This window comes from Caulobacter sp. SLTY (genome assembly GCF_009905535.1).
Taxonomy (GTDB): Bacteria; Pseudomonadota; Alphaproteobacteria; order Caulobacterales; family Caulobacteraceae; genus Caulobacter.
In genome coordinates, this window is sequence record NZ_JAAALA010000029.1 from 1 (window position 1) to 55,188 (window position 55,188).

Below are 55,188 nucleotides of genomic sequence, written 5' to 3' on the forward strand. Positions count from 1 at the left end.
CGCCCAGCCCCCGCACCGCCGCCACCAGCGGCTTTTCCGCCCGCGCCAGGCCCTTGAGGAACCGGGTCACGTTGCGCTCCCCCGCCGGCCGCTCGCCCGCATCGCGCGAGGTGTCGCCGGACGCATTCTGGGCGGAGAAGTCCATCAGGTCGTTGCCGGCCGTGAACGCCTCGCTGGAGGAGTTGAACAGCACGCAGCGGATGGCCGGGTCAGCCTCCGCCCGGTCCAGCCCGTCGGCCAGCACGCCGTACATGGCGTCGGTGATGGCGTTCTTCTTGTCCGGGCGGTTGAAGGTCAGGGTCATCACCCCGTCCTCGACGGAAACGAGCACTTGGTCGGTCATCGGTCAGCTCCTTGCGGGAAACGGGTCTGCAGGCTGGTCAGCCAGCGGGCCACGGTGTCGATCTCGGCCTCGGTGAAGCCCTCGGTCAGCCGCGCGTTGATCGCGGCCAGCCCATCCTTGGCGACCTCGCGGGCCGCCCGGCCCTGCTCAGTCAGGTAAACCCGCTGGGCGCGGCCATCGGCCGGATCGGCCCGCCGCTCGACGAGGCCGGCCCGCGCCATCCGGTCGATCAGCCCGGTCATGGCGCTCGGCGCCGCATCCAGCGCCTCGGCCACCTCGCCGATCAGCGCCCCGTCGGCCCGCCCCAGATAGAACAGCACCCCCGACTGCGCCGAGGTCAGCCCCCCGGTCTGCGCCATCCGCGCCTCGATCCACCGCTGCGCCCGCCGGTGGGCGGCGCTGAGCAGGAACATCAGCCGGGGTGGGGCGGGCGTCATGGCGCCGGGTTATATGCTTCACACACGAAATAACAAGTTCGCATATGAACTAATTTCCTGGGTTTTGAGACACCGGTGTCATAGTGGTAGACGAGATCAAAATGTTGGGGACTCCAGGATGCCCGTATCCCGCCGCGCGATGCTGATCGCCAGCGCCGCCTTCGCCGCCCTGCCGACCCTGGCCGCCGCCGAGACCGGCGCGCCCGACCGCGACGCCATCCTCGCCGCCATGAAGCGCGCCTCGAAATTCATGGTCGAGGAAGCCTCGGTCGGCGGCGGCTATGTCTGGTCGGCCCTGCCGGACTTCTCCCGCCGCTGGGGCGAGCTGGAAGCCTCGCCGACCATGATCTGGGTCCAGCCGCCCGGTACGGCGACCATGGGCCACCTGTTCCTCGACGCCCTGCATGCCACGGGAGACGACTGGTACTACCAGGCCGCCAAGTCGGCCGCCGACGCCCTGATCCGCGGCCAGCATCCGGCCGGCGGCTGGAACTACGTCATCGACACGGCTGGGGAGGAGAGCCTCAAGCGCTGGTACGCCACCTACGGCGCCAACGCCTGGCGGATGGAGGAATTCCAGCACTACCAGGGCAACGCCACCTTCGATGACGCCGGCACGGCGGAGGCGTCGCAGCTGTTGCTGCGCCTCTATCTCGAAAAGCGGGAGCGGAAGTACCGGGCGCCGCTGGAGAAGGCGATCGCCTTCGTCCTCGACAGCCAGCACGTGAGCGGCGGCTGGCCCCAGCGCTGGCCGGCTGTGCCGGATGCGGGCTTGCACGGCCAGGCCGACTACAGCGGCTACATCACCTTCAACGACGATGTGGCCGGCGAGAACATCAAGTTCCTGATCTTCTGCTACCAGACGCTGGGCCAGAAGCGGCTGCTCCCCGCCATCCACCGGGCCATGGACTGCTTCCTCGCCTGCCAGCAGCCCGCCCCCCAGGCCGGCTGGGGCCTGCAGCATCACCCCGATACCCTGAAACCCGCCGCCGCCCGCACCTACGAGCCGGAGGCCTACGCCACCCACACCACGGCCAGCAACATCGAGCAGCTGCTGAGCTTCTACCGCCTGACCGGCGACCCGAAGTACCTGACCCGCATCCCCGAGGCCCTCGACTGGCTCGACTCCGTCCGCCTGCCGGTAAAGCTCCACCGCGACGGCCGCGAATTCCCCACCTTCATCCAGCCCGGAACCAACAAGCCCCTCTACGTCCACCGCCGGGGCTCCAATGTCGTCAACGGCGCCTACTATGCCGACCATGATCCGGCCGACACGGTGATCCACTACTCATCGTTCCGCTCGGTCGACACCAAACGCCTGCGCGCCGAATACGCCCGCCTCGCCGCCACCCCGCCGGCCGAGGCCGCCAAGGGCTCGCCCCTGCTGGCCAAGCCGGGCGCCGCCCCGCTGCCGAAATACTTCACCCTGACCGACATCGCGGTTTCCGACATGACCAGCGACGCCAAGCGCACACGGGACGTCTCGCCGGCGGCGGTGGCGAAGCTGCTCGGCGGTCTGAACGCGCGGGGCTATTGGCCGACACCGTTGAAGGCGGTGAGCAACCCGTACATTGGGCCGGGCCCGGCCGAGGTGGCGCCGGGAGAATTCCGCCTGACCCGCGTCGGAGATGCGTCGGATACGTCTCCGTACATTACCGACTATCCGGTGATGGGCGTTTCCACCGGCGAGTTCATCAAGAACGTCGGGACGCTGATCGAGGCCCTGGAGGGCTGATCGGCCTCACGCCGCCCGATACCACGTCACCCCGTCCCCATCCTGCTCCGCCACCACGCGCCCCCGCCCGATCAGACAGTTTATGTGCGCCAGGCTTTCGCCGGTCGCCATGCCCATCAGCTCCGGACCGATCGGCCGGGCGAACAGGCTGCCGAACACGTCGATGCTCCGCTTGGGCGCCTCGGCCAGGGACTTTTCCAGCCGGCCCAGTTGCCGCTCATGCCCGGCCATCAGGTGGTCCAGCCGCGCGTGCAGGCCGTGGAAGGGGTCGTTATGGGCGGGGAGGACCAGGACGGTGTCGGGCACGGTGGCCTTCAGCTTGGCCAGGCTGGTGAGCCAGTCAGTCAGGGGGTCGCCGTCCGGTTCGGTGGGGAAGACCGACACGTTCGAACTGATCCTCGGCAGCACCTGGTCGCCGCTGATGAACAGGCCCAGCTCCTCGCACCAAAGGCAGGCGTGGTCCGGAGAATGGCCGTTGCCGGTCACCACCCGCCAGTCGTGGTCGCCGATGCGGAACACCTCGCCATCGGTCAGCCGGCGATAGCTGTCGGGAAGCTGGTAGATTGCCTTCCCGAACCCGCCGAACTTGTGCCGATAGTTGTCGATCGACTCCTCGTCCCAGCCCGCCGCCTTGTAGAACCGCAGGCCATCCTCGGGCGCCTCGCGCCCCGTGTCGGCCACCAGCATCCGGCACTGGATGTACTCCAGCCGGGTCATCCATAGCCGGCAATCGAATTTGCGGGTCATCCAGCCGGCCAGGCCGATGTGATCGGGGTGCAGGTGGGTGACGATCACCCGGGTGATCGGCTTGCCGCCCAGCGCGCCCTTGAACGCCTCGCGCCAGGCCTGCGCCGTCTCGCGGGTCTGCAGGCCGGTGTCGACAATGGCCCAGCCCTCGCCGTCGGCCAGGGCCCAGACGTTGATGAAGCCGAGCGGCCCGCCCAGCGGCTGGCGCAGCCACAGCACGCCCGGGCGGATCTCGACCGCATCGCCCGCGCCGGGCGTCGGGACGGTCTCGAAAGGATAGTCGAGCTTGGGGCGGCGGATTTCCGCCGAGATGTCTTCCACGCCGTCGTGCACTGATCCTATCCCTCCGATGAACGCCCCTATCATCGGCCGTTCAGGCCCGCGCCGCAATTGCGCCAGTAGCGGGAGGCATCTTGACCCCCTGAGGAAGCGGGCGTTTAACCGCCCAAAACAACATAGCCCCCACTGCCCAGGAGCTCAGGGTCCATGAGTCGTAACCGTCTCGGCGTTGCAGCCGCCGTTATCCTCTCCATGCTCGCCGTCGGGGCGACCACCAGCGCCGCCCAGAAGAAACCCAAGGACGCGGCCGCCGCCGGCGCCATCACCGAGAAGGACCGCGAGCGCGGCAAGGCCGAGGCGCCCGCCCTGGCCAAGTCGGCGGGCATTGCCTGCACCGTCGCCGACGCCCGCTTCATCATTGCCTCGACCGACCCCAAGACCAAGGTCAAGACGGACTACTTCGAGATCGCCTGCGACCAAGGCATGGGCTACCTGCTGATCGCAGACGCCTCGAAGCCGGCCCCGACCGGCGCCCCCTGCTTCGAAGCCAACAAGCCGATCGGCGACAAGCCCAGCCCGCTGGCCTGCAAGCTGCCCGGCAACCTGGACCTCCAGGCCCAGCTGACCCCCTACATCGCCAAGACCGGCAAGACCTGCGTGGTCGAGAAGAGCCGCTACATCGGCGCCAGCCCGGCCAAGACCTTCATCGAAGTCGCCTGCCAGGGCGGCAACGGCTACATCCTCGAGACCGCCGCCCCGGCCAACATCGCCGGCGAAACCAGGCTCAACAGCTGCCTCAACTACGAGGCCGGCCAGACCGTGGCCTGCGAACTGACCGACCGCGCCGCCCAACTGGCCGTGGTCGACAAGCTGATGGCCGGCTCGGGCAAGGCCTGCACCGTAAAGGATCGCCGCTACGTGCTGAGCACCAAGGACGGGGCCAGCTGGTTCGAAGCGGCCTGCGAAGGCGGCACGGGCTTCATGATCGAGCAGAAGGCCGACGGCACCCTGGCCCGCGCCCTGGCCTGCGCCGACGCGGACTTCGTCGGCGGTGGCTGCACCATGACCGACGCCCGCGCCGCCAAGACCGAGCAGAACGGCCTCTACACCAAGCTGTCCGGCAACGCCGGCTTCAAGTGCACGGTCGAGCAGTACGGCGTGTTCAACGTGCCGAACAAGGAAATCGTCGAGCTGAAGTGCTCGGACCGTCCGGACGGCGGCATCGCCGAGTTCAAGGGCTCGGGCGGCATCGTCTACAACTGCGCCCTCGCCGAGGTTCAGGGCTACCGCTGCTCCTTCACCAAGAAGGACGCGTCCTATGCCCAGGTGACCAAGGATCTGCGCTCGCTGAAGGACACCACCTGCAACGTCCGTGAGACCCGCACCCTCGACCGGGCCACCGACAACGCCGTCTACATGGAAGCCAACTGCGACGACGGCAACGGCTCCTACGTGATCGGCTACCAGCGCGGCGGCGTGAAGCCGCTGGAGGTTCTGTCCTGCGCCCAGGCCAAGACCCTCGGCGGCTGCAAGCTGCCCGGCAACAAGTAAGGGCTGGCCACAGCCTGAATGGTCAGGGCCCGCCGGGAAACCGGCGGGCCCTTTCCATTTGCGGTAGGATCAGGCCATCGCCGGCCGGCCCTGGCGTACCCCGGCGTATTCGACCAGGGTCAGGGCCACGACGCCCAGGGCCTGGACGATCACAAAGATCTCGCCGGCCAGGGTCGGCTTCACCCAGCCGCCGACCAGCAGCAGCAGGCTGGCCGCCACCCAGCCGGCGTTGCCGCCGATCACCAGCCACAGCATCGGGGCCGGGGCGTCGTTGCGTCGCGCCAGCCAGATCATCAGCCCAGCCACCGGGAAGAGCACCAGACCGGCCACCATCAGCAGCGCCGGCGGCAGGCCGGTCAGATCGCCGAGCGGAAGGGCGCCAAGGGTCATCGCCGCCCCCATGGCCAGGCAGGTGGCCGCGTCCAGGCCCAGGGTGCGCTTCAGCAGGGAAGAAAGTTGAACGGTCATCGCCGCCTCCATCTATCGATGGCTGCAGGATGGCGGCGGGCGATAGGCGGGTCGATTACCCGGCGGGTAAGGCCTGGAACCAAGCCGGGCCCGCGGCGCTGTTAACTGCAATCGTCTGTAAGGAGCGAAAAAATGGCTGAGGGCAATAGCGGCAATTCTGGAATGGCCTTCGTGGTCGGCGGCCTGGTGGTTCTGGTGCTGGTGATCGGCGCCTTCCTTCTGTTCGGCGGCGGGCTGACCCAGAAGAAGGAGGTCGACGTCAACATCAAGGCCCCGGATATCGAGGCGCCGAAGCTGCCCAGCGGCGGCTAACCGGTTGATCCCGGCCCGGCGGTCACCGCCGTGCCGGGATTGTCGCTCGCGGCCTCGCCGGCGGGATCACCTCGCGTCCTCGTGCGTTCAACCGCCGACCTTGCACACCCTTTCCCGGAGTCCGCCATGACCTATGCCAATCCGACCCCGCCGCCCGCCGGCTACCGCAACGGCGCCGCCAACAACTCCACTTCGCTGAGCGGCTTCATCGAGCGCTTCTTCGGCAGCGATCAGGCCGTGGCGATCAAGGAAGACCTCAAGGGTCGCGCGGTCGAAGCCCGCGACAATCTGAACCTGGCCCGCACCAATGCGGTGGCCACCGCCAAGGCCCATCCGCTGCTGACCGCGGCGCTTGTCGTGGGCGGCATCGCGGCCATCGGCCTGCTGGCCAATCCGGCGACCCGCCGGGCGGCCATCGCCGGCGGGACCGGCCTGTGGGGCAAATATGGTCACCTGCTGACCGACAAGATGCCAAAGAGCTGAACTACCCAAGCCTCCGATCCCGTGCGAAACCCCAGCGGACCAACTGTCCGCTGGGGTTTTCCATGCTTGCTCGCCTGCTGTCCGCCCTTGCCGCCGTCCTGCTGATCGCCGGGCCGGCTACGGCCGTGCCGACCCCCGATAGCCTCGACCGCATCGCCGAGGACTTCGTCAAGCTGACCCTGGAGGCCGGCGAGCGGGAAGAGGGCTATGTGGACGCCTACTACGGCCCGGCCGAGTGGGCGGCGGCCGCCAAGGCGGCGCCCCGCGACCAGGCCACCCTGCGGGCCGATGTCCGCAAGCTCACCGTCCGCCTGAACGGCGTGCCGACCACCGGCGAGACCCCGCTGCAGGCCCGCCGCAAGGCCTTCCTGGCCGGTCAGCTGAAGGCCGCCGACACCCGCCTCTCCATGGCGCTGGGCGAGACCTTCAAGTTCGCGGACGAGGCCGAGGGCCTGTTCGGCGTCCGGCCCCAGCTCAAGCCGCTGTCGCACTATGACGCCGTGCTCGCCCGGATCGAGACGCTGGTCCCTGGCGAAGGCCCGCTGTGGCAGCGGGTCGACAGCTACCAGAACCTCTTCATCATCCCCACCGACCGGCTGGACGCGGTGATGCGCGCCGGCATCGCCGAATGCCGCAAGCGCACCGCCGCCCGCATCGCCCTGCCCACGGAAGAGCAGTTCACCCTGGAGTTCGTGAAGGGCAAGAGCTGGTCCGGCTACAACTGGTACAAAGGCAATGCGGTCAGCCTGATCCAGATCAACACCGACCTGCCGATCCGCATCGACCGGGCCATCGACCTGGGCTGCCATGAGGGCTACCCCGGCCACCATGCTCTCAACATGCTGCTGGAACAGAAGCTGGCCAAGCAGCAGGGCTGGGTCGAATACACCGTCTATCCCCTCTACAGCCCGCAGTCCTTCATCGCCGAGGGCACCGCCAACTACGGCATCGACCTGGCCTTCCCCGAGGCCGACAAGGTGGCGTTCGAGCGGGAGGTGCTGTTCCCGCTAGCGGGCCTGAACCCGGCGGCGGCCAAGGACCAGGTGGCGCTGGGCGCGGCGCTGAAGGACCTAGCGGGCGCGCGGCTGACCATCGCCCAGATGTATCTCGACGGCGAGATCGACCGGGAAACCGCCATCGGCCTGGTCCAGAAATACCAGCTGGTCTCCCGCGCCCGGGCCGAGCAGTCGGTCCGCTTCACCGAGACCTACCGCAGCTATGTGATCAACTACGGTCTCGGCGAAGAGATGGCCAAGGCCCACGTCGAGCACGCCGCCCCGGACGCCGCCGGCCGCTGGAAGGTGTTCGAGGCGCTGATCTCCGAGCCCACCGTGCCGGCCGATCTGTTGAGGCGATAACCGGCCTCTGCTAGAGAGCGCCGGTCTTTCGGCCGCCCCGGCGGCCGCCAACCCCAAGCGAACAGGAGAGTGGACCATGCCCAACGCACCCCACAACGTCCTGACATCGCAAGGTTGGAATGAAACCCAGAAAGATCCTGGCGTGGCTGCGGGCCGCGCTTTCTAGACTTCGCCGGAAGAGGGCTCACGACATTCAAGACGACAAGGCCGCCATCCGGCGCAGCGTGCGGTTGCCGCCGTGGCTGATGCGGGACATCGGCGGCGATCCATAGCGGCTGCGTTCCTTCTCCCGGCAAGCGGGAGAAGGGTTCTTCAAAGCGACAGCTTTTCGAAGTAGCCGGTCAGCTCAAGATACCCCTTGGCCCCATCGCCGCTGACCGCGCCTTCCCAATAGACCGGCCCGCCCGGTCGACTGTCCAGCTCCTGATCGTCGAACAGGGGCTTCAAGGTAAAGGTCCGCGTCCCGCCCGGCAGCGGGGCCGTCACCCGCTGCTCAACCGGGTACAGCGCCTTGGTGCGGGGCGAACGCCAGCGGCGGATGGCCTCGAACTTCAGCTCGCCGGGGCGGAAGACGGTCAGCCTGCCGTCGGACGAGCGATAGCTGCCGCCGGTCCACAGCGGCTTGCCGGCGGCGTCGCGCACCTGGAAGGCGGTCAGGGCGCCGCCGTCGGCCAGGTTCAGCCCGGCCCAGTCCCAGCCCACCGCGGCCGGGTTCAGCAGGGTGGAGGACCACTCGCGGTCCAGCCAGGCGCGGCCGGTGACCGCCACGCGCTTGCCGTCGCGGACGACCGTGCCGCTGACCGCCAGCTGCGGCAGGGTGTAGTAGTGGCTGGCCTCGCTCGCCTGCGGTCCCTTGCGACTGTAGCCCCCTTCGCCCTGCAACAGCGGCGGCTGCGTCGGGGTGAAGACCAGGTCGAGGGTGAAGTCGCGGGTCGGCACGCGCGCGCGCCATCGATCGTCGCCCCCGCGCTTCAACGACCAATCGTCCAACACCAGGTCACCGTCGGCGGTCGAGGCCTCCGCCAGGCCGAACCCGGCCCGGGCGATGCGCTGGTCGTGCAGCAGCTTGCCGACCTTGGGGTCCGACAGGGCGGCGTGGGCGAACAGCACCTGTTTGGCCGCGAAGGCGCTGGGGTTGGCCTGGTCGACGTTGGGGCGGGTGCGGAAGACAGTGACCTGGAAGCCTTGCGGCCCCGTCGGGGTGTCCAGCCAGCCGGTGACATACCACCACTCGGTGCGGAACTGAGGATGGGCGCCATGGTCGCGCGGGAAGGCGATGGCGGTTCCCGGCCGGACCGGGGCATAGACCGGCGCGATCCGAGCCCCAGACTGGGCCGGGCCGCGGCTTTCGTCCCCTCTCCCTGAGGGAGAGGGAGGGGCCCGCCGCGCAGCGGTGGGAGGGGGAGGGTTTACGGTGTCGGCAGCGTAAACCCTCCCCCTACTCCCTCCCTCAGGGAGGGAGGCGCCAAGATTTCCGGCCGACAGGAGGGCGATAGCAATCAGGAAAACGAGCACGCGGCGCATCACCAGTCCTCCCGCACGGCGCGCACCGCATCGACACTGAGCGCCCGCCGCCCGGCCAGCAGGGCGGTCCCCGCCGACGCCGCGATCAGCCCGGCGGTGACCACCAGGAACAGGCCCCAGGGCAGGCGGGTCTGCATGGTCCAGTGGAAGGACTGCGGATTGACCACATGGATCAGCACCTGGCTCATGATCAGCCCCAGGGTCAGGCCGGCCGCCACCCCCACGGCGCCCAGCAGGGCGCCCTCGATGGCCAGCATGGCGGTGATCTGGCGCTTGCGCACGCCCAGGTGCCGCAGCATCCCGAACTCCTTGGTCCGCGCCAGGGTCTGGGCCGAGACCGTGGCCGCCACCCCGGCCAGCCCGACCAGGATGGCCACCAGCTCCAACACATAGGTGATGGCGAAGCTGCGATCGAAGAGGCCCAGCGCGATGTCGCGGATCTGGGCCGGGCGCAGCATCTCGGTGCGGGCCGCCACATCGGGCGGCAGGGCGGCCAGCACCGCGGCGCCGACCTTGTCGGCCTCCGCGCCAGGCTTAAGCCGGATCGACGCTTCGCCCCGCAAGGCATCGCCCGTCAGCCGGCTATAGTCCTCGCTGGTCAGCACCACCGCGCCGTTCTGGCGGGCATAGTCGCGCCACAGGCCGGCGACATAGACCTTCGGCGCCCCGTCCAGCGGCAGGGTAATCGTCTGACCGACCTTGAGCTTGTTGAGCCAGGCGGCGGGTTCGGACACCCATACCGGCGTCAGTCCCGGCGGCGCGGCGCGGGGCGTACCGATCATCGGCAGGCGGGCGCCCGGGTCGGCGCGGGTGACGGGCTGGGCGACCAGGGCCACCGGCGGGGCATCCGTGCTCAGCCGCAGCGGGGTGGCGCGGGTGAAGGCGACCTCGGCCACGCCGGGCAGGGCGGAGATCCTGGCCTGGCCGGCGGGGTCCAGGCCGCCGACTTCGCTGGGACCGGCGAAGCGGATGTAGAGGTCATCGGGCAGCACCTGGTAGAGCCAGTCATCGACCGAGCCCCGGAAGCTCGAGACCATCACCGCCATGGCGATCATCAGCGATGTCGAGGCGACGATGCCGCACAGGGCCACCGCCGCCTGGCTGGGCGCGCCCCACAGGCGGCGGACGGCCAGCTCGGCGGTGGGGCTCTTCAGGGGCCGGGCCTGCAACGGCGACAGCAGCAGCCGCGCCAGCCAGGGCATGGCCGCCACCCCGCCGGCCAGCAGCAGGGCCATGGAGACGTAGCCCAGCAAGGGCAGACCCGCGACCGGCGGTCCGAAGGCGCAAGCCGCGCCCAGGCCCAGCAGCAAGAGCGCGAGTCGAATCCCCGGCCGGGTGGAAGGGTCCAGGGCGTCGCCGACGTTCTTCAGCGCCACGGCCGGCTGAGCGTTGGCCGCCTCGCGCGCCGGCAACAGGCTGCCGACCAGGGCGCAGGCCAGGCCCAGCAGGAAGAAGACGCCGGCGGCGATCGGGGCGAACACCAGGGTCGGTCGGCTGCCCTGGAAGTAGCCGCTGCCCAGGTCGCCGCCGAGCAGGTTAAGGGCGGCATAGGCGAGGGCCAGGCCAAGCCCTAGCCCGAGCACGGAGCCGACCGCCCCGACGATACCGCCCTCGATCAGCACCTGGGACAGCAACGCCCGCCGGTTCGTGCCCAGAACCCGCAGCAGGGCGAACTGCGCCCTCCGCCGAGCGACCGACAGCGACTGGGCCGAGAACACCAGGAACCCCCCGGTCAGTAGCGCCATCAGCGCCAGCATGTTGAGGTTCACCCGATAGGCGCGGGACAGGCTGTCGCTGCGCCGGGTCTGGCTTTCGCGGGTGACCAGCTCGGCCTGGGGCGGCAGCATCCGGGCGATGGCGGCGCCGGTGGCGGCCCGGTCGGCGCCTGGGCTGAGCTTCAGGTCAATCCGCTGCAACCGGCCGATCTGGTCGAACCGCCACTGGGCGGCGGCGATATCCAGCACCGCGATCCGCCGCTCGGCGTCCACCGCCGGTAGCGGCCCGGCGATGGTCAGGGGCACGGTCCGCCCGCCCGCCGACAGGGTGAAGATGTCTCCGGGCTTGCGGCCCTGCATCAGGGCGGGGGAGAGGAAGACGGAATTCTCGTCGAACACCTGTCCCGCCCCGCCGACCGTGTTGCCCGACGGCCGGCCCAGAAGGTTGGGGGTGACGTGGGCGGCGCGGAAGATGTCGAGCCCCAGCACCGTCAGCCCGCGCTGCTCGCCCGGCAGGGCGCCGGTCAACTGGACCACCGGGCTGGCGATGGCCACCCCCGGCGCGCGGGCCAGTTTCGGATAGAGGGCCTCGTCGAAACCGGCGGGGGAGACCGACTGCACCTGCAGATCGGCGTCCCCATTCACCGTGTCGATGGCGCGGGAGAATTCGCTGAGCGCCGAGGCGTTGATCAGATGCACCGCAAAGCCCAGCGCCACCCCCACCGCAATGGCCAGGGCGGCGGTGGCCACCCGGATCGGCTGCGCCCGCCATTCGCCGAGGATCAGCCAGAGAAGGGCGCGGCTCATCCGCGCTCCTGCTCCACCAGCCCCTTGGCCGTCAGCAACAGGCACCGATCCGCCGCCGCCGCCACCTTGTCCGAGTGCGTCACGATCAGCAGCGCCGCCCCTGCCTCCCGCGACTGGCCGGCCAGCAAGCCCATGATCCGGTCGGCGGTCTCGGGGTCCAGGTTGCCGGTCGGCTCGTCGGCCAGGATCAAGGCGGGCCGGTGGACCAGGGCGCGGGCGATGGCCACCCGCTGCAGTTCGCCGCCCGACAGCTGGCGCGGATAGTCGCCGCCTCGCCCCTGCAGGCCGACGGCGTCGAGCAGGGCCGTCGCCCTGGCCAGCGCCTCGCCCGGCTCAGCCCGCGCCAGCACCAGCGGCAGGGCCACATTGCGCGCCAGGCTGAGGTGCGGCAGCACATGGAAGGCCTGGAAAACGAATCCGATCCGGTCCCGCCGCAACAGGGTGGCGGCGTCATCGTCCAGCCCGGTCAAGGTCTGGCCCCCGACGATCACTTCGCCGCGGTCAGCCCGGTCCAGCCCGGCGATCAGGTTGAGCAGGGTCGACTTGCCCACCCCGCTCTCGCCCATCACCGCCACGAACTCCCCGGGCGCGACCTTGAGGTCGAGGTCGGAGAACAGCACCCGGCCGCCGGGCAGGGACTTGGTCAGACCCTGGAGGGCCAGCATCGGTTGGGCTGTCATTGAACCTGTTGTAGCGCTGAAGCGGGTCAGGAAAAGGGTGCAGAGCGCGTTCCGATAAGTGGGAACCGGTTATCGGATAAAACGCGCGACCAAGATGACGTCAGAGGCGCACGTTTCCGAACTTGCCGGCGTTATAGCCGCCGATCGCCTGGCGGATCTCGTCCACCGTGTTCATCACGAACGGCCCGTGCGCCACCACCGGCGCCCCGATCGGCGCCGCATGACCGAACGCCAGCCGCGCGTCCGGCAGGCCCTCGATCTCCAGGTGGTCGCCGGCCAGGTCGAGAGTCACCAGGGTCCAGCGCGGGATCTCCCGCCCGCTGATCCGCACCGCCCCATCCACCACATAGAGGAAGACATTGCGGCCGCTCAGGCCGTCGAAATGCATCCGCCCCCCGCCGGCCAAGTCCAGGGTCGACATGAACACCCCGGTCAGGGTGTCGATCGGGCCCACATGCTCGCCATAGGTCCCGGAGATCAGGTGCAGCCGCGCCCGCCCGTCGTCCGCCTCATGGGCCGGGATATCCTCGCGCTGCAGCCCGACGTAGCGCGGCGGCGACATCTTCAACGCCGGTGGCAGGTTGACCCACAGCTGCAGGATCTCCAGCGGACCGCCCAGCCGCTTGAACCCCTCGGGCGAAATCTCCGCATGCACCAGCCCGGACCCGGCCGTCATCCACTGCACCCCGCCCGGCCCGATGACGCTCTCATGGCCGCCGCTGTCCAGGTGCGCCATCTCCCCCGACAGGATGAAGCTAACCGTCTCGAACCCCCGATGCGGATGCGGCCCGAACGGCAGGCCCCGGTTGTTCGGCGGATAGACCTGCGGCCCGTGGTGATTGAGGAACAGGAAGGGGTCGACCTGCTCCAGCCCCGGCCCCGGCAGCGGCCTGCGGGTGGTCAGGTCGGTGATGTCGTCGCGGTGCGCGGGGTGGAGGGCGAGGACGGTCTTGTGGGTCATGGCCGGACTACTTCGGCTTGGACGCGCAAGGGCGCAAGAGCGTGAGGTTTCTTCTCTCCCCCCGCGAAGCGGGAGGAGGACAGGTTTCGAGCCTCAAGCGAGAAACCAGGAGGCGGGCCCCACCGGCGGTAGGGAGGTTCCTTCTGACACGGACTTGCCCCCCTCCTGCTCTGTCGCTGAGCGCTCCAGAGCGGTCCTCCCCCGCAAAGCGGGGGGAGAGTTGAGACTCTCGCAGCGCGTCAGGTCCCCTTCGCCTTCGCCCCCGCGTCGAGCACATCCCGCCGTTTCGGCGTCATGTCGAACAGGTTCCAGTCGTCGGGATTGAAAGGCCGGCGGGTTTCCTTGTGCGCGGGATAGCCGTGAAGGTCGTTCTCGCTGTCGATGATCGCGCCGCGTCCCTCGGCCACATCGGAGATCAGCTGGACGTCCAGGGCGTCGCGGTCCCACGGCCGGGCGCCGGCCCCTCCAAGCACCGACTGCTGCACCGCGGAGGCCGGCAGGGCGACCAGGCCGGGCGGCCAGAGCATGGGCCGGCTCTTCTGGATGATCTTCGCCGGCGCGGTGGTGTAGCGGCCGAACATCGGCAGGGGGCGGCCGTAGCGGTCCTGGGCGATGTTGTCCTTGCCGTAGAACTCCAGGTCGCCGTAGCCGCCGATTTCCAGGAAGGCGAGGTGCTCGGCGGTGTCCATGCCGCCGCGCAGCACGTTGCCGACGGCGACCAGCTGGCCGATCTGCCAGGGTTTGTCGCCCCACTCCTCGGCCATCAGGTTGTAGTGGATAGCCCGCTGGCCCGGATTGTAGATCAGGTTGTTGACCACCACCCCGCGCACCCCGCCCTTGAACATCGGATTGCGCTCGAAATTGTGGGCGTAGAGGTTCCCGACGATGAGGATGCCGGTGATGTTGTCGTGGATCAGGCTGCCCTTGGAATGCTCGATCTTGGCATGGGTCGAGTAGCGCAGGCTTTCTGCGATGATGTTGTTGGAGAAGGTGATGTTGCGCGAGGTGCCGGCGCGCCAGTCATCGGGCGTCTGGCCGACGAAACGAGGGCCGGAGGCGGACAGGTTCTCGTCCGTGCCCCAGGTCAGGGTGCAGTGATCAACAATGATGTTGTAGCTGATCCCCTGGGTGGAGATGCTGTCGAAGTCCTTGCCGGACTTCTTCGCCGCGCCGGCCTCACCGGGGCGGACACGGATGTGCTGGACCACCACGTCATGGGTGGCGATGTCGATGCCGCCCTTGATGAAGGTGACACCCGGAGAAGGGGCGGTCTGGCCGGCGATGGTCAGGAAGGGTTCGCGGATGGTCAGGGTCTTGCCGCCCATATCGACCACGCCGCCGACCTCGAAGACGATGATTCGCGGGCCCTTGGTTTCGACCGCCTCACGGAACGAGCCTGGGCCTTCGGCGGCCAGGGTGGTGACCCGGATGACTTGGCCGCCGCGCCCGCCCGGCGTGGTCGCCGCCCAACCCAGAGCGCCCGGAAACGCCAGGTGCGAGGTGGCGGTGCGGGGGGCGTCGTGGGCCTTTTGAGCAGCGGTTGCGACCGACAGGCCGGCCCCGGCGACCAAGGCGCCGCAAATCGCCGCGAAAACGACCTTAAACCTTTGTCTGGACAGCATTTTCCGAACCTCTGACGACCTCCCGACGGGCTTTTCGCCGCCTGCCGATTGAAAATGACACCGGTTTCCTTTAGAGACAATCCCAGCCCGGCGCCGTGACGCCGATAAAGCTGAAGAAAAATTCGGGGGAGGAAGACAGGGGTGAGGGGAACGGCGGCAACCAGTGCGTCCGGCCAGGCCAGCGCCGACATCGCCCGGCGTTTTACCGACGCCCGCCGCGCCGCCGACGCCCTGCCCGACTTCCCCGGCGCAATCCCCGCAGACCTCGCCGGCGCCTATGCCGTGCAGGACGCGGCCATCGATCGGTGGAACGAGGCGATCGTCGGCTGGAAGGTCGGCCGCATCGCGCCGCCCCTGCAGGAGCGGCTGGGATCGGCGCGGGTGTCCGGGCCGGTGTTTGCGCGAAACCTGTGGCGCGCCGAGCCGGGAGTCGAAGTCCCCTTCCCCGTCTTCCGGGGTGGCTTCGCGGCCGTCGAGGGGGAATTCGTCTATCGCCTGGGCGCCGATGCGCTGGCCGGCAAGACCCGCTGGACCGCCGAGGAGGCGCTGGACCTGGCCGACGCCCTGTTCGTAGGCGTGGAGACGGCCGGCAGCCCCCTGGCGACCATCAACCAGCTCGGCCCCCTGGTGGTGGCCAGCGACTTCGGAAACAACTGGGGCCTGATCCTGGGCGAGGCGGTCGCGGATTGGCGCGAGCAAGCCTTTGCCGATCTGACCTGCACGACCGCCATCGAGGGCGCCGTGGTCGGGACCGGCACGGCCGCCGACCTGCCGGACGGGCCGGCCGAGGCCCTGGCCTGGCTGCTGGGCCACTGCGCCGGGCGGGGACACCCGCTGAAGGCCGGGGCCCTGGTGACCACCGGGGCGGTGACCGGGGTGCATGATATCGTCGCCGGACAGTCGGCAGCCATCGACTTCGGGCGATACGGAACCATCCTATGCCGGGCGCAACCGGCGGGGCCGTTGGGGTGAGGGGAACACGTCCATGAGCGCACAGGCTGACGCCGCGCCGCCGATCCCGGTCAAGGTCGGCAATTATCGTTGGCTGATCTGCGGCCTGCTGTTCGCGGCCATGGTCATCAACTACGTCGACCGCCAGATGCTGGGGGTGCTCAAACCCACCCTGTCGAAGGAGTTCGGCTGGAGCGAGACCCAGTACGCCGACATCATCTTCTACTTCCAGGCGGCCTATGCGGTCTCCTACCTGCTGTTCGGCCGGATCATCGACCGGATCGGGGCCCGTTGGGGCTTCGGGGCCGCCTTCTTCATCTGGCAACTCGCCCACATCGCCCACGCGGGCGTCAGCAACCTCAGCCACATGATCGCGGCCCGTGTGCTGCTGGGCGTCGGCGAGGGTGGCGGCTTCCCGGGTGGGATCAAGGCGGTGGCCGAGTGGTTCCCCAAGAAGGAGCGGGCCTTCGCCACCGGCATCTTCAACGCCGGCACCAACATCGGAGCCATCGTCACGCCGCTGGTGGTGCCCGCCATCGTGCTGGCCTGGGGCTGGCAGATGGCCTTCATCATCACAGGCATCGCCGGGCTGATCTGGCTGCCGATCTGGCTGATCGTCTACCGCCGGCCGCGCGAACAGCCCAAGGTCTCGGCCGCCGAGCTGGCCTACATTGAGCAGGATCCGGCGGATCCGGTCGAGAAGGTCGCCTGGCTGAAGCTGCTGACCATCAAGGAAACCTGGGCCTATGCGCTGGGCAAGTTCCTGATCGATCCGATCTGGTGGATGTTCCTGTTCTGGTTGCCGGATTTCCTCAGCAAGCGCCACGGGCTGGACCTGAAGACCTTCGGCATTCCGCTGGTCTGCATCTACCTGCTCAGCGATGTGGGCAGTGTCGGCGGCGGCTGGATGTCCTCGGCGATGATGAAGCGTGGCATGAGCCTGAACGCCGCGCGCAAGACCGCCATGCTGATCTGCGCCCTGTTCGCGGTGCCGATCTGCCTGGGGGCCGTGGTCGACAATCTCTGGCTGGCGGTGCTGATCATCGGGGTGGCCACGGCCGCCCACCAGGGCTTCTCCGCCAACCTCTACACCCTGCCCTCGGACGTCTTCCCGCGCTCGGCGGTGGGTTCGGTAGTCGGCATCGGCGGGATGATCGGCGCGATCGGCGGCATGGCCATGGCCAAGTACGCCGGCTGGGTGCTCGACCAGATCGGCAGCTACACCCCGATCTTCGTGGTCGCGGCCAGCGCCTATCTGCTGGCGCTGGGGGTGGTGCATTTGCTGTCGCCGAAGATGGAGCCGGTTAAGCTCTAGGCCGCCAGTTTCCAGGCCAGGGCCAGGTCTTCGACCAGCGCCTTGAAACCCTGCTCCTTAGCCTCGGCATCCGGCACGCGGAGGAGGAAGCTGGGGTGGTAGGTGACCACGCCCTGGGCCTGGTCGGGCAGCTGGATCGCCCGGCCCCGATTTGCGGCGATCGGTGTCGCCTTGCCGAAAACGGACAGGGCGGCTGTGGCGCCGAGCGCGACGATCACCCTCGGCCGGATCAGGCGGCGCTCATGGTCTACCCACCAGCGGCAGGCGCTGATCTCGCTCTGGACCGGGGTCTTATGCAGGCGCTTCTTGCCGCGAAGCTCGTGCTTGAAGTGCTTCACGGCGTTGGTGACATAGGTCTGCTCGCGCGGCACGCCGGCCTCGGCCAGGGCCTTGTCGAACACCTGGCCGGCGGGGCCGACGAAGGGGCGGCCGGCGAGGTCTTCCTGGTCGCCGGGCTGTTCGCCGACGAACATCAGCCGGGCGGTGGCCGAACCCTCGCCAGGTACGCCCTGGGTGGCGTCCTTCCACAGCGGGCAGCGGCGGCATCCGTCGACACCGGCGACCAGCGCTTCGAGCGAGGGGGGCGTGCCCTCCAGAACCACGTCACGCACCGGCTTGGTCGCCTTGGCGGCGTGACGGCTGGGTTCGGTCGGGGCCTGGGCGACCATGGCGGCGGTCCTTCCTGCGGCGCTGGCGATCAGGTCGGGAATGAGCCGGGCTTCCGGAAGGTTGCGCCAGTATTTCTTCGGCATTTCGGCCTGCATGGCCTTCACCTTCAGCCGGGCCGGGTTGAAGATCGAGGCGTAATAGGTGCGCCAGAAGTCCTCCAGCAGGTCGTCGGCCGGCGCAGCGTCGCGGCTGACGCCGGGGGTGAAGCGCAGCGTATCGCCGTCCCAGTGGGCGCAGGCCTCGGGGGTGAGGATCGAGAACCGCATACCGGCGAAGCGGCGCACGAAAAACGGGGCCGTCTTTTCGACCACGTGATGCATCGGCTCGAACCAGGCGGCGTAGGTCTCCGGCTCGACCCCGGGCAGCAGCCGGAAGCGGACGAAAGCCTTCATCTTGTGGCTGGCGCGCGCGACCGGCTTGGCCATCTCGCGGGCGCGGGCGACGTCGGGATCGGTGATGTCCTGGATCAGGGCCGGCTGGTCCTGCAACCGCCACAGCAGGCGGTAGAGCAGGTTGAACCGTTCGGGGTCCCGATGGCAGATGACCTCCTGGGCCAAGTCGACGAAGGCGCGCGGCGCGGTGAAGGCCGGAGCGTCGGCTGCCGGGGCGGGATCGCCATCGGCGAACAGCTCCCCCTCCCCTCCGGCCGCCCAGACTACCTCGCCCGGCGTCACCCCGGCCAGGCGCAGAGCCCGGGCCGTCTTGCGCCAGCCTTCGAAGTCGGTCGGGCCGGCCAGCCGGGCGATGCGCATCACAGCAGCCTCGGCTGCTCGGCCACCGTCCCGCGCAAGCCGGCCGCGTCGGTCAGGGCGCCGGGGGTCCAGTCGGCCGTGACGATAAACGGCTTTACCTTGGAAAGCCCCCGCGCCAGGCGTTTGACGTCCTCCAGCCGGATCGCCTTCTGGCGGCGCAGGGCGATGAGCCGGTCGACCGTCTTCACCCCCAGGCCCGGCGTACGCAACAGCGCCTCGCGATCGGCCCGGTTGACGTCGATGGGGAACCGGCCCCGGTTCTCCAACGCCCAGGCGAGCTTGGGATCGATGGCCAGGTCGAGGTTGGCCGCCTCGCCGACGATCTCCTGCCGCTCGAAGCCGTAGAACCGCATCAGCCAATCGGCCTGGTAGAGCCGGTGCTCGCGCATCAACGGCGGCCGCTCCAGCGGCAGCGCCTTCGAAGAGTCCGGGATCGGGCTGAAGGCGGAATAGTAGACCCGGCGCAGGCCGTAGCCGCCGTAGAGCCGCTCGCTTCGCTGAAGGATTTCGCCGTCGCTGGCGGTGTCCGCGCCGATGATCAGCTGGGTCGACTGGCCAGCCGGGGCGAACCGCTTCGGCGCGGCGCGCCGCCCCTTCTCCCTGCCCTCGTCGATGGCGTAGCGCACACCGCCCATCGCCTTCTTGATGACGCCCACATCCTTCTGAGGGGCCAGAGCCAGGAGGCTTTCGTCCTTGGGCAGCTCGATGTTGATCGACACCCGGTCGGCGTAGAGCCCGGCTTCCAGCACCAGGGCCGGCGAGGCCTCCGGGATCAGCTTGAGGTGGATGTAGCCTCGAAAGTCATGGTCCTGGCGCAGGCCCCGCGCCACCCGCACCATCTCCTCGAGCGTATAGTCGCCGTTGCGGATGATGCCGGACGAGAGGAACAGGCCCTCGATATAGTTGCGCTTGTAGAAGCCGAGGGTCAGGTCGATCACCTCCTGCACTGTGAACCGGGCGCGCGGGATGTTGGAGGACACCCGGTTCACGCAATAGGCGCAGTCGTAGATGCAGAAGTTGGTCAGCAGGATCTTCAGCAGGCTGATGCACCGCCCGTCCGGGGCATAGGCGTGGCAGATGCCCATGCCTTCGGTCGATCCCACCCCCTTGCCGCCCAGAGAGTTGCGGCCGGAGCTGCCGGACGAGGCGCAGGATGCGTCGTACTTGGCGGCGTCGGATAGGATGGCGAGTTTACGCTTGAGGGACAGGGGGGCCATGGAAGGACCCTATCGTTCTCTTTTCGTTCTGTCCACGGCGGGGCGAAAAAATGTCTTTGGAACCAAAGGGTTCGCGCGCGGTTGAGGGTGCGTGACCCGCCTCCTCATCCAACATGAAACGCGCTATCGCTACGAGAAGCCGGTGTCCTTCGGCGCCCAGCGCCTGATGCTGCGGCCGCGCGACAGTCATGGGCTGAAGGTGGAGCAGGCGTCCCTGGCGGTAGGGCCGCCCGGCCGCATCCGCTGGACCTATGACGCCTACGGCAATTGCGTCTGCTGGTTTACGCCAGAGGGAGAGGCTACCGAGCTGGCGATCGTCAGCCAGCTGGTCATCGAGCGGTTTCCGGCGCCCCTCCTCCCCTTCCAACCCGATAACCCGCACACGGCGATGCCGATCGTCTACAGCCGCGACGATCGGGCAGCGCTGGCGCCCTACATGGTCCCCGAAAGCGAGGACGACGCCACGGTCACCGCCTGGCTGAAGGCCCAGATGGGGCCTGCGGACGAGCCGGCGCTCGACTTCCTGCTTCGACTCAATCGCACCATCGACGGCTTCGGCTATCGCGCCCGCTATGAGGAGGGCGTGCAATCGCCGGCCGAAACCCTGAGCGCGGGCTCGGGCACCTGCCGCGACTTCGCCTGGCTGATGGTCGAGGTGCTGCGGCGCGCGGGATACGCGGCGCGGTTCGTCACCGGCTACCTGCACAGCCCGGCCGCGACCCTGCGCGGCGCCGGCGCCACCCATGCCTGGTGCGAGGTCTTCCTGCCGGATCTCGGCTGGACGGAGTTCGACCCGACCAACGGGCTGGCCGAGTCCCCAGACCTTATCCCCGTCGCTGTCAGCCGCACGCCGCGAGAGGCATCGCCGGTCAGCGGGGCCCTGATTGGCGATCCGGGCCAGAGCGAACTGATCGTCAATGTGACCGTCTCGGCCGCCGACAATCTGGCGGCGGCTGCTTAAGGGCCCGTCAGAGGCCATTTTCGTGGGAGTGCGCGTGATGACCTCAAATTTCCAACACCAGGAGCCTGTCTGGAACAGCTTCTGCAAATCGGCGCCCGAACCGCAGAACGGCCGCAAGGCTGAAAAGGCGGCAACCAAGGTCAAGGACCGCGAGTCGCCCAAGCGCCGCCCGGCGCATTGATCGGCGTTCAGCTACCACCGCGTCACGAAACGTGATCCGCCGAATGCTCGCCTGAACAGCGACCAGGGTTGCGGCTCGCGCTCATCCGGTTAACCTTTATGGCAGGGGAAATGGCTGGGGGAGTGAATGCGGCCGTTTGCGGGAGTAGCGCTGGTCTGCCTGACCGCCGTAACCGCGGCCGGGCTGTCGGCCGTGTCGGTGGTCGGCGCGGGGGCCGACGGTCTGTCCGACACCAGCCTGATGAAATCGGCCGACTTCTCCAGCACCTTCAGCGGCGGCTCGGCGTCCGACCGGGTCAGCGACGACCCGGACGCGCCGATCCGCACCAGCCGCTTTGACGATGGCCCGCCCCAACAGATCGAACTGGCCGGGGCGGCGCCCGTCCCGGCGGGCGGCGCGGTTCCGCCGACGGCTCCGATCGAGATGGCCGCCGCCGAAGCCCCGCCCGCCCCCGACGCAACCGGCCTGATCATGGCCCGCGTGCTGCCGAGCCCACAGCCGGCGCGGGGCGTGGGCGGCGCCCGGATGGCCGCCCTGGCCACGCCCGGCCCCCGCCAGGCCTTCCGGCCGACCATGACGCCGCTGGGCATGTTCGCCCCCACCCGGCGCGTGTCGCTCAGCCTGACCACGGGCGAGTCGCCGCTCAATCCAGGCTCCGGCCTCAGTTTCGGCGAACGCGACGGTCGCCAGAATCTGGCCGCCGCCAACATTCCCGCTCGATCGCGACTGTTCGATACCCGCCGTCTGGGCGTCCAGGTGGACCTCTCGCCCGAGACCCGCAAGGAAGGCCGCTGGTTCGCCTTCGCCGCCACCTCCGGCGACGCGGTCGGCTTCAACCTTTTCGGCTCGCCGAAAAAGACCGGGCAGCAGCGCAGCAGCTGGTCGGTCGAGAAGCTTGCCGAATACGGCAAGATCCAGTTGGGCCTCGGCTGGCGAAAAGGCTCGATGCAAATCTCCGGCGTCGCCACCCAGCGCGAAATCGGCGCCTACGGCCATACGCGGGAGGACACCGTGTTCGGCCTGTCCTTCACCATCAGCGGCGGCAAGCGCCTGCCCCCGCCCAAGGCCCGGCGCGGAATTCCGCGCGAGTAGCCTTCCCCGAGCGCCCTCAGGCCCTCTAGAGAAGGGCCGTGTCCGACCTTCCACCCGCCCAGCAGACGCCGCGGCCGCCCGAGCCGGTCGTTCCGCCGCCGCCCCAGACCACCGGATCGCGCCTGGCTTCGTTGGCGGTGGCCAGCGCCCTGTTCATGGAGTTCATCGACTCCACCTCCCTGTCGACCGCCCTGCCGACCCTGGCGAAGGCTTTCGACGCCGATCCCATCCACCTCAAGCTGGCCCTGACCAGCTACATCCTGGCCCTGGCGGTGTTCGTGCCGGTCAGCGGCTGGGCGGCCGAGCGGTTCGGGGCGCGGCGGGTCTTCCTTGTGGCGATGACAGTGTTCCTCACCGGATCGGTGCTGAACGGGTTTTCCACCTCGCTGGAGCAGCTTGTCGTGTTCCGGATCATCCAGGGGATGGGCGGAGCGATGATGACCCCGGTGGCGCGGCTGATCGTGGTCGGTTCGACCCCGAAGGAAAAGCTGCTGACCGCGATGGGCTGGTTCACCATGCCCGCCCTGGTGGGCCCTCTGGTGGGGCCGCCGCTGGCCGGCTTCGTGCTGGAGGTCGCCGACTGGCCGTGGATCTTCTGGCTGAACGTGCCGGTCGGCCTGCTGGGCATGGCGGCGGTGATGCGGTTCGTGCCGCACATCGTCACGCCAGACCCCGGGCGGTTCGACTGGAGCGGCTTTGCCCTATCGGCCGTGGCGATCTGCGGAGTGGTGGCGGTGGCCGAGACTGCTGGTGTGGGGCTGATCCCCTGGCCGGCGCAGCTGTTGATCGTGGCGATCGCCATGGCCTGCGCCTGGGGCTACCTGCATATGGCGCGGCGCAAGGTTCGGCCGATCCTCGACCTGGGTCTGCTGCGCCACGCCACCTTCCGGGCCAGCATCCTGGGCGGCACCTTCGTACGGCTGGGCATCGGCGCCGGGCCGTTCCTGATGCCGCTTTTGCTCCAGGTGGCCCTCGGCTGGACGCCGCTGCAGGCCGGGACCGTCACCCTGGCCGGCGGGCTGGGTGTGCTGGGAGCCCGACCGTTCGCCGCCTTCATGCTCAAACGGATCGGCTTTCGCGCCCAGCTGACCCTGTTCGTGACGATCACCGCCGTCCTGACCGCCCTGCCGGGTTTCTTCACCGCCGCCACCCCAGCGGCGCTGATCATGGGGCTGCTGTTCGCGGCCGGGTTCGCCCGTTCCAACCAGTTCATCTCGGCCAACACCATCGCCTTCGCCGACATCCCGCCCGAGAAGGTGGCGGCCGCCTCTACGCTCCAGGCGGTCTGCCAGCAGATCGGCCTGGCGCTGGGGATCAGCTTCGGCGGGCTGATGCTGCACCTGACGCGTAACGGGGCCCATGGCGCACTGACGCCGTCCGACTTCACCCTGCCGTTCGTCGCCATAGGGGCCGTCACCTTGTTGGCGGTTCCGGTCTATCTTGCGCTCGACCCCAAGGCCGGGGCCAACATCAGCGGCCATCGCCGGGGCGAGGAGCCATGAGCGTCGAGATTCGCCGACTGCGCCGCGCCTACGGCCCGATCCGGGCTCTGGATGGCGTGGATCTGACCTTGGAGGCTGGGACCATAACCTGCCTGCTGGGTCCGTCAGGTAGCGGCAAGAGCACCCTGCTGCGCCTGATCGCGGGGTTGGAGAAGGCGGAGGGGGGCGAGATCACCATCGGCGGCAAGGCCGTCAGCGCCCCCGGGGTTCATCTGCCGGCCGAAAAGCGTGGCGTGGGGCTGGTGTTCCAGGACTACGCCCTGTTCCCCCACCTGGACGGGCGGGGCAACGTGGCCTTCGGGGTGGCGGGCCTTCCGGCCGAAGAGCGCCACCGCCGCACCGAGGATGCGCTGGCCGAGGCGGACATCTGGCATCGGGCAGAGGCGCGGCCTTCTGAGCTTTCAGGCGGGGAGCAGCAGCGGGTGGCCATTGCCCGCGCCCTGGCGCCCAGGCCGGCGGTTCTGCTGCTCGATGAGCCGTTCTCCAGTCTGGATGGAAGGCTGCGGGAGCAGATGCGCGCCTCGCTGCTGACGGTGCTGCGGGACAGCGGCGCCGCGGTGCTGATCGTCACCCACGATCCGGAGGAAGCCCTGCGGATGGGCGACCGCCTGGCGCTGATGTGGGCCGGGCGCGTGCTGCAGGCGGGAACGCCGGAGGACTGCTATCGGCGGCCGGTGTCGGTCGATGCGGCGCGGCTGTTGGGCGAGGCCAACGCCCTGCCGGCGACGGTCGCCAACGGCCTGGCGACGACCGCGTTCGGTCCCGTTGCGGTCGAGGCCGAAGGCGACATGGTGATCGCCCGCCCAGAGGCCTTTCGGCTGTCGGACCAGGGCATGGAAGCCGAGGTGCTCGAGCGCCGGTTCCTGGGCGCGCAGACCCACCTGCGACTGCTGGCCAACAACAACGTCTGCGCCGCCCGAGTGCCCAGCGCCGGCGCGCCAGCGGTGGGCGACAGGGTTCGGGTAACCTTGGACCCGGCCCTGTGCTCCGTGGTTTGGGATGATGCCTAGGCGGGGGTCGTGCTCCGACGATGGATTGATCCAGCCTACCGCCCGGCGGCGATCCGTTCGCGCGCCATCTCGTTGGCGACCTGGTCCGTCGGGCGGCCGTCGGCGGCGGCGCGGTCGAGGACCTCGGCCAGCGTCAGGGCCAGGCGGTCGAGCTTGGCGTCGACCCAGGCCTGGTCGAAGGCGGTGTCGGTTTCCAGCCCGCGGATCTCAGCCGCCACATTGATGATGCCGCCGCCGTTGATCACGTAGTCCGGGGCGTAGAGCAGGCCCTTGTCGAACAGGGCGCGGCCCACCTCGGCGGACGCGAGCTGGTTGTTGGCGCCGCCGGCCACGACGCGGCCTTTCAGTCGGGCCAGGGTCTCGAAGGTGACCGCGCCGCCCAGGGCGCAGGGGGCGAAGACTTCCGCTTCCGCATCGAAGATGGCGTCGGGGGCGACCACGGTCGCGCCGGTGCGGGCGGCGACGGCGTCCAGCGATGCCTGGTTCACATCGGTGATGATCAGCTTGGCCCCGGCCGCATGCAGCTTATCGGCCAGGTAGGCGCCGACGTGGCCGACGCCCTGGATGGCCACTGTCACGCCGTTCAGATCACGGCCATAGGCGCGCTCAACACAGAGGCGCACACCTCGGAACACGCCCTCGGCGGTCACCGGGCTGGGGTCGCCCGAGGCGGCCTTGTGGCCTTCGAGGCCGGCGACGTAGCGGGTTTCCGTGCGGGCCTCTTCCAGGTCGGCGGGAGAGACGCCGACGTCCTCGGCGGTCCAGTAGCGGCCGCCAACCCGTTCGACGGCGCGGCCGAAGGCCTGGAACAATTCGGGCGTCTTGTCCTTTCGGGCGTCGCCGATGATCACCGACTTGCCGCCACCCAGCTCCAGGCCGGCCATGGCGTTCTTGAAGCTCATCGCCCGCGACAGCTTCAGCGCGTCGGTCAGCGCCGCCTCGGCGCTCTCGTAGGGCCACATGCGGCAACCGCCCGCGGCCGGGCCCAGGGTGGTGGAATGCACCGCGATGATCGTCTTCAGACCCGACGCCTCATCAGCGAAGGCGTGGACGCCCTCATGGCCTTCGAAAGCGGGGGAATCGAACAGGGTCATGCCGGAAAACTTCGTGTTTGGGGAAAGACGATGCGCGCGGCGGGTCTACGCCGCACGAGCCGTCCTCACAACCCTTCAAACGCGGGAACGGTTGCTCACGGCTTGGGAACCGGCGGCGCCCCGGACGGCAGCGGCGCATCGGGCGTCAGGGTGAAGCCGGCGACATCCTCGATCACCATCCGGCGCTGATTGTCGCGGATCAGCAGGTGATAGCCCTTGGCATAGAAGGCCGAGCGATTGCCGGCCGGCAGCCGCGACGCCGCCTGGCGGGAGGGCGCCTCGGGGATCACCCCATCGTTGGCCCCGTAGAGGTAGGCGGTGGGGACCTTGACCCCGCCAATCTCCTTCCAGGCCGCCTCCATCAGGTCGACAAGGCCGGAGATGGTGTCGGGCCGCGCGCCCCAGATCATCAGCCGGTCGCGGCCCATGGCGCGCAGTTCGTCGATGTTGTCGGACGGCTTGACCGCGTCGGCCAGCCAAGCCGGCGGCTGCACCGCCTTGCCGGGGCTGACGCGGGCGGTGATCCACAGCACCGTCTTGTAAGGCAGGGGCTGGCTGGACCAGCCCCATACCGCCGGGGCCAGCAGAACCAGCCGTTCGGCGGACGGGGCGCGGGCCCCGGCGAAGGCGCAGATGGCCACGGCCCCACCCATGCTCTCCCCGACCACGGTGACCGGCACACCGGGATGGCGGGCCTTCACCAGGTCGACGAAGACCCGCAGATCCTCGGTCATCAGTTCGCGCCCGGCCCAGATGCCACGCCCTACCGAGCGGCCGAAGCCGCGCTGATCGAAGGCATAGGTGGCGATCCCCTGCTCCGCCCAGATCGGCGCAGCCAGGTGGAAGGCGTTGGCGTAGTCGTTCATGCCGTGCAGGCCGACGATGATCGCCCGCAGGGGCGCGGTCTCTCGCCAGACGGTCAGGCCGAGGCGGGCGCCGTCGAAGCTGACGAAATCGGTCTCGCCAAGACTCGGGCCGCTGAACCCTGCCAGGGGCGTCAGCGGCGACTGCACCAGCATTGGAGCGCAGCCGCCGAGGGCGGTGAGCGAGAGCAGGAAAGCCCGACGTTTCATCCGCCCAGAATGTCCGACACGCGATGGCGAAGGAAAGGCGTTACTTCGTCCTCGAACCAGGGATTGCGCTTCAGCCAGGCGGTGTTGCGCCAGGACGGATGCGGCATGGGCAGGTACCGGGGCAGGTAGTCGCGCCAGGCCCGCACCGTCTCGGTCATATTGGCCTTTGCGCGGTCGCCCAGGGCCCACGCCTGGGCATAGCCGCCGACCAGCAGGGTGAGCTCGACATTCGGCAGGGCGGCAAGGAGCTGTGGCCGCCACAGGGCGGCGCAGCGGGGCGGCGGCGGGTAGTCGCCCCCCTTTGGATTGGTCCCCGGAAAGCAGAAGGCCATGGCGGCGACGCCGATCTCCGGCCGGTCGTAGAAGGTGGCGCGATCGATGCCCATCCAGGCGCGCAACCGCTCTCCGGAGGGATCGGTGAACGGCACGCCGCTCTCATGCACCCGACGACCGGGCGCCTGGCCGCAGATCAGCAGACGGGTCTGGCTGGAGACCCAGGTCACCGGCCTTGGCGTATGCGGCAGCTCCCCGGCGCAGGCGCGGCAGGCGGCGATGTCAGCGAGGATGGCGTCGAGGCTCATCCCCGCCTAACGCGCTCAGCCACCGAACATCGCGCTTTCGCGGGCCACCATCTCGGCGAACGAGGGCCGGGCCAGCATGGCCTCGGACCAGGCCATGGTCTTGGGCCAGCGGGTCAGGTCGAACTTAAGGTGGCGGAGGTTGGCGAAGGGGCTGGCCACCGCCAGGTCGGCCAGGGACAGGCTGTCGCCGACCAGATAGCCGCCTGGCGCCGGGACCAGACTTTCCAGGTAGTCGAGAACCGGCACGATCGCCGTCTCGCTCTTCATGGCCGCCTCCTCGTCGCTCGGCATGCCGAGCAGCGGGGCCACGACGCGGTTGAAGAACATCGGCCCGGCCGCGTTGACCAGGATGGTGTCGGCGAACTCCTCAAACCAGATGACCCTGGCCCGGTCTTTGGCTTCGGCGGGGATCAGCGCCGGTTGCGGTTTGATGGCTTCGAAATAGTGGACGATGGCGCTGGAGTCGCAGACGGTGAAGTCGCCGTCCCGCAGGGCCGGAATCTTTCGGAAGGGGCTGACGGCGTCGAATTCCGGGTCCGGCTTGCCGAAGCGGGTCGGCTTGCTTTCGACCGCGATGCCCTTCTCGGCCGCGGCCGCCAGCGCCTTACGCACGAAGGGAGACAGGGTGCCGCCGTATACGATCACAGTGCGTTTCCTTTGACTATTCGCTTTGCGGCAGTCGTATCCGATAGACGCCCTTGAAGCTATCGGGATCAGCGGGCTTGTTATGGCGCAGGATGACCACCTGGCCCTGCCGCGCCATGCCGACGGCGGTGGAGCGCACCTGGCCCAGGATCCGCTGCCAGCGCTCGGGCTGCAGTTGCTTGGCCACCTGGGCCGGGTCGATGCTTTTGCCGGCGGGCTGCTCGGCCAGGATTGAGAGGATGGCGTCTTCGATCGGGGAGGTCATCGGCCGATTTCCATGGGAACTCCAAAGTCGAACCGGGCCCAGGCGCGGTCGGCGGTAAGAATGGGCATGCGACGATCCTGAGCCAAGGCAATGCACAGTCGATCGCCCATCGACAGGTTGGCCGAGCGGCCGAGCCGTTGATAGATCAAGGCGGCCCCGAGGGCATGTTCGGCCGTCACCGGGGCGACTTCCAAGCCGAATCCGCGCAGTTCCGACTCGAAGAAGACCGGGTCTTCGCCGCGCTCCGCCAGAAGGCTGAGGACTTCCGCCAGGTTGGCGGCGCCGATCACCGCACCGGGAAGTCGCGCCGCGAGCGTGTCGGCGCCCCGTTCGTTGAGCAGGACGGCAAGCACCGCGGAAGAATCGAGGACGATCATTCGCCCCAGAGCCGCGACCGCTCTGCGATGAACCGGTCAACCTCGCCCGCCTTGGCCTCTTCGCCGCCGAACGCCTTGATCGCCCGGGCCTGTAGGCGTTTGAGCCGGTCCTGGTCCAAGGGGGGTCGGGGGTTGTCGTTCAAGGCCTCGAGCAAGGACCTCGCCTCCGCCTCCATCGAGCGCCGGTTTTCGGCCGCGCGGCGACGTAGTGCGTCGTGGGCTTGGTCGCTGAGGTTTCGGATGGTCAGGGTTGCCATGCCAGCAACGTAAGCAATGATAGCAATGCTGTCAAAGCGCCTAGTACGGATACGCCTCGTACAACTCCCATTTCCCGTTGCGCCAAGCCAGAAGGGCGCTCGACAGCATGGGCTCGTCAAACTCGCCGGGCTCCTCGACCATCTTCCGGCCGATCAGCTTGAGGTCGCGCAGGGAATCACGCCGCCCCTCGAACCCTATGAGGAGAGTGTTCCGGCCAGTTACAAGAACCACGGGCACGCCCACGCCCGTCTTTTCCAGCGTCGCCCAAAAGTCGTCGACGACCAGCAGGCTGGAGGCCGATCCGCCCGGCGTGGTGATCAGCACCAGATCGCCGATTTCCTCGCCTTCGGGTTTGCCGATCAGGCCGGGGGTGTTGGCCAGAGCGATATTCCAAGCCCGGTCGAGTGAGCCCAGCTTGTCGACCACGTCCTGCTGCATCGAATAGGAATACACGTCCGGCCGGTCGGCGGCGATGATCGCCACAAGGCCGCCGGGCAGAGGGCGATATGCCAGACCGCCCTTGTCCGGCGCCTGTACCTGCTCGGCGAGGAGCGCTTCGTAGGACTCGATGAACTCCATCGACCGAACCAGGACGATGGCGTTGCCGGCGGTCAAAGCAGAACCCTCGACTTCGACCAGGGCGGTCGCCACCCGCACGAAGCGCGCCACCGTTTCGTCCAGAAACTCGGGATTGGCGCGGTACTCGCGATAGGCATTGTCGAGATACTGGGTCTTCTCCACACCGTCCGGGCCGGTGATCTTCAACTCAAGATCAGAGACCACCACCACCTTCGTCTCCGGCGCGGCGCGGGCCAGCTCGGCGAGGTAGTAGTCGAGGAACTCCTTCTTGCTCAGCGGGTCTTCCGCCGCCGCCATCCCCGCTGACAATAAGCCGGCGGCCAGGACAAACACCGCCGCAATTCGCAAAATCCAGGATCGCATCGCCGCCCCGTCGCCGCTATCTAGCCCGCAACGAGAGGATCATACGCAATGGACGGCAGTAACGAAATGCAGGGCGGGCCGCGCCTGGTCACCGAGGGCGACTTCGCCGGCTGGCGCACCTGGCCGGGCGACCCCTTCGAGAGCCAGTCGGGGCCCTTCTACTTCCGCGAGGAGGCGGACGGGACCATCCGCTGCGCCTTCCGGGCAGAGGCCAAGCATATGAACGGCGGTGGCTTCATGCACGGCGGCTGCGTGTTGACCTTCGCCGACTTCTGCCTGTTCGCCATCGCGGCCAAGGAACTGGAGGGCGGTCATTCGGTGACGGTCAGCCTCGGCGGAGAGTTCGTCGGCACCGCCCATGTCGGCGACCTGATCGAATGCACCGGCGAGGTGGTCAAGGCCGGCAAATCGATGGTCTTCGTGCGCGGCCTGATCTCCACCGGCGGCGAGCCCATGATGCCCTTCTCGGGCGTGGTCAAGCGGGTGGCCCGCAGACTCTAGAGAAGCTGAACGCCACATGAAAAAAGCTTCATGCCGCATGACATGTCGTTAAGTTGAAATCACACCTGTGTTCTCCCACCTAAGTCCTCGGACAAACGGGAGATCCTGCCATGAGGAAACTGTTCCTCATTTTCTGTTCCTCGCTGGTGCTCAGCACCGCCCTGGCCGTCACGGCTCTGTCGGACGCGCGCGACACCGGGCTGTACGCGACCCTGTCGCGCGACGTCTGATACTTGCCTAGCCCGCCGCGCGCGGGCAGGACTGGCGGTGCATGACCCTGCCGCTGTCCATCCTCGACCTGTCGACAATCCAGTCCGGCTCGACCCCGGCGGAGGCCATCCGCCGGAGCCTTGATCTGGCGCGCGCGGCGGACGAGCTGGGGTATCGGCGCTACTGGGTTGCGGAGCATCACTCGACGGCCTCTCACGCGGGCACGGCGCCGGAAATCCTGATCGCCGCGCTGACCCAGGCGACCAGCCGCATCCGGCTGGGCTCCGGCGGGGTGCTGCTGGCCAACTACAGCCCGCTGAAGGTGGCCGAGCAGTTCATGACCCTGGAGGCGCTGGCGCCGGGGCGGATCGACCTGGGCATCGGCCGTTCGGTCGGCGGCGACGAGCGCACCGGCCAGGCCCTGCGCACCGCCGGGCTACAGGCCTTCCCCAGCTTTTTTCCATTGTTGCAGGCCTTCCTGCTCGACGCCGGCGGGCGTCAACCCTTCCCGCTCGGCCACCCGCTGAAGGGCGTCCAGGCGCAGCCCTGGGGCCCCACACACCCGGACCTGTTCGTCCTCTGCTCCTCGGCCCGCAGCGCGGCCATCGCCGGACAGCTGGGTGTCGGCATGGTCTATGCCGAGTTCCTCAGCGGCCAGGGTTCGACCGAGGCTATCTCGGCCTATCGCGCCGCCTTCCGCCCGTCCCTGTTCCGCCGCGCGCCCCACGCAGCCACGGCCATCGCCGTTTTCGCCGCCGACACGACGGAGGACGCCCGACGGCTGGACGCCCCTCGCCGCGCCTGGGTGGTGGGTGAGGCCGAAGGCCTGCTGGAGGTCTTCCCCTCGGTCGAGGCGGCGGAGGCCCGGCTGGCCGACAAGGCCGGCCATTCGGCCATCGCGGCGGCCGAGGCGCGGGCCTTGGTCGGAGATGGCCCGACCGTGCGCGCCGGCCTGGCCGCCAAGCTGGCGGAGACCGGGGCCGACGAGTTGTTCGTCATCGCGGCGGGACCGAGCCTGGACGATCAGGTCCGGTCGCTTGAGCTGATGATCGCCGCCTAGGCCTTCACCCCGGCCGCCGCCGCCGGACGGGCCATCATTGCCTCGTACCAACGCCTGGCGTGGGTCAGGTCCTCGGGGATCGAGAACTTGGCCATGCGGGAGAAGTCGATCGCCGTGGCCGCGACGATGTCGGCCATGGTGATCCGGTCCCCGGCGATGAATTCGCTCTCCGCCAGCCGGCGGTCGAACACCTTCATCGCCCGCTCGCCGCCGCGATGGTTGCTCTCGGCGATCTCTGGGATCTGCTTTTCCAGGGCCGCCAGGGCCGGGTGACTGTGGCGCACGGCCAGCATCAGGGGCGTGGCCAGCATCATTTCCGCCCGGCGCAGCCACATTTCGATGACGGCGGCTTCCTTGGCGTCGCGGCCGAACATGTTGGGCTCGGGATAGACGCTTTCCAGGTACCGGCAGATGGCCACCGACTCGGTGATCGTCGTCTGGTCGTCGATCTCCAGCGCCGGCACATTGGCCAGGCCCGCCTTGGCCAGGTATTCCGGCGCCCGGTGCTCGCCCTTGAAGACGTCGAGGTTGACGATCTCGACCTCGTGGTCGCCCTTCTCGGCCAGGAACCAGCGCACGCGGCGCGGATTGGGCGCGCGGAAGCTATCGTAGAGTTTCAAGGCTTGGTCTCCCCGGTCAGGTTTTCGGCGCCTCGGCGGGCGTCGTTTCGGTCTTGGTCGGTGCGGGCGCCGGGGCCGGCTCAGCCGGCGGGGCGGCAACAGGCGCGGGCGCGGCAGCCACCGGCGCGTCGGCCCCGATGCCGAACAGCTCGCGCGGCATGGCCCCCACCACACTGGCGGTCATGCAGGTAGCCAGGAAGCCGGCCAGCAGGGCCTTCCAGACCATGCCGATCACCTCCGCCCGCCGCTCGGGCATCAGCACGCCCAGGCCCGAGACGGTGATCCCCACCGAACCCACGTTGGCGAAGCCGCATAGGGCATAGGTCATGATCATCCGGGCCCGCTCGCTCATCTCCCCGGCTGGGATGCGGCCCAGCTCGATAAAGCCGATGAACTCGGTCAGCATCAGCTTGACCCCCAGCAGCCAACCGGCCTTGCTCGCTTCCTCCCAACTGATCCCCATCGACCAGGCCAAGGGCGAGAAGACGATGCCCAGGACCCGCTCGATGGTCACGGGCGCGCCGGCGATGTCGGGCAGCAGGCCCAGCACAAGGTTGGCGATGGCCACCAGGGCCACGAAAACGATCAGGATGGCGCTGATGTTCAGCACCACCATCAGCCCGTCGGCCACCCCCTTGGAGATGGCGTCGATGGAGCTCTCGTAGCGCAGCAGCGAGGTGTAGTCGGCGGTGACGCCCTGCACCCCCTTGGCCTCAGGGATGACCACTCTTGCCAGCAGCACCCCGGCCGGCGCCGACACCACCGAGGCGACCAGCACATGGGCCGCCGCGTTGGGCAGACTGTCCTTCAGAACCAGCGCATAGGCGACCATGGTCGAGCCGGCCACGGTGGCTAGGCCGACGACCATCATCAGGAAGAGTTCGGAGCGGGTCAGCTTGTCGAGGTAGGCGCGGATGATGATCGGAGTCTCGACCATGCCGACGAAGATGTTGGCAGCGGTGGCCGTGGCGGATGCGCCGCCCATGCCCATCACCTTTTCGAACAGGAAGCCGAAACCCCGGATGATCCACTTGAGGATCCCCCAGTGCCACAGCAGAGCTGACAGCGCCGAGATCACCAGGATCAGCGGCAGCACCTGGAAGGCGAACACGAAGCCGGCGTTGGGGTTGGTCACCGGGTAAGGGGAATCGCCACCCCCCAGATAGCCGAACACGAACTGCGTGCCCTTGGCCGTGCCGGCGGCCAACCCATCGACCGCCTGGCTGATCCCCAGCACCACGCCCTGTAGCGCCGGGACCCCGAACAGCAGAAAGATCAGCCCGACCTGAACCAGCAGGGCCCCGATCGCCAGCCGCCAGGGAAATTCGCGCCGGTTCTCCGACACCAGCCAGCAGAGCAGCACGGTCAGCGCCAGGCCGACCAGGCTCTGGGCATTCTCCAGTCGGAACATCTCAACCCTCCGGCCGCCCGACTCCCCGCCGGAGGGCGCGCCTCTGCCGCCTATTGACGACGAATGCCCATCCCGAAGCAAGGCGGCGCTAGGGCGCGCATGACTGTTGCCCGATCCGGGTCGGAATGACATCGTTCGCCCACACCTTTGGGGGCCTCGTTCCATGACACGTCTTGCCGCGCTTCTCGCCGCGCCCGCAGCGATGCTGCTCATCGCGGCGGCGGCGCCCGAATGGCCCAACAAGGAGGACATTCCGATCCCGGGCCCGGTCAGCGTGGGTCTGGCTGGCAGCGGAGAGGTCGACACCACCCGCTACTTCCTGGCCCAGGGTCCGACCAGCGGCCAGTTGTCCCCCGACGGCCGCTGGGTAGCCTACATCAGCAAGGTGACCGGCCAGCCGCAGATCTGGATCGTGGATGCGGTGAACGGCGGGGCGCCCAGACAGCTGACCTATGGCCTGGGCGTCGATGGCGCGGTGTGGACCCCGGACGGAAAGGCGCTGGTCTACGGCGCCGACCGCGGCGGCAACGAGCGCTATGGATACTACTCGGTTACCCCCGACGGCCTGCGCGAGCGCGTGGTTCTGCCTCAGAGCGAAGCGTTCACGGCCTTCGGCAACTTCACCCCGGACAGCCGCCGGATCATCTACGCCACCACCCAGCGCAACGGCCGCGAGTTCGACTTCTATTCGGCGGACGTCGAGGGCGGCGGCAGCAAGCTGCTGATGCAGGGCCGGATGGGCCTTTACCCCGCCAGCGTCCAGCCAGGCGGCCGGCTGCTGATCGCCGTCGAGGCCCGGGGCGAGGCTGGTCGGGACGTCAGCCTGATCGACCTTTCCGCCGGTACCGAGAAGACGCTCTTCAAGCCGGCCGAGGCGTCGGACTATGGCGACTTCGCATGGATCCCGGACGGCAAGGGCTTCTACCTCACGACCAATGAGGACCGCGAGTTCACCGCCCTCGCCCACCACGACCTGGCCTCGGGTCAGACGAAGGTCATCGAGGCGCCCAAGGCCGACGTCGTCAGGGCTGCCCTCAGCGCCGACGGCCGCTACCTGGTCTGGGCCACCGACGAGGGCGGTTTCCACACCCTCTACGGGCGCGACCTGAAGACCGGCAAGGCGCTGAAGGTCCCGCCGATGCAGCCGGGCAACTATGGGCTCAGCTTCGCCAAGGCGACGCCGGTGCTCGCCATCACGGTGAGCGGCCCGGCCACGCCCGGTGAGGTCTGGCGCTGGGATATCGCGAGCGGCAAGGCGGCCATGGTCGTGGGGCCGGATGCGGCGGGCCTAGACCTCTCGGCGATGGCGATCCCGACCGTGGTCAAGTTCAAGGCCCGCGACGGCGTCCCGCTGAGCGGGCTGCTCTACATGCCCAAGAGCGCCAAGGGTAAGGTTCCGGTCTATCTGAGCCTGCACGGCGGCCCGACCAGCCATGCCCGCGCCGACTGGGCGCCGGAGATTCAGAACCTGGTCGCCAATGGCTATGCGGTGCTCGACTTCAACTATCGCGGCTCAACAGGATCCGGAAAATCGCTGACGACCCTCAACGACAAGCGGCTGCGCGTCAACGAACTGGGCGACCTGATCGACGCTGTGGGCTGGATCAAGCAGCAGCCCAATCTCGACGGATCACGGGTGGCGGTCGGCGGCATATCTTACGGAGGCTACCTGACCAACGCCGTGATGGGCGCCTATCCTGGCGTGTTCGTGGCGGGGGTCAGCGAAGTGGGTGTCGCCGATTGGGTCCGCAATCTGCAGGATGCTTCGCCACAGCTAAAGGCGTCTGACCGCCTGGAGTACGGCGACATCGACAATCCCGATGACCGGGCCTTCTTTGCCTCCATTTCGCCGATCAACAACGCCGGCAAGATCCGCGACCCCCTGCTGCTGCAGGCCGGCGCCAACGATCCGCGCAACGGGGCCGGCGAACACGACGAATTCGTCACCGCGATCCGCAAAGCGGGTGGCAAGGTCATCTATCGGCGCTACGGCGACGAGGGCCATGTGCTGACCAACCTGCCTAACATCATCGACTACAACCGCGCCAAGGCTGCCTTCTTGAAGCAGCACTTCGACGCCGAAAAGTGACGCGGGCGTCACTGGGTTGAACCGGTCGCGACGGCGAGCCAAACTCCCTTTAGAGGCGCGCGACAGACGCGCCCGTCGGGAACACCAGGGGGGACCATCATGCCTGAACTCACCCGCCGCGGCCTGCTGGCCGCTTCCGCCGGCGCGGCCGCGCTGGCCGCCTGCAAACCCGCCGCCGAGACCAAGGCCGCCACGGGACCGTGGACGCCGGATGCGACCGCCCTGGCCGCCCAGGTGCGGGACAAGCAGATTTCCGCCGCTGAGCTGATGGAAGCGACGCTCCGCAAGGCCGAGGCGCTGCAGCCCAAGCTGAACTTTCTGGTCGCTACCGATTTCGACCGCGCTCTGGAGAAGGCAAAAGCCGGCGGGCAGACCGGGCCGTTCGCCGGGGTGCCCTTCCTGGTCAAGGATCTCGACGACGCCAAGGGCATGGCCACCCGCCATGGCGCCCGCTGGACCGCCGCCATGCCTCCGGCCGCCAAGCAGGATGTCTATGTCGACAGCTTCGAGCGCGCCGGCCTTATCTTCTTCGGCAAGTCGGCAACGCCGGAATACGGCTTCCTGCCGACCACCGAGCCGCTGGCCTTCGCCCCGACCCGCAACCCCTGGGACACCAACCGCTCGAGCGGCGGTTCCTCCGGCGGCGCCGCGGCGGCCGTGGCGGCCGGGGTCATCCCCATTGCCCACGCCAGCGACGGGGGCGGCTCAATCCGGATCCCGGCCAGCTGCTGCGGCCTCTTTGGGCTGAAGCCCTCCCGCGGGCGGATGATCGACCCCAATCCCGGCAAGTCGGCGGTAGACATCAGCGTCAACCATGCGGTCAGCCGCTCGGTGCGGGATTCCGCCGCCCTGTTCGCCGCCACCGAGCGCGCCGATGGCCCCTACCCTGCCGTCGGAATGGTCACCGCGCCGCTGAACCGCAAGCTGAAGGTCGGACTGCTGCTCAAGAGCGGCAACGGCAAGGACCCCGGCCCCGACGTCGCGGCCGCCATCGATCACACAGCCAAGCTGCTGGAGAGCCTCGGCCACACGGTTGAGCCGACGACCTGGCCGGTCGACAGCGCCCGGTTCGGCCAGGACTTCCTGGTCCTCTGGTCTGCCGGCGCCGCCCAGTTGGTCGAGGGGATCGCCAAGGCCACCGGCAAGACCCCGGACGAAACGATGCTGGAGCCCTTCTCCCTCCGCATGGCCCGGCTGATCGCCGGCCTTCCGCCCGGCGCGCTCGAGGCGGTGATCGGCCGCCTTGAGACGAATGTGCGCCAGTACGACAGCTGGTTCGACACGTACGACGTGGTGCTGTCGCCAGTGCTGACCAATCCGCCGGTCGAGCTCGGCTTCGTGGATGGCGACGTGCCCTTTGAGGAACTGTCCGCCCGCCTGACCGACTACGTCGGCTACACCCCGCTACAGAACGTCGCCGGCGCGCCGTCGATGAGCGTGCCCCTTCATTGGACTAAAGCCGGTCTGCCGGTGGGCAGCCAGATCTGCGCCCGCGCCGGGCAGGAAAAGCTGCTGTTCGAGCTGGCCTATCAGCTGGAGGCGGCTGAGCCCTGGGCCGGCCGCAAGCCGCCGGTCAGCGCTTAAAGGTCAGCGCGTGCTCAGCAGGCGCCGCCGTTCCGCGCCCGGATGTCCTTGAGGATCGCCTCGACCACCTCGAAGTCGATCTTCTTGGGATTCTTGTAGCGGATGCATCCCTTGCCGCAGTCGACACTGGGTACGGCCAGCTGGTCCTTGAAGGTTTGGATCGCTGTCTCGCCCGCATAGAAGGCGATGTGCTGTTTCTGGTTATTGAAGGCGACCCCGACCACGGGGTCGCCGGGCGGGCCGTAGGCCGGCATGCCGTATTCCATCCGCTCTTCCCAGCCGCTCAGGTTGGCCAGAAACAGTGCGCGCATCTTCTCGATGTAGGGCAGCCGATCGGGACCGACCTCCTTCATGAAGTCATCGACGGTGGCGGCGGCAGACTGGACCATGCGGGGGCTCCTCTGGAAAAAGGTTATGGGGCTCGCCCACAGTTCGTCTACCCCCCTCCCCGTCATCCTAGGCCTTGTGCCTAGGATCCAGGGTTCAGCCGCCGCTAGCTCCTGCCGTGGAGGCGCCGCCGCGCCTCCACCCCAGCCGTAAGTGCGGCGGACAGATGGATCCTAGGCACAAGGCCTAGGATGACGGTCGGGGCTGGAACGGACGACAGAGCCAGCCGCCCCTACCCCATCGCCTCGAGGATCTTCTTCACCTCCGGCTTCATGATCTTGCCGTTGGCGTTGCGCGGCAGGGTCTCGTGCCAGAAGGCCACCTTGACCGGCACTTTGAAGGCGGCCAGGCGGTCGGCGACGAAGGCGCGGAGTTCCTGTTCGGTGGCGTGGGCGCCGGGCTTCAACGTCACCACCGCCCCTGGCTCTTCGCCCAGGGTCTTGTGCGGGATGCCGACAAGCGCGGCATCCATCACCGCCGGGTGGTCGTAGAGGACGTTCTCGACCTCGATGCAGTAGATGTTCTCACCGCCCCGGATCAGCATGTCCTTGGCCCGGTCGATGATGTAGCAGAAGCCCTCTTCGTCGAGCCGCGCCAGATCGCCGGTCTTAACCCAGCCGTCGACGAAGGTCTGGGCCGTGGCCTCCGGCTTGTTCCAATAGCCCTTCACGACCTGCGGGCCCTTGCACCACAGCTCGCCGACCTCGCCGATCGGCAGCTCGCGGTCGCCCTCGACGCTCATGATCTTCAGGTCGGTGACGGCCACGGGCGGACCGCAGCTGGTCGGGCGGTGCTCGTAATCTTCGGCGCCGTGCTGGGTGGCGGTGGCGCTGGTCTCGGTCATGCCCCAGCCGTTGCCGGGGGCGGACTTGGGCCAGGTTTCCTTGATCTTTCGGACTAGTTCCGGGGCGCTGGGGGCGCCGCCGTAGGAGACGCTTTCCAGGCTGGAGAGGTCGTACTTCTCGCGCGCCGGATGCTCGATGAGCTGCCAGGCGATGGTCGGCACGCCGCCGGCGGCGGTGACCTTCTCCCGCTCGATCAGCTGCATGGCCAGTTCGGCGTCCCACTTGCGCATCATCACGATCTTGCCGCCGCCGAACATCACCGGGTTCAGCACGGCGAAGCAGCCCGTGGCGTGGAAGAAGGGGACGGAGATCATCATGGCCTTCTGCGGCGCGTCCGGATCAGGCGCGGGGGGCTGCTCGCCCCGGCGCAGGAAACTGCGGGCGGCGCTGCTGGCGGAGGACATGATGTTGGAGTTGATGTTGCGGTGGGTCGCCAGGGCGCCCTTCGGCTTCCCCGTGGTGCCCGAGGTATAGAAGATGGTGGCGTCGTCCTCCGGCTCCAGCGGTGTGTCCGGCAGGGCCAGGTCAGGCAGGTCCTTCCAGCTGTTCGGCTCGCCCAGTACGTCCTCGATCTTGGAGACGTAGGGGTGGGTGACCTCGTCGACCATGCGGCTGACGAAGACATGCTTCAGGTCCGGACAGTTGGGCAGGTGTTCAGCCAGGCGGTCGAACCGCTCGACGTCCATGATCGCCACCTTGGTGCCCGAGTCGGTCAGGCCGTACTCGAGCTCGGCGCCGGTCCACCAGGCGTTCAGCGGGGTGAGGATCGCCCCCAGGCTGAGGCCGGCATAGAAGGCCACCGGCCATTCGGGCAGGTTGCGCATGACGATGGCCACCCGGTCGCCCTTGCCGACGCCCTGGGCCTTGAGCGCCTGGGCGAAGGTCGCCACGGCGCGGTGGAAGGCCTCGAAGCTGACCCGCTCGTCCTCATGGACCAGGAAGATCTTCTCCCCGTGGGCGCGAGCGGCGACCAGGGTGTCGCGCAGGGTCGGCGGCACGTTCTTCCAGGTGCGGGTGGGAACACCCCGGATGACCACCTCCTCCATCTCGCAGGGGGCGCCCGGCGCGGTCAGCATTGCGTGGGCTTCAGCGATGGACATGGCGGGCCAGGTCGGGGCGGTCATGGTCTTCCTCCGAGGGTGCATGCGACTCCCGCGCTTCTGCGTCGCGGTCTTCCCTTGGGTAAAAGCACAGCGACCCGCCCGATGCAAACGCCCGTTTAAATGCTCAGGACACCGCCAGTCGCCCACCTAGAAAGTCGAGGAAGGCCCTCGCCTTTCGCGGCAGGGTGCGCCCGTGCCAGACGGCCCAGAGGCTGAGCGGCGGCCCGCTCCAGTCCGGCAAGACCCTCACCAGCCGCCCGGCCTCCAGATCCGCCGCCACCAGGAAGCCCGGCGCGAGGATGGCGCCCAGGCCGCTCCGCGCCAGGTCGGCCAGGACGTCGCCATTGGCCGTGCGCACGGCGGGATTGATCTCTACCTCGACCTTGGCCCGGCCATCGGTGAGCGGCCAGCGGGTGGGAAAGGCGGACGAGGTCAGGCTGATGGCCGGGAGGCCGGCAAGATCGCTCGGCGCGGTCGCCTGGAAGCCCGGCGCGGCGACCACCATCCGGGGATAGGATCCCAGGAACACCGCCGTCAGGCGGGAGTCCTCCAGCTCGCCGAGCCGCAGGGCCAGGTCGATGCCTTCGGCGACCAGGTCGACCCGGTCGTCGCGGGCCGCCAGATCGAGCCGCATCCGGGGATGAGCCCGCAGAAAGTCAGCGGCCAGCGGCGCCAGTTCGGCGCGGGTCAGGGCCACGGAGGCCGTGACCCGCAGCAGACCGGCCGGCTCCCGCTCCGCGCCGCGCACGGCCTGTTCCATCGCCTCGAACTCGGCGGCCACGGCGCGGGCATGGTCACAGACCTTCCGCCCGGCGTCGGTGAGCGCCAGGCTGCGGGTGGTGCGGTTGAGCAGCCGGCCCCCCAGTTCAGCCTCCAGCCCAGACACCGCCCGGCTGGCCGCCGACTGGGCGATACCCAGTTCCGCCGCCGCGCGGCTGAAGCTGCCGGTCTCGGCGACGCGGAGGAACAGGCGCAGGGCGGCGAGGCGATCCATGGATTATTGCTATCATGGCATGAATGATATGCCCAATGGCCGGATTATAGCTGCGGCCTCGGCAAGCTAGTCTTCCGGCATGGCTGATTTCCCGATCCACACCCGCGCGACGGCGCCCTTCGCTTCCAAGCCCTTCTTGGAGCAGGCGGAGACCAACCTCGGCTACGTCCCGGCGATCGCCGCCCAGATGGCGGAAAGCCCCCAACTGCTGGAGGGTTACGCCGCCCTCTCCGCCATCTTCGCCAAATCGAGTTTCACCCCGGCCGAGCAGCAGCTGGTCCTGTTGGCCGCCTCGGTCGAGCACGACAGCCACTACTGCACCCCGGCCCACACCCGCGCCGCCCGCAAGTCCGCCCTGCCGGAGGCCGACATCCGCGCCATCCGCGACCGCCGCCCTCTGATCGACGCACGGCTGGAGGCCCTGCGCGGCTTCACCGTGCGGATGATCCGCGAGCGCGGTTTCCTGTCCGACGCCGAGATGGCCGCCTTCTTCGCCGCCGGCTTCACCCGCGCCCAGGCGCTCGATGTGGTGCTGGCGATCGGGCTGAAGACGATGAGCAACTACGTCAACCACCTTGCGGAGACCCCCCTCGATCCGCCGCTCGAAGGCGACGCCGTCGAGCGTCGCGTCGCCTGAAAGGAGACCCCCATGAAACGCCTGATCCTCGCCCTCGCTGTGCTCGGAGCCCCGATGATGGTCGCCACCCCTGCCCTCGCCGCCAAGCCGCCGATCTACACGCCCGCCCTGAACAATGTGGCGGTCGGCGGCTATGATGCGGTGGCCTACTTCACCGTCGGCAAGCCGGTGCGCGGGACCGACGCCTTCAAGACCGAATGGCGCGGCGCCACCTGGAAGTTTTCCTCGGCCGCCAACCTGGGGAAGTTCACCGCCAACCCTACGGCCTATGCCCCGCAATACGGCGGCTACTGCGCCTGGGCGGTGGCCAATGGCTACACGGCCAAGGGCGATCCGCTGCAATGGAAGATCGTCGGCGGTAAGCTCTACCTGAACTATGACGCCGGCATTCAGGCCAAGTGGGTCAAGGACATCCCCGGCTTCATCACCAAGGGCAACGGCAACTGGCCCAAGGTGCTGAGCAAATGAGCCTGCCCCAAAAGATCTGGAAATACGTCCCCGACGCCATGGCGGTGTTCATGGCGGTCATCTTCCTCGACAGCCTACGGTACAAGTTCACCGACCATCCCAAGACGCAGGAGATTTTCGGACGCCTGGACGGCTGGGCTGGGTCGCTGGGCCTGCCCGGGCTGTTCGATCACACCGGGCTGTTCAGTCAGTATGTGATCGGCAGCATCGAGTTGCTGGCCTCGGCCCTGCTGATCGTCGGCCTGCATCCCCGCTTCAAGCCTCTCCAGGCCGGCGGCGCCCTGGCGGGTCTGCTGGTGATGACCGGGGCGGTCAGCTTCCACCTGTCCACGCCGCTCGGCATCGATCCGAATGGCGATGGAGCGGGCCTGTTCATTGCCGCCTGCGTGAACCTGGGCTTCGCCTTGATGCTGCTGGCCGGTTTCCGGCGGGCCGCCCTGATCGAGCTGACCCGCCGCGTCACCGGGGTGTTTTGGCCGAGCTAGGAAACGCCGGCCAGCCGCGCCAGGGCCGCCGCCAGCTTGGCCTTGGCGGCCTCGGCGTCGGCCAGCTTGCCGCGGTTCTCCTCGATCACCTCCTCCTTGGCCTTGGCCAGGAAGTCGGGATTGCCGAGCTTGCGGTTGACCCGCTCGATGTCGGCGTCGTGGCCGGCGATCTCCTTGGTCAGGCGAGCCTTTTCGGCGGCCAGGTCGATGAACTCCGCTACGGCCAGCGCGCCGGTCGCCTCGCCGATCACGAACGGAACCGAGCCGGTCGGGGCATCGCCCAGCTCGGCCGAGCCCAGGCGGGCCAGGGACAGAATCAGGTCGCGGTGACGGGCCAGGCGGTCGGAGGCCTCCGGACCGGCGCCGGCCAGGGTCAGCGGCACGCGGGCGCCAGGCGGGACGTTCATCTCCGCCCGCAGCGAGCGGATCTCGGTCACCAGGCCAACGACCCAGCCGATCTCCGCCTCGGCGGCGAGATCGACGAAGCTATCCGGATAGTCGGGCCAGTCCTGGACCATCAGGAACCCGTCGCGGGCCGGGCCTTCCTCCGTCGTCTTGTCCCACAGCTCCTCGGTAATGAAGGGCATGACCGGGTGCAGCATCAGCAGGCACTGGTCGAGCACCCAGGCGGTCATCGCCTGGACCTCGGCCTTGGCCGCGGCGTCCGACCCGTTGAGGATCGGCTTGGCCAACTCAAGGTACCAGTCGCAGAAGACGTTCCAGATGAAGCGGTAGAGGGCGCCCGCCGCCTCGTCGAAGGCGGCGGTCTCCAGCGCGGCGGTGACCTCCTTGGCGGTCTTGGCCGCTTCCCCCCGGATCCACTTGCTGAGCGTCTGCTCCACATTGGCCGGATCGAACCCGGCCACGCGGACGCAGCCGTTCATCTGGGCGAAGCGGGTGGCGTTCCACAGCTTCGTGCCGAAGTTGCGATAGCCCTCGATCCGCTGCCTGCTGAGCTTGATGTCCCGCGCCTGGCCTGACATGGCGGTCAGGGTGAAGCGCATGGCGTCGCAGCCGTACTCGTCGATCAGGTCCAGGGGATCGATAACGTTCCCCTTGGATTTGCTCATCTTCTGGCCCTTCTCGTCGCGGACCAGGGCGTTGATGACCACCCGCTCGAACGGAACCTCGCCGGTGAAATGCAGCCCCAGCATCATCATCCGGGCGACCCAGAAGAAGATGATGTCGAAGCCGGTGACCAGGGTGTGGGTCGGGTAGAAGCGCTCCAGGTCGGCGGTCTTCTCCGGCCAGCCCATGGTCGAGAAGGGCCACAAGCCCGACGAGAACCAAGTGTCGAGGACGTCCTCGTCCTGGGTCAGGATCTTGTTGCCAGCGGCGGCCTGGGCGGCTTCCTCGGTTTCCTCGACGTAGACGTTGCCCTCGGCGTCGTACCAGGCCGGAATGCGGTGGCCCCACCAGAGCTGGCGCGAGATGCACCAGGGCTGGATGTTCCGCATCCACTCGAAGTAGGTCTTTTCCCAGTTCTTGGGCGAGAAGACGGTCTTGCCGGTCTCGACCGCTTCGATGGCCGGCTTGGCCAGGGTCTCGGCGTCGACGTACCACTGGTCGGTCAGCCAGGGCTCGATGACCACGCCGGAACGGTCGCCGTGGGGGACCTGGTGGCGGGTCTTTTCGATGCCGCGCAGCAGTTCGAGCGCCTCGAACTGTTCGATGATCTTCTTGCGGGCGACGAAGCGGTCCAGGCCCTGGTAGTCGGTCGGAGCGTTCTCGTTGATCTTGCCGTAGGCGTCGAGAATGTTGATCGCCTCCAGCCCATGGCGCTTGCCGACCTGGAAGTCATTGAAATCGTGGGCGGGCGTGATCTTCACCGCGCCCGATCCCTTCTCCGGGTCGGCGTATTCGTCGGCGACAATCGGGATCAGCCGGCCGACGATGGGCAGGCGGACCCGCTTGCCGATCAGGGCCTTGTAGCGCTCGTCGTCCGGGTGAACCGCAACGGCCGTGTCGCCCAGCATGGTCTCCGGCCGGGTGGTGGCGACCACGATCTCGCCGGATCCGTCTTCCAACGGATAGGCGAAGTGCCAGTAGGCGCCGTCGACCTCCTTCTGCTCGACCTCGAGGTCGGAGATGGCGGTCTGGAAATGGGGATCCCAGTTGACCAGGCGCTTGTCGCGATAGATCAGCCCTTCCTTGTAGAGCTGGACGAAGACCTTGCGGACCGCCGCCGACAGGCCTGGATCCAGGGTGAACCGCTCGCGCGACCAGTCGCAGCTGGCGCCCAGGCGGCGCAGCTGGTTGACGATGGTCCCGCCGCTCTCGGCCTTCCATTCCCAGACCTTGTCGACGAAGGCATCGCGGCCCATGTCGCGCCGGCCCATGTTGCCACTTGCCGCCAGTTGACGCTCGACGACCATCTGGGTGGCGATGCCGGCGTGATCGGTGCCGGGGAGCCAAAGGGCGGCCTTGCCGCGCATCCGCTCGAATCGGATCAGCACGTCCTGCAGGGCATTGTTCAGGGCATGGCCGATGTGCAGGCTGCCGGTGACGTTCGGCGGCGGGATGACAATGCTGAACGGCTCGGCGTCCGGGTTATCGGTCGGCGCAAAGGCGCCCGAGGCTTCCCAGGCCGCGTAGAGACGCGGCTCGACGGTCTTGGGATCGAAGGTCTTCTCAAGCATGGCGGTGTCTTTGGTCGGTGTGATGCTCACTGGCAAGCGCCAGACGCGATTGAGGGCAGCCCGACGAACCGGTGCTGCCCCCATCCGGCCGCTCACGCGGCCACCTCCTCCCGGCGGGCGGGAGAAGGCTAAGTCTTATACTCGGCCGCGCTGCAGCTTCTCGACCGCCTCGGCGACCTTGGCTTCGGCGATGCGGGGCAGGTTCTCGTCCAGCCACTGCTTGAGCAGGGGTTTGAGCAGTTCACGGACGACGTCGTCCAGGCTGCGCCCCGGGGCCGGCATGGCCAGGGCGGCCTCCAGGCGACCGAAGGCGGAGGCCGTGGCGCTGGCGGCGGCGGCGCCGATCAGATCGTCGTCCTGGGCGGCCGGAGCCGAGTAGGTCGGCTGCGGCGGGGGAACGTAGGGCGCGGGCTCCGGCTCCGGCGCGGCGGCAAAGGCAGGCGTCGGTTCAGGCTCGGGAGCCCAGGCAGGCTCAGGAGCCGGCGGTTCGTAGACGTCGATGTCGCCGTGGGTTTCCAGCGGCGCAGCCGCCTCGATGGCGTCCGTCAGCTCGAGGACGTCCTCGTCCTCCGGCTCGACCGGCGCGGGCGAGAACGCCGGCTCGGGCGCGGCGGCCTGGGCCGGCGGCGCGTCATCCTCGGAGATGATCCGGCGGATGGAGGCCAGGATTTCCTCCATCGTCGGTTCCTGGGCGGTCTGTTCGGACATGTGCGGGGCCTGAGTCTGAGGGCGGAGCGAATCCGGAGACCCGACAAACCTAAGCTTACCGGCCGGTTCCTGCAAATAGAGCGGCTAAAGTCTTACCCTGACGTTGCCGCGCCGCAATATCACTTGTTCGCGGTCTTGACCGCTTCGTCCGGCGCGGGGCCGACGCGGGGCGCCAGCACGTTGTCCACCGCCCCCACGACAGGCTCCCACGGCACCCAGCCGAAGCTGCGGCTGACCTTCCGCGAAGAGGTCGCGGGGTCGTACAGCGTCTGGTCCGGGGTCAGCCAGCGGGCTTCCAGCTTGCCGATGGCGGCCAGGACGAAGGCGCTGGCCAGATATTCGTCTCGGCGGGCGTTGATCAGGGCCAGCTCGGCGGCGCGCAACTCCTGCTGGGCGTTCAGCACGTCCAGGGTCGTGCGCAGGCCGACCTGGGCCTCCTGGCGCACGCCTTCGAAGGCGATGCGGGCGGCGCGGACCTGTTCCTCGTTGGAGACCAGGGCGGCGCGGGCGTTCTGCAGCTGGTTCCAGGCCTGGGCGACGTCCTGCTGGGCGGCCCGGCGGGCGCCCTCGATGGCGGCCGCGTCGGCGTTGTTCTGCTCCTGGGCCTGGCGGATGGCCGAGGAGATCTGGCCGCCGGTGAACAGCGGCACCGACAGGGTGACACCACCGGAAACGCCGCGGTCGAAATCGTCGAACGGGTCGTTGGTCGGCGAGGAACCGGAGACGTCGAGCTGGCCGCGCAGGCCGATCGTCGGGCGGGTGGCGGCCTTGGCCTGGGCCACGCGAGCGCGGCTGGCCTGTTCGGCGTAGTTGGCGGCCAGCAGGCCGGGGTTGTTCTGCTCGGCCATCTCGAAGGCTTCCTCGATGGTCGAGGGCAGCAGTTCGGCCAGCGACGGCTCGGCTTCCAGGTCACCGGGGTTCTGGCCGACGACCGAGGCGTAGTTGGCGCGGCTGATGGCCAGCTGGGCGCGGGCGGCCGACTGCTGCGACTTGGCGGCGGCCAGGCGGGCCTCGGCCTGGGCCACGTCGGTGCGGGTGATTTCGCCGACCTCGAAGCGGGCCTTGGCCTCGTCCAGCTGGCGCTGGAGCACGGCGACGTTCTCGTCGGCGATGCGCAGGGCCTCGATGTCGCGGCGGACATCGACATAGAACTGGATCACCTGGCTGAGGACGTTGGCCTCGACGGTGCGCAGGTTCTGGCGGCCGGTCTCGACGTCAGCGCGGGCGGCGCTGATCTGCGACCTCACCCGCCCGCCGGTGTAGAGCGGCTGGTCCAGCACGATGCCGGCGCTGGTCGAGGAGCCGCGGCTGTCATCCCTGAAGCCGGTCAGGGCGTTGCCCTGCGGGGTGCCGAACCGGTCGTAGGCGATGTTGTAGCCGACCGAGGCGCTGACCTCCGGGCGGTAGCCGGCGCGGGCCTGGACCACCGATTCGTCGAGGGCGCGCAGGTTGGCCCGCTGCTCCCGCAGAGTCGGGTTGGTCTGGTAGGCCAGGGCGATCGCGTCGGCCAGCGACTCGGCGAAGGCCGGCCCGGCCGTGCCGACAATCAGTCCGGCGGTGCAGATGGCGGCCAACAGGCCGGCCCGGCGGCTCTTGAACATCTAAACTATCCCCAGAGGCGGCGACGCTCGCACGCCTCATATATGATCGCCTGTAAGTCCGACCACCAGACGCGGCCAGTTAAGCTTTTTTCACGCACGAACGTTGCCGCAGGATTACAGGGACGACGGGTTCACGCCAAAGTCGCGATCCGTCGCAGACTGCTAAAATGCAAAGGCAGGCTTGGGTCCGAAGCCCGGAAGCATCGGCGCGGCCGAATCAAACACCGACCGACCACCCACGCCGTCCTCGGAACGGACGTGCACGCTGGCCCGGCCGACAGGTCCTGCCCGCTCGACCACGCCCAACCGGCCGTGAAGCTTCAGGGCGTCGGTCCAGGCGGCGGGGACGGTGGAAACCGCGCCTTCGCTGACGACCAGGTCGTACTGGCCCGAAACGGCGCCCTCCCCTTCGATCGCTGTGACCTTCAGGCCCATGGCCTCCAGCACGGCGGCGGCATAGGGGGCAGCGATGGCCAGGGCGGTCTCGCCGGCCTTGGGCTCGAGCGCCTGCAGCAGCTTGGCGATGTCGCGCGGCCGCATCAGCCACAGGCCCGGCGCATACTCGACCTCGGTGTCGGCATAGGCGGCGTGCGCCTTGGCCGCGGGGACCAGCGACTCGCGGGCCACGGCGCGCAGGGCGTCCTGGATGTCGAGGTTGGTCACGTCGGCCGTCCGCACCTGGCTCTGGATCATGTTCTCGCGGGCGGCGGCGAAATCGGTGGCCATGGGATCCCCTGGCGAAACGGCCTGAATGTTCGGGCGCTTATAGGTCCGCCCTTAAGGGTAAGGCAATGCGGTGATGGTAGCTGTTGCCCCACGCGGCGCGCTGTAGTAGCGAACCGCCTCCCCGACGCACCGCCAGTGTCGGAGGAACGGACGGCCCGGTGGCGGAGTGGTTACGCAGAGGACTGCAAATCCTTGCACCCCGGTTCGATTCCGGGCCGGGCCTCCAACTCTTCCAATTCAAATAGCACAGCCAAAGGCTGCTAGGGCCTTCGGGCCGGGGCCAGGAATTCCCAGGCGACCGCAGCGCCGTCGAAGTCCAGCGTGGTTGCGCCCCGGAATTCGTCCAACCTGATTCCCCTGGCGGGAACCGCCTTGCCGGGCCAGCCGTGGCCCGCGCCCTGCATTTTCATCAGGGCAAGGCGGCCCCGGCCCCGGCAATCCGCCCAGTCCAGCCGCTCGGTGGTGACCCCGTCCCCCGGCGACTTGTCGGTCAGGGCCGCGCGGCTCGGCTCGCCGCTGCAGCCCAGCCGTGGCAGCAGCACCGCCAGGGTGCGGTCCAGCGAGATGACCGTCCCACGATCCTGGTTCAGGAAACCCGCGACGGGACCGCCTGCCAGAGGCACAAACTTGTCGTCCGTGCCGACCATCAACATGATCGGCAGAGGCTCAGGCATCCGGCAGGACTTTTCGAGCTCGGCCGGCAGCAGCGCGATGACCGCCACCACAGCGGCAAGCCGATCCGGTCGTTCACAAGCCAGGCGGAGCGCCATCATGCCGCCGTTGGACGCGCCGACGACATAGATCCGCCGGGGATCGGCCCTCCCCTCCGCGATCAGTTCATCCATTACCGCGACCAAGAAGCCGACGTCGTCCACCTCGCCGGAGCGCTCGGCCACGACGCCATCCTGGCGACCGTCGCGCCAGCCCCCGCCACGGCCCTCGGGATATACGGTCACCAGTCCGGCGTCCGTCCCGGCGGCCTCGAAGCCAAGCCGGCGCATGCGAGCAGCGTCTCCCCCACCCCCGTGCAGGATGAAGACCACCGGTCCGGGGCCGGATTTGGGGTCGGGATCAACGACCGAATAAGCTCGGGGCACCCCGTCGCGGACGACGGTCCGCCTGAGGTCCTCGGCCGCCGCCGGCGTGGTCAGGGCCGCCAATGCGGCGGCCAGAACTAGGAGGCGGACGGTCATGCGGGGCCTCATTTGGCAAGGGACGCGCATTGCGCCGACTTGCGGGCCGCCGCCGCCGCCGCGAACCGCTCGCGCGATGGGGCCAGATAGCGCAGCAGGGCCACGCCCCGGGTGCTGGGCGACACCACGACCTTGGCGTCGACCTTCGGCGGTGGCTGGCCCTCTTGCACCAGGACCACCCTGGCGCCGCCGGGCGGCATCTGCCGATCGTTGACGACATAGAAGTTGTCGGTGTTGGCCGCGAAGATCGACAGCGAGGCGTAGTCGTCCCAAGCCGGGGCGGTGATCAGCACCGGCCCTTTGGACAGGTCATAGACGCAGGACGAATAGGCCAGGTCCGGCGACGGCCGCACGATCTGTCGGGAGGCGGGCGAGGTGCGCGGGGCGTGGGTCCAGCGATTGGTCCGCGCGCCGTCGCCGCTGAGCCGGCCCATGGCCTTTTCCATGATCCGTGAGGGAGCGGCCACGACCACCGCCACATGGGTGACCGCCCCGATGACGAGGGCGGCGATAACCGGCCCGATCCAGGCTTTGGCGCGGCTCATTGCGACGTCTCCCTGCAACCCAGCAGACGAATGACCGGAAGGTCGACGCTCAGCGGATCGGCGATGACCGTCGGGGCGGGGTTGTACACCCGCAGGCTCAGGGCCATGCCGCCGGCCGCCTTGCTGGACACCCAGTTAGCGGCGCCCGCGCGCTCACGGCTGATACGGGCCTTCCAGGCGCCGTCCGGTCCCGCGACGATGGAGGTGGCGTCGATCGAAGGGGCGTCGTCGGCGTTGCGGGCCAGGAAGTCGTCCTCGGCATAGAGGGTGATCGACCACCATCGTGCGGGCAGTCCCTTGCCGGTCACCTCATAGTCGCAGGCCTCGCGCAGGGGCTGGCCATCCCGGTCGACCACGGCGTTGTAGTAGACCGTCTCCTGGGAGGAGAGGCCCAGGAGCCCGCGCCGGGCGACCACGGCGCGGACGTAGGGGTTGGCGGTGGTCGACCCGACGTCCAGGCTGGTCCGCCAGATACCGCCACGAGCGGTCGCGAAACTGGCCCCCGGAGAGGTCATCACCTTCTGAGCGGAATAGACGCCCACGACGAGGCCGGCGATGATCGCCAGTCCCCAGCGTAGGACCGAGCCCGTCCGGGATGTCGCAGAACGCGCCATCAGCGCACCCCGCTCTGCGGGGGCAGACGTTTCGGCACAGCCGGAGAGATAATAGGCGCCGGGTCGGCGAGCGCTCTTCCGAAATCCATGGCTTCCCCTCCATCTTCTTTCTTAGCCGCGTTCGCCGCGCGTCTTGGTGACACCTTGAAGTGTCATTTTGTGAGGGTCAAGATGACCGGCAAGGGCCCGTACTTTCGAACTGGGCAGGCAGGGAGGACGCGGCTGGTGACCCGGAGAGAGATGCTGCAGGCGGCGGGCGCGGCTGTTCTGGCCGCAGGCGCGGGGTCCGCCGCCAGGGCGGCCGAAAGATCCCTGTCGGGGCAGCTGGCCCAGGCGATCGTCGCGCTGAGGGGGACAACGCCGCCGCCCGAGGTAATCGAGCGGACCATCTGGACGGTCATCGACAATCTGGGCGCCATGATCTTCGCCGGCCGGACGCGGGAGGTTCAGCCCTACCTGGACCTGGCGACGAGCCGCACCGGCGCGCCCGCCGCCCGCATCGTCGGCACAGGCCGGACGGCGCCGGTCGAGGCGGCGGCCGGGGCCAATGCCTTCCTGATCCACGCCAACGAAGTGGATGATGGCGACCTGCGGTCGCAGTTGCGGGCCTCGGCGGTGATCATGTCGAGCGCCATGGCCATAGCAGAGGCGTTCGACGTTTCGGGGCCGGCCTTCCTGAAGGCCTGCGCGCTTGGCTACACGGTGCAGGGCCGGCTGGCCGCGCCGCTCGGTCCCACCCAGGGCCGGGGCTGGATGGCATCAGGCGTCTGGGGCCCGCCGGCGGCCGCGGCGATGGCGGCCGATATGCTGGGCCTGGACGCGGCGAAGATCACCTCCGCCATCGGGCTGGCCGGCGTCGCATCGGGCGGACCCTTCCAGTACTTCTATGACCAGACCGAGGAGAAGCGCCTGATCGTCGCCAGGGCCGCCAGGGCGGCGGTCGAATCGGCGCTGCTCGCCCGCGCGGGCGAGGTCGGTGCGTCGCAGATCCTCGAGGGCCCGGCCGGCCTCTATCGGCTGATCGGCGGACCGTCCGCGCCGATCCCCACCGCCGAGGCCCTGACCGCCGATCTTGCCCGGCTGGAGGGTCCACTGTTCATTCGACCGAAGTACTTCGCCGCCTCGCACTCGATCATCCCTACCTTGGATGGCATGGCCGAGGACACACCGGGGCTGAAGGCTGACCAGATCGAGAGCTTCCTGGTCCGCGGCGATGCGGGGTGGGCCAGGGTGCTGGCGGCCAAGGTGGACCGGTTCGAGGCTCCGGCCACCCGCATCGGGGCGATGATGAACTTCAGCTACGTCCTGGCCCTGGTTCTGGTCCGGGGGCGGGCGATGCCGGCTGATTTCGATGGTCCCCCCGATCCGGCGGCGATCGCCCTGGCCGGCAAGGGGCGGTTCGCCGTCGAGCCAGAACGGCGAGGCCTGCGGGTCGAGTTCCGGCTCAAAGATGGACGGCTGCTCACCGCCGAGGCCCGCTACCCAGGGCCGGACGAGCAGGCCCCGCCGGAGGAGGCGCGACGCCTGGCCAAGTTCCGCGCCCTCACCGCCGATCGCCTGGCGCCGGCAAATCAGGACAGGGTGATGCGGCACTGCCGGACACTGCCGGAGGCCGGGTCGATGCGGGCCTGGGCGGGCGAGCTTCAGTCGCTGCTGTCTGGCTGATCGGGCGCGGGACCGCCGAACACCGGCGGCAACGGCTCGAAGTTCGGCTGTCGAGGCCGCCGCGCCATGGCCCGGGCGACATCGCTGACCCAGCGAAGCCACTCACCGTCGCGCGCCGGATCGCCGCGCTCGATCCAGAAGGCGGTCGCCTCGATCAGAAAGCTGTTCACCCCCTCAACCAGGGCGTCGAAAAACAGCGGGTCGGAAGCCAAGGGGTGACCGAGCATCGTCAGCCGAGCACGGGTGGCCTGGTTGAGCACGTTTCGAATCTCGTCGCCGTAGCGCGCCAGCACCGGGTCGTGGGCCGCCAAGCGGAAGACCAGGAGGAAGGCCTTGGAGTCGACCCGCGCGGTGGCCAGCGTCCGCTCCATGGCCGGCTCCATCCCCGGCCAGGGCTGGTGCTCGAGGGCGACGAAGCGATCGACGACCCGCTGCAGGACGGCCTCGATCAGCGCCTCCTTGGTGTCGAAGTACCGGTAGAGGAGGATTTTCGCCGTCTTCAGCTCGCGGGCGATATCGTCCATGGTCGCCTGCCGCAGGCCGATGTCGACCAGGACATCGGCGGCGGCCCGCAGGATCTTTTCCCGGCGGCGCGCGCGCGCCTGGGGGCGGATTTTCTTCCCCGCGCTATTGTCTCTGACCTCTATCACCCGGGACCTCAGTCGGCCCGGTTCCGCCAGGCGCGCGGCGTCATACCCGTCTCGTCCTTGAACGCCCGATTGAACGGACCGAGCGAGGCGAAGCCGCAGTCGAAGGCGATCAGCAGGATCGACCGACCGGCCAGGGCCGGGTCGCGCAGCATCCGCTTGGCCCGCGCGATTCGATGGTGATTGATCAGGCGGTTGAAGTTGGCGAAGCCGAGGGCGGCGATGGCCTGGCTGACCCGGTATTCCGGCTCGCCCAGCCGGTCGGCGAGGTCGGCGACCTTCAGGTCCGGTGAATCGCAGAAGGATTCGTCCCGAAGCAGAGCTTCGATGCGTCGGCCGAGGCGATGGTGCTCGTCAGTGACCGATCGACGTCGCGCTTGTGGACTCGGCAGCGGACTGCGGAGCCGGAACCAGACCGCGCCGGCGGCGCCCGCCAGGCCGATGGCCGCACACAGCCGGTTGACGCCCGCCGCCTGTCCCGCCTCGACCATCAACAGGCTGGAGAAGACGACCAACAGGGCGAAGATGGTGAGGAAGGCGATGCGGAAGCGCTTTTCCGGCGCCGGCGCGGCGCGGAAGCCATGCAGTGGCTCGACGAAGGTAAGCAGCAGGGCGGCCGAGCCGCTGAGCGCATAGGCGTTGCCGGCCACCGATCCGACCGGCCCCTCCGCCAGGATCGAGACCCCGCCGGTCAGCCAGACGATGGCCGCCACCACCAGGGCCCAGCCGGCTTCGCGCTCAGCCGGGTCGAACAGGGCCCGCGTCAGCATCCAGGCCCAGCCGCAACTGGCCACGCCGCCGACGGCGAAGAGCGTCTTCAGCTCGCCCGAAACCGACTGTCCCAGGATGTAGGAGACGAACGAGACCGCCGTGATCGCCGCGCAGGTCTGAAGGCGCGTGGGCGGCCGCCAGTCGGCCGGACGGCGCAGGTCGGGGACCGTGGCGGTAAGCCTGAGCATGACGACTCCGTGGCGGCGGGACAACGCCGGGCCCACAGACTGCAGAATCTCTCGCCGAATTCCAAATCGGCGAGACCACCGAACACCCCTCCGACGACACAGGCCGGGCGGGCGCCGTTGCGCGCCGCTTCAGGAGGTTTCATGTCGAGCAGTCAATCGGCCCCGGCCCTCGGGCAGGTCGCATCCGAGCGGGCGCTTCGCTGGGCGGGCGTCGCCTGGTTCACCGTCGCGGCCATCGGCCAGGCGGCTTTCATCTATTTCATCCTGGCCTACTACGGCTCTCGCACCCTGTCGGGGCAGTATGAGCGCTGGAACGACAAGGGGCTGATCACCGGCCATGTCGCCGGGGACGTGGCGGGCAATACGGTCTTCGCCGTCCACGTGCTGCTGGCCTCGGTGGTGACCCTGGGCGGGCTGATGCAGCTGGTTCCGGCCCTGAGGCGTCGGTTCCCCAAGCTGCACCGATGGACCGGCCGCACCTTCCTGGTCATCGCCTGCTTCATGGCGCTCAGTGGGATCTGGCTGGCGGTGGTGCGTGGAACCTACCTGTCGGTGATCTCGGCCGTGGCGATCCTGATCAACGCCGGGCTGATCCTGGCCTTCGCCGCCCTGGCCTGGCGCGAGGCGCTCAAGCGGCGGTTCGATAGCCATCGGCTGTGGGCCATGCGCACCTTCATGGTGGTCAGCGGGGTCTGGTTCCTGCGGGTCGGCATCATGGGCTGGATCCTGCTCAATCGCGGACCGGTTGGCATGACCAGGACCATGTCCGGTCCGGCCGACGTGGTGCTGACCTTCGGCAGCTACCTGATCCCGCTGGCGGTGCTGGAGCTCTATTTCGCCGCCCAGAGAAGCCAGGGACCGGCGCTGAAACTGCTGGCCGCCGCCGTGCTGGCGGTCGCCACCCTGTTCACCGCCGCCGGCGTCTTCGGGACCATCACGCTGATGTGGTTGCCGGAGCTCTGACGATCCCCAGGCGCGTCCCGCAAAGCTCGATGGCGCCGTCGTCGACGGCCAGCCCGCGCGTCCTGGCCCGCGCCAGGATCGTGTCGGGATCGGCCGTGGCGACATCGAAGCCACGCAGCCCCTCCCCTCGCCCGTCGGAGACCGGGACGAAGCGAAGCTCTCCATCTTCCAGGGCAATGCGCCAGCCGTTCTCGTTTCGCGCCGGGAGGCCCAGGACCTGGCTCCAGCGGGCGGCCATGGCGGCCGGGTCCTCGGCCTGGAGTTCGGCCCCGACAATGGCAAGGTGGGCGTCCGCGCCGCCGCTGGAACGCCAGTCGGGCCCGCCCCATTCCCAGCGGTCCCACGGGTCCATCCAGTCGATGGACAGGATCGCCCCGCCCACATCGCGCGGGTGGAAATGGGTGGCGGCATAGCCGTCGCGGTCGATCTGCTCGACGATCCGCGCGCCGGCGGCCGTCGCCGTGGCGCGGGCGCCGGCCAGATCGCGGGTCTGCAGGATGACCATGTAGCCGCCATCCCCGCCGCGCTTGTCGATCAGGCGCCCGGCGGTCGTGCCCGGTTGCTGCGGCGAGACCACCTCCAGAAAGGTGCGGCCGACCGCGAACACCGCGTTGCGCAGGCCGTATT

55 protein-coding genes and 1 tRNA gene (1 of these 56 only partly in view) are annotated in these 55,188 nt (G+C 68.8%); 22 read left to right on the forward strand and 34 right to left on the reverse strand.

The features are described from left to right. Nucleotides 1-343 (reverse strand): enoyl-CoA hydratase-related protein (locus GVN21_RS15565; RefSeq protein WP_205690116.1); only part of this gene is annotated, 343 nt, incomplete at its 3' end. Next, a complete protein-coding gene (locus GVN21_RS15570; RefSeq protein ID WP_166575655.1) occupies nt 340-780 on the reverse strand; it encodes a MarR family winged helix-turn-helix transcriptional regulator in 441 nt (146 codons plus the stop codon). The genes GVN21_RS15565 and GVN21_RS15570, both read right to left, overlap by 4 nt. A 118-nt stretch (nt 781-898) precedes the next feature. On the opposite strand from GVN21_RS15570, the gene GVN21_RS15575 reads away from it, so the two are divergent. Continuing rightward, on the forward strand, nt 899-2,515 hold the full coding sequence (locus GVN21_RS15575; protein WP_166575656.1) for a pectate lyase: 1,617 nt from the start codon (nt 899-901) through the stop codon (nt 2,513-2,515). A 6-nt stretch (nt 2,516-2,521) separates the two neighbouring features. Here the strand turns inward: GVN21_RS15575 and GVN21_RS15580 are convergent, their stop codons facing one another. After that, entirely contained in the window at nt 2,522-3,595 is a 1,074-nt protein-coding gene (locus GVN21_RS15580; RefSeq protein ID WP_166575657.1) for an MBL fold metallo-hydrolase, read from the reverse strand. 153 nt (nt 3,596-3,748) lie between these two features. On the opposite strand from GVN21_RS15580, the gene GVN21_RS15585 reads away from it, so the two are divergent. Further along, entirely contained in the window at nt 3,749-5,092 is a 1,344-nt protein-coding gene (locus GVN21_RS15585) for a hypothetical protein (protein WP_166575658.1), read from the forward strand. Nucleotides 5,093-5,161: 69 nt separating this feature from the next. Here the strand turns inward: GVN21_RS15585 and GVN21_RS15590 are convergent, their stop codons facing one another. Then, complete coding sequence (locus tag GVN21_RS15590; protein WP_166575659.1) at nt 5,162-5,560, reverse strand: hypothetical protein; 399 nt, start codon at nt 5,558-5,560, stop codon at nt 5,162-5,164. A 132-nt stretch (nt 5,561-5,692) separates the two neighbouring features. On the opposite strand from GVN21_RS15590, the gene GVN21_RS15595 reads away from it, so the two are divergent. The 3 genes from GVN21_RS15595 (at nt 5,693) to GVN21_RS15605 (ending at nt 7,713) form a co-directional block, all read left to right on the forward strand. Next, entirely contained in the window at nt 5,693-5,872 is a 180-nt protein-coding gene (locus GVN21_RS15595) for a hypothetical protein (RefSeq protein WP_166575660.1), read from the forward strand. A 126-nt stretch (nt 5,873-5,998) separates the two neighbouring features. Continuing rightward, the gene (locus tag GVN21_RS15600; RefSeq protein ID WP_166575661.1) at nt 5,999-6,355 is read left to right on the forward strand and encodes a hypothetical protein; all 357 of its coding nucleotides are present in this window, start codon (nt 5,999-6,001) and stop codon (nt 6,353-6,355) included. A gap of 62 nt (nt 6,356-6,417) precedes the next feature. Next, nucleotides 6,418-7,713, forward strand: a complete 1,296-nt coding sequence (locus tag GVN21_RS15605) for a hypothetical protein (RefSeq protein ID WP_166575662.1) — start codon at nt 6,418-6,420, stop codon at nt 7,711-7,713. 312 nt (nt 7,714-8,025) lie between these two features. Here the strand turns inward: GVN21_RS15605 and GVN21_RS15610 are convergent, their stop codons facing one another. From GVN21_RS15610 to GVN21_RS15630, 5 genes are all read right to left on the reverse strand, one after another. Then, entirely contained in the window at nt 8,026-9,237 is a 1,212-nt protein-coding gene (locus GVN21_RS15610; RefSeq protein WP_166575663.1) for a carotenoid 1,2-hydratase, read from the reverse strand. Continuing rightward, nucleotides 9,237-11,759 (reverse strand): FtsX-like permease family protein, encoded by a 2,523-nt coding sequence (locus GVN21_RS15615; protein WP_166575664.1) that lies wholly within the window; start codon nt 11,757-11,759, stop codon nt 9,237-9,239. The genes GVN21_RS15610 and GVN21_RS15615 overlap by 1 nt, the downstream gene beginning before the upstream one ends. Continuing rightward, nucleotides 11,756-12,439, reverse strand: a complete 684-nt coding sequence (locus GVN21_RS15620) for an ABC transporter ATP-binding protein (protein WP_205690118.1) — start codon at nt 12,437-12,439, stop codon at nt 11,756-11,758. Before GVN21_RS15620 ends, GVN21_RS15615 begins: the two co-directional genes overlap by 4 nt. Nucleotides 12,440-12,539: 100 nt before the next feature. Beyond that, a complete protein-coding gene (locus tag GVN21_RS15625) occupies nt 12,540-13,400 on the reverse strand; it encodes a pirin family protein (protein ID WP_166575665.1) in 861 nt (286 codons plus the stop codon). Between the two features lie 239 nt (nt 13,401-13,639). After that, nucleotides 13,640-15,022, reverse strand: a complete 1,383-nt coding sequence (locus GVN21_RS15630) for a pectate lyase (protein ID WP_166575666.1) — start codon at nt 15,020-15,022, stop codon at nt 13,640-13,642. 141 nt (nt 15,023-15,163) lie between these two features. Between GVN21_RS15630 and GVN21_RS15635 the strand changes: the two genes are divergently transcribed. Continuing rightward, nucleotides 15,164-15,994: a fumarylacetoacetate hydrolase family protein gene (locus GVN21_RS15635; protein ID WP_166575667.1), complete on the forward strand. Its 831-nt coding sequence runs from the start codon at nt 15,164-15,166 to the stop codon at nt 15,992-15,994. 13 nt (nt 15,995-16,007) lie between these two features. After that, the gene (locus GVN21_RS15640; RefSeq protein WP_166575668.1) at nt 16,008-17,288 is read left to right on the forward strand and encodes an MFS transporter; all 1,281 of its coding nucleotides are present in this window, start codon (nt 16,008-16,010) and stop codon (nt 17,286-17,288) included. Here GVN21_RS15640 and GVN21_RS15645 read toward each other — a convergent pair. Next, the gene (locus GVN21_RS15645; protein WP_166575669.1) at nt 17,285-18,709 is read right to left on the reverse strand and encodes a UdgX family uracil-DNA binding protein; all 1,425 of its coding nucleotides are present in this window, start codon (nt 18,707-18,709) and stop codon (nt 17,285-17,287) included. The two genes, GVN21_RS15640 and GVN21_RS15645, sit on opposite strands and share 4 nt — an antisense overlap. Then, complete coding sequence (locus GVN21_RS15650; protein ID WP_166575670.1) at nt 18,709-19,926, reverse strand: putative DNA modification/repair radical SAM protein; 1,218 nt, start codon at nt 19,924-19,926, stop codon at nt 18,709-18,711. Before GVN21_RS15650 ends, GVN21_RS15645 begins: the two co-directional genes overlap by 1 nt. Nucleotides 19,927-20,017: 91 nt before the next feature. On the opposite strand from GVN21_RS15650, the gene GVN21_RS21400 reads away from it, so the two are divergent. The 5 genes from GVN21_RS21400 to GVN21_RS15675 all read left to right on the forward strand — a co-directional run bounded on the left by GVN21_RS21400 (nt 20,018) and on the right by GVN21_RS15675 (nt 24,672). After that, nucleotides 20,018-20,887 (forward strand): transglutaminase family protein, encoded by an 870-nt coding sequence (locus GVN21_RS21400; RefSeq protein WP_166575671.1) that lies wholly within the window; start codon nt 20,018-20,020, stop codon nt 20,885-20,887. Nucleotides 20,888-20,924: 37 nt separating this feature from the next. Next, nucleotides 20,925-21,068 (forward strand): hypothetical protein, encoded by a 144-nt coding sequence (locus GVN21_RS15660; protein ID WP_166575672.1) that lies wholly within the window; start codon nt 20,925-20,927, stop codon nt 21,066-21,068. 126 nt (nt 21,069-21,194) lie between these two features. Further along, on the forward strand, nt 21,195-22,160 hold the full coding sequence (locus GVN21_RS15665) for a hypothetical protein (protein ID WP_166575673.1): 966 nt from the start codon (nt 21,195-21,197) through the stop codon (nt 22,158-22,160). Between the two features lie 38 nt (nt 22,161-22,198). Next, nucleotides 22,199-23,662: an MFS transporter gene (locus GVN21_RS15670; protein WP_346764277.1), complete on the forward strand. Its 1,464-nt coding sequence runs from the start codon at nt 22,199-22,201 to the stop codon at nt 23,660-23,662. Beyond that, complete coding sequence (locus tag GVN21_RS15675; protein WP_166575674.1) at nt 23,659-24,672, forward strand: ABC transporter ATP-binding protein; 1,014 nt, start codon at nt 23,659-23,661, stop codon at nt 24,670-24,672. The genes GVN21_RS15670 and GVN21_RS15675 overlap by 4 nt, the downstream gene beginning before the upstream one ends. Nucleotides 24,673-24,707: 35 nt before the next feature. On the opposite strand, the gene GVN21_RS15680 is transcribed toward GVN21_RS15675, so the two are convergent. The 8 genes from GVN21_RS15680 to GVN21_RS15715 all read right to left on the reverse strand — a co-directional run bounded on the left by GVN21_RS15680 (nt 24,708) and on the right by GVN21_RS15715 (nt 29,877). Further along, nucleotides 24,708-25,766, reverse strand: coding sequence for a Glu/Leu/Phe/Val dehydrogenase (locus GVN21_RS15680; RefSeq protein WP_166575675.1), 1,059 nt, complete (start codon nt 25,764-25,766; stop codon nt 24,708-24,710). A gap of 95 nt (nt 25,767-25,861) precedes the next feature. Further along, nucleotides 25,862-26,839, reverse strand: coding sequence for an alpha/beta hydrolase (locus tag GVN21_RS15685; RefSeq protein ID WP_166575676.1), 978 nt, complete (start codon nt 26,837-26,839; stop codon nt 25,862-25,864). Next, entirely contained in the window at nt 26,836-27,420 is a 585-nt protein-coding gene (locus GVN21_RS15690) for a uracil-DNA glycosylase family protein (RefSeq protein ID WP_166575677.1), read from the reverse strand. The genes GVN21_RS15685 and GVN21_RS15690 overlap by 4 nt, the downstream gene beginning before the upstream one ends. Before the next feature lie 15 nt (nt 27,421-27,435). Further along, nucleotides 27,436-28,065, reverse strand: coding sequence for a glutathione S-transferase family protein (locus tag GVN21_RS15695; RefSeq protein WP_166575678.1), 630 nt, complete (start codon nt 28,063-28,065; stop codon nt 27,436-27,438). A 16-nt stretch (nt 28,066-28,081) separates the two neighbouring features. Then, nucleotides 28,082-28,330 carry a DUF3253 domain-containing protein gene (locus GVN21_RS15700; RefSeq protein WP_166575679.1) on the reverse strand — a complete coding sequence of 83 codons (249 nt, stop codon included), beginning with the start codon at nt 28,328-28,330 and terminating at the stop codon, nt 28,082-28,084. Further along, entirely contained in the window at nt 28,327-28,707 is a 381-nt protein-coding gene (locus tag GVN21_RS15705) for a type II toxin-antitoxin system VapC family toxin (protein WP_166575680.1), read from the reverse strand. The genes GVN21_RS15700 and GVN21_RS15705 overlap by 4 nt, the downstream gene beginning before the upstream one ends. Then, complete coding sequence (locus GVN21_RS15710; protein WP_166575681.1) at nt 28,704-28,862, reverse strand: hypothetical protein; 159 nt, start codon at nt 28,860-28,862, stop codon at nt 28,704-28,706. Before GVN21_RS15710 ends, GVN21_RS15705 begins: the two co-directional genes overlap by 4 nt. Before the next feature lie 142 nt (nt 28,863-29,004). Beyond that, a complete protein-coding gene (locus GVN21_RS15715) occupies nt 29,005-29,877 on the reverse strand; it encodes a hypothetical protein (protein ID WP_166575682.1) in 873 nt (290 codons plus the stop codon). 78 nt (nt 29,878-29,955) lie between these two features. On the opposite strand from GVN21_RS15715, the gene GVN21_RS15720 reads away from it, so the two are divergent. Together GVN21_RS15720 and GVN21_RS15725 are read left to right on the forward strand one after the other, a co-directional pair. Next, nucleotides 29,956-30,408, forward strand: coding sequence for a PaaI family thioesterase (locus tag GVN21_RS15720; RefSeq protein ID WP_166575683.1), 453 nt, complete (start codon nt 29,956-29,958; stop codon nt 30,406-30,408). A gap of 271 nt (nt 30,409-30,679) precedes the next feature. Continuing rightward, nucleotides 30,680-31,678, forward strand: coding sequence for an MsnO8 family LLM class oxidoreductase (locus GVN21_RS15725; protein WP_166575684.1), 999 nt, complete (start codon nt 30,680-30,682; stop codon nt 31,676-31,678). On the opposite strand, the gene GVN21_RS15730 is transcribed toward GVN21_RS15725, so the two are convergent. After that, complete coding sequence (locus tag GVN21_RS15730) at nt 31,675-32,298, reverse strand: glutathione S-transferase (protein ID WP_166575685.1); 624 nt, start codon at nt 32,296-32,298, stop codon at nt 31,675-31,677. The two genes, GVN21_RS15725 and GVN21_RS15730, sit on opposite strands and share 4 nt — an antisense overlap. A gap of 16 nt (nt 32,299-32,314) precedes the next feature. Then, nucleotides 32,315-33,709: a nucleoside transporter C-terminal domain-containing protein gene (locus tag GVN21_RS15735; RefSeq protein ID WP_166575686.1), complete on the reverse strand. Its 1,395-nt coding sequence runs from the start codon at nt 33,707-33,709 to the stop codon at nt 32,315-32,317. 163 nt (nt 33,710-33,872) lie between these two features. Here GVN21_RS15735 and GVN21_RS15740 point away from each other — a divergent pair, with 163 nt between their 5' ends. Both GVN21_RS15740 and GVN21_RS15745 read left to right on the forward strand, forming a co-directional pair. Beyond that, nucleotides 33,873-35,798, forward strand: coding sequence for an alpha/beta fold hydrolase (locus GVN21_RS15740; RefSeq protein ID WP_166575687.1), 1,926 nt, complete (start codon nt 33,873-33,875; stop codon nt 35,796-35,798). Between the two features lie 99 nt (nt 35,799-35,897). Continuing rightward, entirely contained in the window at nt 35,898-37,382 is a 1,485-nt protein-coding gene (locus tag GVN21_RS15745; RefSeq protein WP_166575688.1) for an amidase, read from the forward strand. Between the two features lie 14 nt (nt 37,383-37,396). Here the strand turns inward: GVN21_RS15745 and GVN21_RS15750 are convergent, their stop codons facing one another. The 3 genes from GVN21_RS15750 to GVN21_RS15760 all read right to left on the reverse strand — a co-directional run bounded on the left by GVN21_RS15750 (nt 37,397) and on the right by GVN21_RS15760 (nt 40,711). After that, complete coding sequence (locus GVN21_RS15750; protein WP_166575689.1) at nt 37,397-37,771, reverse strand: DUF1801 domain-containing protein; 375 nt, start codon at nt 37,769-37,771, stop codon at nt 37,397-37,399. Between the two features lie 230 nt (nt 37,772-38,001). Further along, nucleotides 38,002-39,738: a class I adenylate-forming enzyme family protein gene (locus GVN21_RS15755; RefSeq protein ID WP_166575690.1), complete on the reverse strand. Its 1,737-nt coding sequence runs from the start codon at nt 39,736-39,738 to the stop codon at nt 38,002-38,004. Between the two features lie 103 nt (nt 39,739-39,841). Beyond that, nucleotides 39,842-40,711 carry a LysR family transcriptional regulator gene (locus GVN21_RS15760; protein ID WP_166575691.1) on the reverse strand — a complete coding sequence of 290 codons (870 nt, stop codon included), beginning with the start codon at nt 40,709-40,711 and terminating at the stop codon, nt 39,842-39,844. A 79-nt stretch (nt 40,712-40,790) separates the two neighbouring features. Here GVN21_RS15760 and GVN21_RS15765 point away from each other — a divergent pair, with 79 nt between their 5' ends. From GVN21_RS15765 to GVN21_RS15775, 3 genes are read left to right on the forward strand one after another with little or no spacing between them, the layout of a single operon-like run. Then, nucleotides 40,791-41,348, forward strand: a complete 558-nt coding sequence (locus GVN21_RS15765; RefSeq protein WP_166575692.1) for a carboxymuconolactone decarboxylase family protein — start codon at nt 40,791-40,793, stop codon at nt 41,346-41,348. A gap of 12 nt (nt 41,349-41,360) precedes the next feature. After that, complete coding sequence (locus GVN21_RS15770) at nt 41,361-41,816, forward strand: YHS domain-containing (seleno)protein (RefSeq protein ID WP_166575693.1); 456 nt, start codon at nt 41,361-41,363, stop codon at nt 41,814-41,816. Continuing rightward, entirely contained in the window at nt 41,813-42,301 is a 489-nt protein-coding gene (locus GVN21_RS15775; RefSeq protein ID WP_166575694.1) for a DoxX family membrane protein, read from the forward strand. Before GVN21_RS15770 ends, GVN21_RS15775 begins: the two co-directional genes overlap by 4 nt. On the opposite strand, the gene GVN21_RS15780 is transcribed toward GVN21_RS15775, so the two are convergent. The 4 genes from GVN21_RS15780 to GVN21_RS15795 all read right to left on the reverse strand — a co-directional run bounded on the left by GVN21_RS15780 (nt 42,298) and on the right by GVN21_RS15795 (nt 47,975). Further along, complete coding sequence (locus tag GVN21_RS15780) at nt 42,298-44,940, reverse strand: valine--tRNA ligase (protein WP_166575695.1); 2,643 nt, start codon at nt 44,938-44,940, stop codon at nt 42,298-42,300. The genes GVN21_RS15775 and GVN21_RS15780 overlap by 4 nt on opposite strands. Before the next feature lie 135 nt (nt 44,941-45,075). Next, on the reverse strand, nt 45,076-45,648 hold the full coding sequence (locus tag GVN21_RS15785) for a DUF2497 domain-containing protein (RefSeq protein WP_166575696.1): 573 nt from the start codon (nt 45,646-45,648) through the stop codon (nt 45,076-45,078). Between the two features lie 119 nt (nt 45,649-45,767). Next, the gene (locus GVN21_RS15790) at nt 45,768-47,249 is read right to left on the reverse strand and encodes a TolC family outer membrane protein (protein WP_166575697.1); all 1,482 of its coding nucleotides are present in this window, start codon (nt 47,247-47,249) and stop codon (nt 45,768-45,770) included. 162 nt (nt 47,250-47,411) lie between these two features. Beyond that, complete coding sequence (locus GVN21_RS15795; RefSeq protein ID WP_166575698.1) at nt 47,412-47,975, reverse strand: protein-L-isoaspartate O-methyltransferase; 564 nt, start codon at nt 47,973-47,975, stop codon at nt 47,412-47,414. A gap of 152 nt (nt 47,976-48,127) precedes the next feature. On the opposite strand from GVN21_RS15795, the gene GVN21_RS15800 reads away from it, so the two are divergent. After that, nucleotides 48,128-48,201 (forward strand) — tRNA-Cys (locus GVN21_RS15800). A 34-nt stretch (nt 48,202-48,235) separates the two neighbouring features. Here the strand turns inward: GVN21_RS15800 and GVN21_RS15805 are convergent. From GVN21_RS15805 to GVN21_RS15815, 3 genes are read right to left on the reverse strand one after another with little or no spacing between them, the layout of a single operon-like run. Beyond that, nucleotides 48,236-49,168, reverse strand: a complete 933-nt coding sequence (locus tag GVN21_RS15805; protein ID WP_166575699.1) for a prolyl oligopeptidase family serine peptidase — start codon at nt 49,166-49,168, stop codon at nt 48,236-48,238. An 8-nt stretch (nt 49,169-49,176) separates the two neighbouring features. After that, nucleotides 49,177-49,713, reverse strand: a complete 537-nt coding sequence (locus tag GVN21_RS15810) for a DUF1254 domain-containing protein (protein WP_166575700.1) — start codon at nt 49,711-49,713, stop codon at nt 49,177-49,179. After that, the gene (locus GVN21_RS15815) at nt 49,710-50,327 is read right to left on the reverse strand and encodes a DUF1214 domain-containing protein (RefSeq protein ID WP_166575701.1); all 618 of its coding nucleotides are present in this window, start codon (nt 50,325-50,327) and stop codon (nt 49,710-49,712) included. Before GVN21_RS15815 ends, GVN21_RS15810 begins: the two co-directional genes overlap by 4 nt. Before the next feature lie 225 nt (nt 50,328-50,552). Between GVN21_RS15815 and GVN21_RS15820 the strand changes: the two genes are divergently transcribed. Next, nucleotides 50,553-51,992 (forward strand): MmgE/PrpD family protein, encoded by a 1,440-nt coding sequence (locus GVN21_RS15820; RefSeq protein ID WP_166575702.1) that lies wholly within the window; start codon nt 50,553-50,555, stop codon nt 51,990-51,992. On the opposite strand, the gene GVN21_RS15825 is transcribed toward GVN21_RS15820, so the two are convergent. Next, entirely contained in the window at nt 51,971-52,642 is a 672-nt protein-coding gene (locus GVN21_RS15825) for a TetR/AcrR family transcriptional regulator (RefSeq protein ID WP_166575703.1), read from the reverse strand. The two genes, GVN21_RS15820 and GVN21_RS15825, sit on opposite strands and share 22 nt — an antisense overlap. Nucleotides 52,643-52,650: 8 nt before the next feature. Then, nucleotides 52,651-53,598: an AraC family transcriptional regulator gene (locus GVN21_RS15830; protein WP_166575704.1), complete on the reverse strand. Its 948-nt coding sequence runs from the start codon at nt 53,596-53,598 to the stop codon at nt 52,651-52,653. A 141-nt stretch (nt 53,599-53,739) separates the two neighbouring features. On the opposite strand from GVN21_RS15830, the gene GVN21_RS15835 reads away from it, so the two are divergent. Then, a complete protein-coding gene (locus tag GVN21_RS15835; RefSeq protein WP_166575705.1) occupies nt 53,740-54,561 on the forward strand; it encodes a DUF2306 domain-containing protein in 822 nt (273 codons plus the stop codon). Here GVN21_RS15835 and GVN21_RS15840 read toward each other — a convergent pair. After that, nucleotides 54,533-55,188 carry the 3' portion of a VOC family protein gene (locus GVN21_RS15840; RefSeq protein WP_166575706.1) on the reverse strand. 109 nt of this gene lie beyond the right edge of the window, so 656 of the gene's 765 nt are visible here — the last part of the coding sequence; its start codon lies off the right edge, out of view; the stop codon is at nt 54,533-54,535. The two genes, GVN21_RS15835 and GVN21_RS15840, sit on opposite strands and share 29 nt — an antisense overlap.

Excerpts from the sequence above, each read along its gene's own strand:
- GVN21_RS15600 (WP_166575661.1), top strand. The coding sequence starts at position 5,999 with ATGACCTATGCCAATCCGACCCCGCCGCCCGCCGGCTACCGCAACGGC.
- GVN21_RS15610 (WP_166575663.1), bottom strand. The coding sequence starts at position 9,237 with ATGCGCCGCGTGCTCGTTTTCCTGATTGCTATCGCCCTCCTGTCGGCC.
- GVN21_RS15785 (WP_166575696.1), bottom strand. The coding sequence starts at position 45,648 with ATGTCCGAACAGACCGCCCAGGAACCGACGATGGAGGAAATCCTGGCC.
- GVN21_RS15575 (WP_166575656.1), top strand. The coding sequence starts at position 899 with ATGCCCGTATCCCGCCGCGCGATGCTGATCGCCAGCGCCGCCTTCGCC.
- GVN21_RS15725 (WP_166575684.1), top strand. The coding sequence starts at position 30,680 with ATGACCCTGCCGCTGTCCATCCTCGACCTGTCGACAATCCAGTCCGGC.
- GVN21_RS15625 (WP_166575665.1), bottom strand. The coding sequence starts at position 13,400 with ATGACCCACAAGACCGTCCTCGCCCTCCACCCCGCGCACCGCGACGAC.
- GVN21_RS15675 (WP_166575674.1), top strand. The coding sequence starts at position 23,659 with ATGAGCGTCGAGATTCGCCGACTGCGCCGCGCCTACGGCCCGATCCGG.
- GVN21_RS15745 (WP_166575688.1), top strand. The coding sequence starts at position 35,898 with ATGCCTGAACTCACCCGCCGCGGCCTGCTGGCCGCTTCCGCCGGCGCG.
- GVN21_RS15805 (WP_166575699.1), bottom strand. The coding sequence starts at position 49,168 with ATGACCGTCCGCCTCCTAGTTCTGGCCGCCGCATTGGCGGCCCTGACC.
- GVN21_RS15595 (WP_166575660.1), top strand. The coding sequence starts at position 5,693 with ATGGCTGAGGGCAATAGCGGCAATTCTGGAATGGCCTTCGTGGTCGGC.
- GVN21_RS15720 (WP_166575683.1), top strand. The coding sequence starts at position 29,956 with ATGGACGGCAGTAACGAAATGCAGGGCGGGCCGCGCCTGGTCACCGAG.
- GVN21_RS15765 (WP_166575692.1), top strand. The coding sequence starts at position 40,791 with ATGGCTGATTTCCCGATCCACACCCGCGCGACGGCGCCCTTCGCTTCC.
- GVN21_RS15790 (WP_166575697.1), bottom strand. The coding sequence starts at position 47,249 with ATGTTCAAGAGCCGCCGGGCCGGCCTGTTGGCCGCCATCTGCACCGCC.
- GVN21_RS15615 (WP_166575664.1), bottom strand. The coding sequence starts at position 11,759 with ATGAGCCGCGCCCTTCTCTGGCTGATCCTCGGCGAATGGCGGGCGCAG.
- GVN21_RS15630 (WP_166575666.1), bottom strand. The coding sequence starts at position 15,022 with ATGCTGTCCAGACAAAGGTTTAAGGTCGTTTTCGCGGCGATTTGCGGC.
- GVN21_RS15735 (WP_166575686.1), bottom strand. The coding sequence starts at position 33,709 with ATGTTCCGACTGGAGAATGCCCAGAGCCTGGTCGGCCTGGCGCTGACC.
- GVN21_RS15740 (WP_166575687.1), top strand. The coding sequence starts at position 33,873 with ATGACACGTCTTGCCGCGCTTCTCGCCGCGCCCGCAGCGATGCTGCTC.
- GVN21_RS15685 (WP_166575676.1), bottom strand. The coding sequence starts at position 26,839 with ATGAAACGTCGGGCTTTCCTGCTCTCGCTCACCGCCCTCGGCGGCTGC.
- GVN21_RS15640 (WP_166575668.1), top strand. The coding sequence starts at position 16,008 with ATGAGCGCACAGGCTGACGCCGCGCCGCCGATCCCGGTCAAGGTCGGC.
- GVN21_RS15690 (WP_166575677.1), bottom strand. The coding sequence starts at position 27,420 with ATGAGCCTCGACGCCATCCTCGCTGACATCGCCGCCTGCCGCGCCTGC.
- GVN21_RS15775 (WP_166575694.1), top strand. The coding sequence starts at position 41,813 with ATGAGCCTGCCCCAAAAGATCTGGAAATACGTCCCCGACGCCATGGCG.
- GVN21_RS15650 (WP_166575670.1), bottom strand. The coding sequence starts at position 19,926 with ATGGCCCCCCTGTCCCTCAAGCGTAAACTCGCCATCCTATCCGACGCC.
- GVN21_RS15605 (WP_166575662.1), top strand. The coding sequence starts at position 6,418 with ATGCTTGCTCGCCTGCTGTCCGCCCTTGCCGCCGTCCTGCTGATCGCC.
- GVN21_RS15810 (WP_166575700.1), bottom strand. The coding sequence starts at position 49,713 with ATGAGCCGCGCCAAAGCCTGGATCGGGCCGGTTATCGCCGCCCTCGTC.
- GVN21_RS15570 (WP_166575655.1), bottom strand. The coding sequence starts at position 780 with ATGACGCCCGCCCCACCCCGGCTGATGTTCCTGCTCAGCGCCGCCCAC.
- GVN21_RS15815 (WP_166575701.1), bottom strand. The coding sequence starts at position 50,327 with ATGGCGCGTTCTGCGACATCCCGGACGGGCTCGGTCCTACGCTGGGGA.
- GVN21_RS15680 (WP_166575675.1), bottom strand. The coding sequence starts at position 25,766 with ATGACCCTGTTCGATTCCCCCGCTTTCGAAGGCCATGAGGGCGTCCAC.
- GVN21_RS15770 (WP_166575693.1), top strand. The coding sequence starts at position 41,361 with ATGAAACGCCTGATCCTCGCCCTCGCTGTGCTCGGAGCCCCGATGATG.
- GVN21_RS15835 (WP_166575705.1), top strand. The coding sequence starts at position 53,740 with ATGTCGAGCAGTCAATCGGCCCCGGCCCTCGGGCAGGTCGCATCCGAG.
- GVN21_RS15795 (WP_166575698.1), bottom strand. The coding sequence starts at position 47,975 with ATGGCCACCGATTTCGCCGCCGCCCGCGAGAACATGATCCAGAGCCAG.
- GVN21_RS15590 (WP_166575659.1), bottom strand. The coding sequence starts at position 5,560 with ATGACCGTTCAACTTTCTTCCCTGCTGAAGCGCACCCTGGGCCTGGAC.
- GVN21_RS15700 (WP_166575679.1), bottom strand. The coding sequence starts at position 28,330 with ATGACCTCCCCGATCGAAGACGCCATCCTCTCAATCCTGGCCGAGCAG.
- GVN21_RS15660 (WP_166575672.1), top strand. The coding sequence starts at position 20,925 with ATGACCTCAAATTTCCAACACCAGGAGCCTGTCTGGAACAGCTTCTGC.
- GVN21_RS15585 (WP_166575658.1), top strand. The coding sequence starts at position 3,749 with ATGAGTCGTAACCGTCTCGGCGTTGCAGCCGCCGTTATCCTCTCCATG.
- GVN21_RS15705 (WP_166575680.1), bottom strand. The coding sequence starts at position 28,707 with ATGATCGTCCTCGATTCTTCCGCGGTGCTTGCCGTCCTGCTCAACGAA.
- GVN21_RS15620 (WP_205690118.1), bottom strand. The coding sequence starts at position 12,439 with ATGACAGCCCAACCGATGCTGGCCCTCCAGGGTCTGACCAAGTCCCTG.
- GVN21_RS15645 (WP_166575669.1), bottom strand. The coding sequence starts at position 18,709 with ATGCGCATCGCCCGGCTGGCCGGCCCGACCGACTTCGAAGGCTGGCGC.
- GVN21_RS15780 (WP_166575695.1), bottom strand. The coding sequence starts at position 44,940 with ATGCTTGAGAAGACCTTCGATCCCAAGACCGTCGAGCCGCGTCTCTAC.
- GVN21_RS15755 (WP_166575690.1), bottom strand. The coding sequence starts at position 39,738 with ATGACCGCCCCGACCTGGCCCGCCATGTCCATCGCTGAAGCCCACGCA.
- GVN21_RS15750 (WP_166575689.1), bottom strand. The coding sequence starts at position 37,771 with ATGGTCCAGTCTGCCGCCGCCACCGTCGATGACTTCATGAAGGAGGTC.
- GVN21_RS15665 (WP_166575673.1), top strand. The coding sequence starts at position 21,195 with ATGCGGCCGTTTGCGGGAGTAGCGCTGGTCTGCCTGACCGCCGTAACC.
- GVN21_RS15830 (WP_166575704.1), bottom strand. The coding sequence starts at position 53,598 with ATGCTCAGGCTTACCGCCACGGTCCCCGACCTGCGCCGTCCGGCCGAC.
- GVN21_RS15760 (WP_166575691.1), bottom strand. The coding sequence starts at position 40,711 with ATGGATCGCCTCGCCGCCCTGCGCCTGTTCCTCCGCGTCGCCGAGACC.